This window comes from Johnsonella ignava ATCC 51276 (assembly GCF_000235445.1).
GTDB lineage: Bacteria > Bacillota > Clostridia > Lachnospirales > Lachnospiraceae > Johnsonella > Johnsonella ignava.
Window position 1 is genome coordinate 61,782 of the sequence record NZ_JH378830.1, and the last position, 57,671, is coordinate 119,452.

The window sequence follows — 57,671 nt, forward strand, 5'->3', positions numbered from 1 at the left end:
GGAAGCCGTTGACCAAACGAGAGGCTGGTTTTATTCACTTCTTGCGGTGTCAACACTTTTATTTAATAAATCTTCATATAAGAATGTTATAGTGCTTGGCCATGTACAGGATGAGAACGGACAGAAGATGAGTAAATCCAAGGGCAATGTTGTTGATCCTATGGAGGCGCTTAGAGAATACGGTGCAGATGCGATAAGGTGGTATTTCTATGTAAATTCGGCGCCCTGGCTTCCAAATAGATTCCATGGTAAGGCGGTTACCGAGGGTCAAAGAAAATTTATGGGAACCCTCTGGAATACATATGCTTTTTACATACTTTACGCTGATATAGATAAATTTGATCCTACAAAATACAAGCTTGAACAAGATAAATTAAGTGTTATGGACAAATGGCTGCTTTCAAAACTCAATTCTCTTGTGCTTGAAGTTGACTCGGCTCTGGAAAATTACAAAATAACCGAATCGGCAAGAGCTTTGCAGGAGTTTGTTGAGAATTTAAGCAACTGGTATGTGCGCCGCTGCCGTGAAAGATTCTGGGCAAAGGGTATGGAGCAGGATAAGATAAGTGCCTATATGACACTTTATACCGCACTTGAGGAAGTATGCAGGCTTTCTGCACCTATGATACCGTTTATCACTGAGTCTATATATCAAAATATGGTAAGAAGTGTTAATAAGGCGGCACCTGAGAGCATACATTTATGTGATTATCCTAAGGCTGACGAGTCCTATATAGATAAGGAGCTTGAGGCATGTATGGATGAGGTTCTGGATATAGTTGCAGCAGGTCGTGCGGCAAGAAATGCAGCTAATATAAAAAATCGCCAGCCGATCGCTAAAATGTATGTAAAAGCGGAAAATACATTAAGCAGTTTTTATGTGCAGATAGTTGAAGAAGAGCTGAATGTTAAATCAGTGGAATTTAGGGATGATGTTGAGGAATTCGTTTCATATGAGTTTAAGCCGCAGTTAAAGACTGTGGGACCTAAATATGGCAAATTACTTGGAGGTATAAAACAGGTACTTTCAGAGCTTGACAGCCGTACTGCTCTTAAAGAGCTTGAAAAAGAAGGTTCGCTTAGATTTGAAGTGGATGGAAACGAGGTTGAACTTTCAAAAGAGGATCTTTTAATTGAAGTTTTAAAGGATTCTGAGTTTGTGGTTGAAAGCAATCCCAGGGTAAGTGTAGTGATTGATGTAAAGCTTACGCCTGAGCTTATAAATGAGGGCTTTATAAGAGAACTTATAAGTAAGGTTCAGACCATGAGAAAAGAGGCTGGATTTGAAGTTACCGATCACATAGTTCTCGGGCAATCGGGAAATGACAGGATTGCTGAAATTATAAATAATAATATTGAGACAATAAAATCTGAGGTGCTTGCCGATGAGATAAATACCGGAAAAACAGAGGGTTTCACAAAAGAGTGGAATTTAAATACAGAACATGTTATACTTAGTGTTTCAAAGGTTAATTAAATCGGCAGTTATAAACTGAAATTTTAAATCCCGCCTGGTACAGGTATGTGGACGGAATTATTATGTTAAAATCATATGGTGAGTTTTGTAATAAGTTCCGTGAAACCTTTGTGCTATGCGGGATAATTTTTTTGGAGGAATATTTAATCAGGAGGAAGATTTAATAATGAATAAACGCTTAAGCAAGAGTGAGTTTAAGGCTGCGATAGAAAGCAACATAAAAACCCTTTACAGAAAAACTATAGATGAAGCAACTGTTGACCAGGTGTTTCAGGCAGTGTCATATGCAGTGAAGGATATAATCATAGATGAGTGGATAGCTACACATGATGAATATGAAAAGCAGGATGTAAAGGTACTTTATTATATGTCGATGGAATTTCTTATAGGAAGAACCCTCGGTAATAATATAATTAATATAGGTGCGATTAAGGAAGTAAGGGAAGCACTTTCAGAACTGGGCTTTGATTTAAATGCAGTGGAGGATAAGGAACCCGATCCGGCACTTGGAAACGGAGGACTTGGAAGGCTTGCAGCCTGCTTTCTTGATTCACTTGCAACACTGGGGTATCCGGCATATGGCTGCGGTATAAGGTATCGTTATGGTATGTTCAAACAGAAGATAGAAAAGGGCTATCAGGTTGAAGTACCTGATGAATGGCTTAAAAATCCATATCCGTTTGAGATGAAAAGACCGGAGTATGCTTATGAAGTGAAATTTGGCGGCAATGTAAGGGTTGAAAAGAAAGACGGTAAGGATGTATTTATTCATGAAAACTATAATTCAGTCAGGGCGGTGCCTTATGACCTTCCTATACTGGGATATAAAAATAATGTGGTAAATTCATTAAGAATATGGGATGCCGAAGCTATAACAAATTTCAGTCTTGAGCATTTCGACAGGGGTGAGTATCAGATGGCAGTTGAGCAGGAAAACCTTGCAAGAACTATAGTTGAGGTTCTTTATCCAAATGATAATCATTATGCAGGCAAGGAATTAAGACTTAAACAGCAGTATTTCTTTATATCTGCGAGCATACAGAGAGCTATAGCCAGATATAAGGAAAAACATAATGATATAAAAAAGCTGCATGAGAAAGTTGTATTCCAGATGAATGATACACATCCTACAGTTGCAGTGCCTGAGCTTATGCGCATACTTCTTGATGAAGAAGGGCTTAATTGGGATGATGCATGGGCAGTTACAACAAAAACCTGTGCCTATACAAATCATACTATAATGTCAGAAGCACTTGAAAAATGGCCTATTGATTTATTTTCAAGACTTTTGCCCAGGATTTATCAAATAGTTGAAGAAATTAATCGAAGATTTGTTGAAAGTATAAAAAAAGCTTATCCGGGTAATGAAGAAAAGGTTGCCGATATGGCAATTCTTTACAACAACCAGGTTAGAATGGCTTATATGGCGATAGTAGGAAGCTTTTCAGTAAACGGAGTTGCGAGGCTGCATACCGAGATACTGAAAAAACAGGAATTAAAAGATTTTTACCTTATGATGCCTGAAAAATTTAATAATAAAACAAATGGTATAACGCAAAGACGTTTTCTGCTTCATGCAAATGAGCTGCTTGCCGACTGGGTCAGCAAAAAGATAGGCAGCGACTGGATATGCAATCTTTCTGCCATATCAAAGCTTAAGGATTATCTTGATGATGAAAAAGCTGCAATGGAATTTATGGACATCAAACACCGCAATAAAGTGAGACTTGCCGCCTATATAAAAGAACATAACAACATAGAAGTTGATCCTGATTCAATATTTGATATACAGGTTAAGAGACTTCATGAATATAAAAGACAGCTTCTTAATATACTGCATGTTATGTATCTTTATAATAAACTTAAAGATGATGACGGATTTGATATGTATCCGAGAACGTTTATATTCGGGGCAAAGGCGGCAGCGGGTTACAGAAGAGCGAAACTTACAATTAAACTTATAAATTCAGTGGCAGATGTTATAAATAATGACAGCAGTATAAACGGGAAGATAAAAGTTGTGTTTATAGAAGATTATAAGGTTTCAAACGCTGAGATTATATTTGCAGCTGCAGATGTAAGCGAACAGATATCTACCGCCAGCAAGGAGGCTTCAGGCACAGGAAATATGAAATTTATGCTCAATGGAGCAATTACCTTAGGTACTATGGACGGTGCCAATGTTGAGATAGTTGAGGAAGTGGGAAAAGATAATGCGTTTATATTTGGTCTTTCGTCTGATGAAGTGATTAAGTATGAAAAAGATGGAGGCTATGATCCGCTTGAGATATTTAATAAAGATTCTGAGATAAGAAAGGTGCTTATGCAGCTTACAAACGGGTATTTTTCAGCTGAAAATCCGGGTATGTTTAAGGAGATATATGATTCACTTCTTTACCCTGATGAAGGTGGAAGAGCTGATATATACTTTATACTTAAGGATTTTAATTCATATGCACAGGCACATGAGAGGATAGATAAAGCTTACCAAAATAAAAAGGCATGGGCTAGAATGGCACTTTTACAGACTGCTTCATGCGGTAAGTTTTCTTCAGACAGGACTATTGAAGAATATGTTAGAGATATATGGCATCTTAAGAAAGTGGAAGTGAAAATGCCAAAAAACAGCAAATAGTATAAATAATATATAAATATAATCTATAAAGAAATGTAAATATATGAAAAAATTAATAAGTTTTGATGTTGACATGACTTTGCTTGATCATGCGGATTATAATATACCTAAGTCCGCACTCAAAGCAGTAGAGCTTTTAAAAAAGGCGGGCAATATAGTTGCAATAGCTACGGGAAGAGATATGGCGAATCACCATGGGAAGCCTCTTGCAGATATTATAGATCCTGATGCTATGATAGAACTTAACGGTACTAAGATTACTGTGGGAGAGAAGATAATATACAGGCATTATTTTGATAAATCTCTTTTAAGGAGACTTGCACAGTTCTGCCTTAAAAAAGGCTATGCGATAGGTGTTACAATAGGTGATGATGATTATTATTTTAATCAAAATATAATTGATGAATATGATAGAAAATATTGGGGGGCTTCATTTAGAAATTTTAAAAATCCTGAAAAGCTTTTTGATATGGATATAGGCACCTTGGCTTATGTAGGCGAGATATCAGGGGCTTATGATATTGAAAAAAATTTTAATGAATTAAGATGCCCGGCTTTTGCCGCTGTACATGGTGCCGATATAATAGAAAAGGGAAACAGTAAGGCAGAGGGACTTAAAAGACTGTGCAGCTACTACGGGATAGATATAGCCGATACAGTGGCTTTCGGTGATTCATATAATGATCTTGAGATAGTAAGTGAAGCGGGTACTGGAGTTGCTATGGGCAATGCTATAGAGGAGCTTAAAAATGCAGCTGATTTTGTAACTGATGATGTAGGCAAGGACGGAGTATATAATGCATGTGTAAAATTGGGGCTTATTTAATTATTTTAATTAAAAAATAAGGTATTATTTATAGTTTTTATTTTGAAAATATGCTAAAGTATCTAAGGAAATAATGATTTAATTATTGTTTCATCTAAGCAAGATATTTATTGTAGCATTTTATAAAATTTATATAAAATTATATGCCGCAATAAATTAAAATCAAGGAGGATAATTATGAAGCTTAATAAGAAAATAGCACTATATGTTTCTGTATTTGTGATTGGAGTAGCTTTAGCAACAGCCTGTTCAAGTAAAAAAAATGAGGAGTCCGGTCAGAACCAGAGTCAGAGCGGCTCAGGTGCAGAATCCGCACCATCAGGGCAAACCTCAGCCGGTGCAGCTTCATCAGCTGCAAAAAAGGCTGATAAAAAGGTTGATCTTAATTATGACATAATAAATAATATAGGTGATGATAAGGAAGCTATTATAAATGCACTTGGAAATCCGGCAAATGAAAGCAAGACGGATATTTCAATTATACTTGAATATAAAAATCCTGACAGAAAGTTACATCTTTTTCCTGAAACAGATATGAAGGCTGCAAATACCTGTTGGGCAGCTTTTGCAACGGCTGGAGATATGTGGGGTGTCAAGGAAAAAATGAAAAAGGAAGATTTCCTGAAGGAAGCTGTAAGTGGTGAAAATCAGGAAGTTATTGATGGTGAAAATCTTGATGACAGCGAAGTCAGTGTAGGTAAAAAAGGACAAAAGACTATTGAATTTGCAAGTGAAGGATATTCATTTATTATAGCATTAAATGATGACGGTACAATAGATGCAAATTCGCCTGCAGGTGTATTTTCACTTGATGCCGAGGCTACTCCCGTTGAAAACGCACCATAAAGAAATAAAATCATAAATGCATAAAAAGATATACATGATGTATAATTACTGCTGTATATCTTTTTTGCATGTTTATAAGGCTTAACTGCTAAATAAAAATCAAAATTAGGAGATGGTGTGTTTCACACCGCATTTATTTTAAGAGCGGAGATTTTAGCATACCGATTGTATTTATGAGAATAAAATCAGATAAATTAACGATATTTTTTTTAGTACTTTTACTTATTTTAAATACATGTATGTGGATGGGAGACGGTTTTGTATATGCACAAGGTGAAGTTCCTGATATAGCCTCTGAAGGAGCAGTGCTTATGGATGCTGACAGCGGTGAGATTTTATATGAAAAAAATGCTTCAAAAAGATATTATCCCGCATCTATAACAAAGATGATGACTGCTCTTGTCGTAATTGAAAATTCAGGGCTTGATGATACTGTGGTATTTTCAAAATCGGCAACAACAAATCTTGAAAGCGGAGCGGTAAATTTAAAGGTTAGTGCAGGTGATAAGATAAGCGTAAGAGACTGTCTTTACGGATTGCTTTTAAAATCGGCAAATGAGGTTGCAAATGGTCTTGCAGAGCATACAGGAGGTTCAACCGGCGGATTTGCTTCAATGATGAATTCAAAAGCGAAGGAGCTTGGCTGTACAAATACAAACTTTGTAAATCCAAGCGGTTTAAATAACAATTCACATTATACAACTGCCAGGGATATGGCAATTATTGCACAGGCGTGCTTTAATAATGCCTCCTTTAGAAAAATAAATCAGACTGAATCCTATACTTTTCCGGCAGTTAAAAATTGCGGCAGCAAAGTAATTACAGTAGGTCATAAAATGATGCGTAAATCCGATTCCAGGTACTATGAAGGTATTATAGGCGGAAAGACCGGCTATACCAAAAAAGCCGGACATACACTTGTAACGGGTGCACAAAGAGACGGAAAAAGGCTTATAGTGGTTATATTAAAAAGTTCGTCAACACATTATGAAGATACGAAAAAACTGCTTGATTACGGTTTTTCAAAAAAAACATCTTCAAAATCAGTAAAAAATCCTATTGAAAATACAAATCAACCACCTGAACTTTCAAATGCAGTTCAGAGCCGTACACCTGTTGATCCCCCTGATTCAGGAAATGCTTCGAAAGAAAGTGTTTATGAAAATATGCCTTATAAAACAGGCTGGCAAAGGGATGATAGAGGATGGTATTATATGACCGGTGAAAAAAGCTGGTATGCTTCGGGTATATACACTATTAATGGAGAAAAATATTATTTTGACGCAGGCGGATATATGCTTACAGGCTGGCAGCAGTATGCACCGGGGGACTGGTATTATATGATGGACTCCGGGGCTGTAAAGTATTCTTCATGGCTTGAATATAAAGGAGCATGGTACTATCTTGGTTCTGACGGAAAGATGCTTAAGGATACTAAAACTCCTGACGGTTACTATGTAGACAGCAGCGGAGTATGGGTAAAACATTGATTTTATATTTAAAGAAAATTATCTTGGCAGGGATTTTTTTAGTCTCTGCCTTATTATTAAGGTCCGAGTATGAAAAATCATGCCTTAAAGTCAGTTTTTATAAAATAAGAACAAAAAAAAAGATTGGGGAAAAAATAAACTCAAAAAAACGTCTTATATTTTTAAGTGATCTTCATAATAAGAAATTCGGCATAGATAATGAAAGACTTATAACTGCGATTGATTCTCTTTCGCCTGATATATTGTTGATAGGCGGTGATATGCCTGTTGTAAAAAAAGGAAAAAAAATCAGGTATACAGGGAGCTTTAAGGGACCCGATATAGACACAACATTAAAACTTTGCCTTTCTTTATCGGAAAAATATCCTGTATTTTACTCTAACGGGAATCATGAACTGCGACTTAAAGATAAAAAAATATATGGCAACAAATATCTTTTTTTAAAAAATGCTCTTAAAAGGGCAGGTGTGCACTATCTTGAAGACAAGCAGGAAGATTGCGGATGTTTTAGTATTGCGGGGCTTGATATTGATATGAAGTACTATACCAATAAATACAGTATGAACGATATTTATATAGAAAAAAAGATTGGAAAATGCAGCAAATTAAAATTTAACATACTGCTTGCACATTCACCGATGTATCATGCTGCATACGCTGACTGGGGAGCTGACCTCGCACTTTCAGGACATTTCCACGGCGGTACAATAAAGCTTTTTAAGAATATAGGACTTATGACACCGCAATATCATTTTTTCAGCAGAAATGTGGCAGGCATGAAGGATATAAAGGGGAAAAAAATGATAATATCTGCCGGACTTGGAACACACAGCATAAAAATAAGATTAAATAATAAGCCTGAAATAGTTGTAATTGATATTGTACAGATGTAAAATATATGGGATTATAAAAATTACTGTATATATTTTATAAAATAGGATTATATATTGGAGACCAGATGCCTAAGGGATTTTCATATAAGCTTGAAAAATTTGAGGGGCCGCTTGATCTGCTCCTCCATCTTATAGAAAAAGATAAGATTAATATTTATGATATACCGGTTGCACAGATAGCAGAGCAGTATATGGAGTATGTATCAGCTATGCAGGAAAAGGATCTTGATATAATGTCAGACTTTCTGGTGATGGCTGCCACGCTTCTTGATATAAAATCAAGGATGCTTTTGCCTGTACAGAAAGATGATGAAAACGGTATAGAGGAGGACCCCAGAAAGGAGCTAGTTGAAAAACTTCTTGAGTATAAAAGATTTAAGCTTATGGCACAGGAGCTTGCAGGTATGGAGTTTGAAACAAATCATATTTTGTTTAAAGAATGTCTGTTGCCGGAGGAAGTTGCAGGTTATGAAAAACCTGTAGTTTTAGATGAACTGCTTGAAGGGGTAGAGCTTCATAGGCTTAAGAGTATATTTGAGGAGATAATAAAAAGAAGTGAGTACAGGCTGGATAGGCGCAGGAGCAGCTTTGGGACGATAAAAAAGGAGTCTATAAGTCTTGAAGAACGTATAAATTCGCTTATGCAGTATGCAAGTGCAAAAAGGAAATTTTCATTTAGAGGGATTTTTGAAAAAAAGGCCGGAAAACTTGATATTGTAGTTACTTTTTTAGCTTTGCTTGAACTTATGAAAATAGGCAAGATAAGGCTTAGTCAAAATGCTCTATTTGATGATATGGAGATAGAATTTATTGAAGATAAGGATAATTAATCGAAAATTTAAAACAGCAAAGAAATATAGCGGGTGCTGTCAGGATTAATGCCTGTGTAGATAGCAGATTAATAGATCTTTAAAACAGGAAGTCCATCGGTTTTAGCAGATGGGCAACTTACAAAATAGTTTTGAAATGGAGCTTTATATGACTGTAAATACTTCTGATGCAGTGAATATGCCTGATGAAAATTCAGATAGCAGGTTTTTTGCCGGGCAAGGAGATCTAAAAGAAAATATACGTGATAAAATACGTGATGAAAGGGTGGTTGAGGCGGTGCTGTTTACTATGGGCAGGTCTGTTGACTTAAAGCAGCTTGCCGCAGCTCTTGAAAGTACAAAGGAGGAAGCTCTTGCCGCTGTAAAAAGTCTTATGGAAAGATATGCTACAGACGCAAGTGCGATGCAGATAATAGAGCTTGACGGTTCTTATCAGATGTGTACTAAACCTGAATATTATAATGAGCTTATAAGAGTTGCAAAGGTGCCTAAGCGACAGGTGCTTACTGACTCAATACTTGAAACATTATCTATAATAGCCTATAAACAGCCTGTTACAAAGGCGGAAATAGAAAATATAAGGGGAGTGGCTTCAGACTATGCCGTAAACAAGCTTATAGAATATGGTCTTGTCAATGAAGCCGGAAGGCTTGATCTGCCGGGAAAACCAATCCTTTTTGCAACAACTGAAGAATTTCTAAGACGATTTGCAGTTGATTCGGCAAAAAATCTTCCACAGCTTGATACTGACAGAGAGGCACAGATATTACATGAGGTTGAGGAAGAGGTAGGTTTCAAATTCGGTTTTGAAAATCTTGAAGATACTGAAGATAATATAACCGGTGAAAATGGTATTTTTAATGAGTCTGATGGAAATGATATCTCCTGATGCCGACAGTGATAAGTATAGGATTAATATGTGATGAAAGGTTTTGTGGATATTTACAATGGAATTAAAAATAAAAATCAAGTATTTCAGTGATAAAATTGAAAAGCTTAGATATATAGAGAAAAAGAGTGATTGGATAGATTTGCGTGCTGCGAAGGACATAGAGCTTAAAGCCGGCGATTATGCCCTTATACCGCTGGGAGTTGCAATTAAGCTGCCTCATGGATATGAAGCACATGTGGTTCCAAGAAGCTCTACATTTAAGAATTTCGGTATCATACAGACAAATTCAATGGGAGTAATTGATGAAAGCTATTGCGGAAACAATGACCAGTGGTATATGCCTGTATATGCAATAAGGGATACAAATATAAGGATAAATGACAGAATCTGCCAATTCAGGATTATGGAACATCAGCCGACCGTTGTGTTTGATGAGGTATCAAAACTTGAAGACAGCGACAGGGGCGGTTTTGGCAGTACCGGTAAAGCTTGATTTATATGTGGAGGTATGGTCTGAAATGTTTAGGATAAATAAAATAAATTTAATTGTGGTATCGTTAATTATAATTTCATCATCTATGCTTAGTGGATGTTTTTCAGAACTAAAGGCTGAAAAAAATGCAAAGCGGGAAGCGATGGCTATGTTTAATGCTAAGGATTATGCAAATGCGGCAGTTAAATTTGACGAAGCATTTAATATAAGAAAGGGAAGTAAAATTGATGCCTCAAGGGCAGATATACTTGAATATAAGGCGGAAGCACTATATCTTTCAGGAAATTATTCGGCATCGGGCGGGGTTTATGCTCTGCTTAGCGAAGCATATCCAAATAATACAGATTATATGGATATGAGAGTTATATGTATATGCAGAGCTGATGAGGATATTGTACTTGCAAAGAACATATATGATGCTTCTGAAGCCAAACTAAATGCTGCCGGTCAAAAAAATGCCGGCAAAGGAGATTTAACCTCATCAAATACTGTGGTAACTGCAACATTTGGTACTTCATCAGGTGTATATAACATACATGTTGAGGCTTTATGTGAGCTTACAACATCACTTTCCAGAACAGATGAGGGGGCAACCCAGGCACTTGCATATTACAGCACAATGGCATTAGATGATGCAAGACTTAATGCAAAATTCTGTAATCAGATAGGAAGACTTTACTATATGAAAAATGATTATGCAAATGCTGTTAATTTTTATGAAAAAGGATTGAGTATAGGTGGTGATGATAAAACAATTAAGGCGTTAAAATTTAATCTTGCAGTTGCATATGAAGCAGGTATGCATTTTGAAAAAGCTCTTGAGTTGTTCGAGGATTATGTTAAAACATATGGAGGAGAAGAGATAGCACTTCATGAAATAAGTTTTATAAAATCCAGGATTAAAGGGAAAAAAGAAAATTAGCTTTTATAAGATTCTAAGAGACTATTATATGTTATACAAGAGTTTTTATAAGGAATAAAGTGAAATCAGACAGGTTTTGTAGAGTATAAGGGCATGTTCAGCAGGATAATATTATAAAATATATGGAAAACAGATATAATAAATTAAAAGAGAATAAATTAATTGAAACTTCGGATATTCAGGAAAGGGTTATACTTGTAGGAGTATCTTTAGGAGATTTGGCAAGTACTGAGGATAGCCTTGATGAGCTTGAACAGCTTGCAGACACTGCAGGTGCCGTAACTGTCGGCAAATTAGTGCAAAATCTGGACAGGATAAATCCTGCAACCTATATAGGTAAAGGCAAACTTGATGAGCTGAAACTGGCTATATTTGAACTTGATGCCACGGGGGTTATATGTGATGATGAACTTTCTCCCGCACAGCTTAAAAATCTTGAAAATGAGCTTGAAATAAAGGTAATGGACAGAACCTTGCTTATACTTGATATATTTGCTCAAAGAGCATCAACCTCAGAAGGTAAGATTCAAGTTGAGCTTGCGCAGCTTAAATATCTTTCTGCGAGGCTTGCAGGAATGCGTGCATCGCTTTCAAGACTTGGGGGCGGCATAGGGACAAGAGGTCCCGGAGAAAAAAAGATAGACATTGACAAAAGAATTATACATAATCGTATAGGAATTCTTAAAGCACAGCTTCAGGAAATAAAAAAACATCGTGAGATTACAAGAAAAACAAGGAAAAATATAGTTACAGCGGCGATATGGGGATATACAAATGCAGGAAAATCGACACTTTTAAATGCACTTGCCGATTCTGATGTATTTGTTGAAAATAAGCTGTTTGCCACACTCGATCCTTCAACAAGAAGAGTGAAATTAAAATCAGGGCAGGAGATCCTTGTTACAGACACTGTAGGTTTTATAAGAAAACTTCCGCATAATCTTATAGAAGCTTTTAGATCAACTTTTGAAGAGGCTGCTTATGCAGATATTATAATACATCTTGTAGATGCCTCAAATCCGGCGGCAGATGAACATATGCTTGTTGTATATGAGGCACTTAAATCATTTGATATATCAGACAAGGATATAATTACCGTATATAATAAGATTGATATCGCCGGCACGGAATTTACTCTTCCACGTGATTTTCACTCTGATTACAGTATAAAGATATCGGCAAAGACCGGCTACGGCATAGATGAACTTAAGGATCTTATTGAAAAAATAGTACGTGGAAGAAGGGTCTATATAGACAGAGTTTTTGCATATAAGGATGCAGGTATTATAAATGAAATACATAGTAAAGGTGAGATGGTTTTTGAGGAATTTCTAAAAGACGGTATACATATAAAGGCATGGATTGATGCAAGGATATATGAAAGGATTATTTCAAAAACTATAAACAGGTAGTAAATCTATGCATATAATATAAAAGCATGGATTTATATATAAAGTATTAAATCAAATTTATATATTTTTTGTGTTTCAGATAAAGACGGCATGTAATTTTAACCGGAACGATATCCTTTTAATACTAATAATGACCTGTCTTGACGTAAAAAAAACAATTTGATATACTTTTACAAGCTAGATAAAAAAAAGAGGAGGTCCGGGGGTCCCGGTAAGAAGTATGAAATGTTATGATGAATTAAAGGCAAGAGGACTTGTAGCACAAACTTCAAATGAAGAAGAAATCAGAAATATGGTAAATGAAGGGAAGGCGACATTTTATATAGGCTTTGATCCTACGGCAGATAGTCTTCACGTGGGTCATTTTATGGCATTATGTCTTATGAAAAGACTCCAAATGGCAGGAAATAAACCGATAGCACTTGTAGGCGGCGGAACCGGTATGGTTGGAGATCCCTCAGGACGTTCCGATCTTAGACAGGTTATGACTGTGGAAACTATAGATTACAACTGTGAATGTTTTAAAAAGCAGATGAGTCGTTTTATAGATTTTAGTGAGGGCAAGGCAATTATGGTTAATAATGCTGATTGGCTCAGAGACCTTAATTACATGGAATTTATAAGGGAAGTCGGTCCTCACTTTTCAGTAAATAATATGCTGCGTGCCGAGTGTTATAAACAGCGTCTTGAAAAGGGGCTTTCGTTTCTTGAATTTAATTATATGATACTTCAGAGCTATGATTTTTATATGCTTTACCAGAATTATGGCTGCAATATGCAGTTTGGAGGAGATGACCAGTGGTCAAATATGCTTGGAGGTACTGAGCTTATAAGACGTAAGCTCGGAAAAGATGCACATGTTATGACTATAACACTTCTTCTTAACTCCGAAGGAAAGAAAATGGGAAAAACTGTAGGAGGAGCTGTATGGCTTGATCCTGAAAAGACTTCACCATATGATTTTTATCAATATTGGAGAAATGTGGCTGATGCGGATGTATTAAAATGTATACGTATGCTTACATTCCTTCCTATTGAGCAGATAGATGAGATGGATAGCTGGGAAGGCTCAAAATTAAATGATGCAAAGCAGATACTTGCATTTGAGCTTACAAAGTTGGTGCATGGTGAAAAAGAAGCACAAAAAGCTATGGATGCAGGGCATGCACTTTTTTCAGGTGGAGGTTCAATGGAAAATGTTCCTACATTTGAATTAAAGGATGAAGATTTTGAAGATGGCAAAATTGACATATTGAGTATACTTGTAAAATCAGGTCTTTCATCAAGCCGTTCAGATGCAAGGCGCAATGTTGAACAGGGCGGAGTAAGCACCGACTCTAAAAATATAGATGATATAAAAGTTACATATTCAAAGGATGATTTTAAGCCTGACGGGAAGATTTTTAAAAGGGGTAAGAAGAATTTCATAAGGATATGTGTTAAATAATTATAGACTTTTATTTGCAAACTTTGAAATTTTAAATATAATAGGTGGACATATATGAAAATTCCTGTATTGCTTAAGAAAAAAACATTCTATATTGCATTATTATCACTGGCAGGTGCTATAGCCTCAGCTGTATATGGTATAAAATCTGATACTTCAGTAGGTGTTATAAGCAGGTTTGAGGATGCTGTTAATACAAGAAATGAAAAAAAGATCCTTTCGACATTTGAACCTGATATAAGAAAGGAGCTTAAAAAAGAATTTGAAGTAAAACATATAGAAGATATTTTTTCCTTAGCTACAAAAAAACATAAAATCAGTATACTTTACAAAGAATCACAGAGTTTGTCAGATGATGAGAATTATGACTGTATATGTCTTATAACACTTGACAACAAAGTAGAAAGGGTCTATGAACAGCAGATATCAGTCAAAAAAGATGGCAAAAAAAAATATATTTCAAAATTTTAGGATATGATAAATATGAAATTTAAAATCAAAATTAAAGATATTATGCTGCCGAAAATACTTATATTTCTTTGTATGGCAATGATGATACTTTTAGGCGGATGCGATTCCGCCTCAAAAGTAAATACGCTGTTAAAGATAAATAATGATCTTTCAGGGGAAAGGATCATGGATATAAGTATAAATAATGAAGTTGTTGCAAATAATTATACAGGAACAATTGATGATATAAAAAAGATAGTTGATGAAAATATTCCTGAAGATTTAAGTTATACATATGATGATGCAGGATTTCATCTTAAGATTGAATTTACTTCACTTGAAGATTATAAAGAAAAGATAAAAAAAATAACCGGTGAAGAAAAAGAGATTAAAATAACTTTACCGGAAAGTGTATGGTCAAACGGTATTTATATAAGTGAAAATTTTTCATCTTCGGATCTTTTGAAATGGTTTAGCAGTGCCATGGTAAGCAAAGGTGCTGTACAAAGTGAGTATGAGCAGTACATAACCACAGCCGGTGATACTTATGTGGAATATGGAGGCGAAAAATATACAACCAATGCCAATATTTATGTAGATAAATCTGAAACTCTTGAAATTTCAAATATTGACATGCTTTTAAAGGTAAATGCATTAAATAATTATGATAGAGATATTGTATTTACACTGCCTGTTGAAGCTGCTGCCAGGAAAAAATCCGAGATAAAGGAATACTTTGAAGAACATAAAACTGAGAATGCCGGTCTTGAAGTAAAAGAAAATGATAATTATATAAGCTATAAAATAAGTGTAAGTAATGTAGATAAGGATGAACTTTTAAAATTTGACAAGGCGGTATTTGGCAGTGATAATGTAGGCTTTTATAGTTCTGAATCTTCATCAAATGATCCGTCATTATCATCATATTATTTCCCGGAACTTGATAATGTTGATGCGGATTCTGAACTTCAAAAAGAAAGAAATGAAAAGTATATATCTCCATTTATATCCACAAGTGAGCTTATGGAAAATATAAACTTCTCTTCATATCTGCCGGGTTTAAGAACTACAAATGTAGATTATTATGTTATGGCAGATATGGATTACAGGTATAAGACACCGGATAGTATGATATATTACAATTTTGAAGACATGAATGAAGATGGTAAGGATAAAAAGTATGAGGGATATGTAAAGATAACCTCACAAACCGTCTCCGGTTCGTCGCCTGTAAGGCTTGGGGCAGATATATCAAAGTATTATACGGTTTCATATATAAATATAAATACAACTAAAAAAATATTTAAAGATACTTATATCAGAGATGTTGAATTTATACTTGAGAAGGAAGATATAGACGATGAAACAATCAAAGCTTTGATAGCTGCGTTTGAATCTAAAAACAAAACTGCGGAAACTGATGATAATAAAGAAAATAAAAATACCGGGGCTATTTTTAATGTAAGCACTCATAAAATGAAGGATAAAAAAACAGCTTTAAATGTACATGTTGAAGGAACTTTAGATGAGATTGGCGAGATAGCTTATAAAGTATTTGGAGATTCCGGGAAGTTTTCTTATGTAAACAGCAGAGGATTTTTTAAAGTCAGAAAATATACTGCTGTAGTTGACAGCCTTAGTTTTAGACAAATGCTTGGAGATGAAAAGATATCTGATGATTTTAAAATAAATTATTCTTTTGGCAAAGGTATTTTTTCAAAAATAAGATATTGCAGCGAGCCGGATAATAATTTTAAAAATACATTTAATAAAATTGAAACGGTATACCATGCACCTGAGTTTAATTTTACTTATGTTGGGACGTATATTGATTTCATGTCATTATTATTTTATTTTTTTACGACAGTATTTTTAATATCGTTTATAGTCCTTATATTTGGGGCTGTTTTTAGGAGAACTCCTAAAATTGAGGTTATAAAAAACGATGTTATGGATGATATAACTTCTTACGATAAACTAGCTTGTAATACAGGTGCCGGAAAGGAGTTAGAGGCTGTAAATATAAATAAAATAGAAGTGCTTGAAGATAAGACCGGAAAGGTAATAACACCTGACAGTGCCGAAATTGATGATGACACAAAAGCGGATTATATTATATGCAGCAAATGTGCAAACCGTATACCTAAAGATTCAAGATTTTGTGAAAAATGTGGAAATAAAATAAACTAGGAATTATAATTCCTGTAAAAGATATTTATGTGATATAGAAAAAGTAATATTTAAATTAAGAATATAAAGGAGGAAAAAAAATGGCTTTTTGCAGATTTTGTGGAAAAAAATTAGAAGATGGTGAATTGTGCGGTTGTGCTGATTCAGTTGCACAGATGAAGGGAGATACAAATACAAATGAAGTACAGGGTGCAGCTCAGACAGTGTCGTCAGGTGCTACGGATACTGTTATAAATCCTGCTCTCTCACCCGGCTTGGTGGAGGCGGATAAAACAGATAGTGCTGTTTCACAGAGTAATACTTTAAATCAATCTGTGTCGCTTCAAAAAGAAAATGTACAGGAAGAGGCTGGAAAACAGAGTATACCCGGACAGGCGGCATCTGAACAAAACGTACAAAACATACCCGGACAGACAGTGCCGCTGCAAGGCGGTCAGTATGCGTCGGTGCAGGCGGCACCTGAGCAAAGTGCACAAAACATACCCGGACAGACAGTGCCGCTGCAAGGCGGTCAGTATGTGCCGGGGCAGGCGGCACCTGAGCAAAATGCACAAAATATACCGGGACAGACAGCACCGCTGCAAGGCGGTCAATCTATGTCGGGGCAGGTAGTACCGACAAGTTATACTCAGGGAGGAACTCAGCAGCAAAATAATACAGGCTATCAGACACAGTTTAATAATATACCGCCACAAAGCGGTATGAATTCAAACTCCGATCAGTTTGAACAGTTTAAACAGAGCAGTGCAAATTATATAAAAAAGGCTTTTGATATTTTTAAAAAGCCTGTAACTGAAGGAAAAAAGTTTGCAAAAAGTATAGATTATATATTTATTGCCGTGATATTTTGCGTACAGGCATTTATATCATCACTTGTAGCATTGGTTTTTTCAGCAAAATTAGATGGATTTTTTGCAAAACCGCCTATTGCCTTTTTGCTTACATTTTTTATATCACTTATATTAAGCGGAGGATATATAATATCTGTTGAAGCTATACAAATATACATAAATAAAAAAATCAATTTAGCAGAGGCAGTTGCTATGGCGGTTGTAAGGTCAATATATATAATACCGCTGCTTCTTATTTCACTTATTGTTTCACTGCTTAATATTTATCTGGCAGTATTTCTTATAGTATGCAGCATATTTGCTTCAGTTACAATTCTTGGAGGATATGCCATTTATGAATATACTGTTGAAGAAAATAAAAGATTTGTGGCAGTGCTTATCGGAACTTTAGCGTTTATTATTATATTTAGTCTTGTTATGAGAATATCATTTGATACATATTTTGATTATGTAAAAAAAGTAAATTCACTTATAAATTTCTTTTAGTATTTAATTTATCTTTATAAAGGTTGTATTACTTGTAAAAAGTTTTACAGCCTTTATTTTTTATTTTTTATATAATTATGATTTTTTATATTACTTGCAATTTCCTTACTTTTCTGTTAAAATTGCCCTGTTGTGTTGTACAATGAAAATTAAATAAGGAGGTGCTCCTGTGTCACATATAATAATTGCAGTGTTAATTACTGCGGTGGTCGCAGGGTTTCTTTCTTGGATATCGGCTACTGCTTATAGAAAAAAAACATATGAAGATAAGATTGGTTCGGCTGAAGTTAAATCAAGAGAAATCATTGAAGAAGCCTTAAAAACCGCAGAGACAAAGAAGCGCGAAGCTCTCCTTGAAGCAAAAGAGGAGTCGTTAAAGACTAAAAATGAGCTTGACAAAGAAGTTAAAGAAAGAAGAGCTGAGTTACAGCGCTATGAAAAACGCGTATTAGTTAAAGAAGAAAACATTGACAAAAAACAGGAAACATTAGAAAAAAAAGAAATTTCCCTTTTAACTAAGGAAGAAAAGCTTTCTGAAAGGGCAAAGGAGGTTGAATCGCTTTATGAGCAGGGTATGAGCGAGCTTGAGAATATATCCGGGCTTACAAGCGATCAGGCAAGGCAGCTTTTGCTTGAATCTGTTGAAGATGATATAAAACATGATACTGCCAGACTTATTAAGGAATATGATAAGCTTATAAAGGAAGATTCAGAAAAAAAAGCAAGAGATTATATCATCACGGCTATTCAAAGGTGTGCGGCAGATCAGGTGGCAGAAGCTACCGTTTCCGTGGTACAGCTTCCGAATGATGAGATGAAAGGACGTATAATCGGGCGTGAAGGAAGGAATATAAGAACCCTTGAGCAAATGACCGGTGTTGAACTTATTATTGATGATACTCCTGAAGCTGTTGTTCTTTCAAGCTTTGATCCGGTAAGGCGGGAGGTTGCAAGAATTGCACTTGAGAAACTTATAATTGACGGGCGTATTCATCCTGCAAGGATTGAAGAGATGGTTGAAAAAGCCCAGAGAGAAGTTGATTTGATTATGAGGGAAGCAGGTGAGGCTGCTGTGCTTGAATCAGGCGTACATGGACTGCATCCTGAGCTTGTCAAGATGCTTGGAAGGATGAAATATAGGACAAGTTACGGTCAGAACGCCTTAAGACATTCTATAGAGGTTTCTGCTATATGTGGGATTTTAGCTTCTGAGGTCGGTGTTGATATACGCATGGCAAAAAGAGCAGGACTTTTACATGACATAGGAAAGGCTATTGATCATGAAGTTGAAGGTTCACATGTGCAGATTGGAGCAGAGTTATGTAGGAAATATAAAGAATCAGCCATAGTTATAAATGCTGTTGAATCACATCATGGTGATGTTGAGGCTGATAATGCAATATCCTGTCTTGTCCAGGCGGCAGACACTATATCTGCGGCAAGACCCGGTGCAAGGAGGGAGACTCTTGAGACTTATGTAAACAGATTGAAACAGCTTGAAGATATAACTACATCGTTTGAAGGTGTTGAAAAGTCATTTGCCATACAGGCAGGCAGGGAAGTAAGAATAATGGTTGTACCTGAAAGAATAAATGATGATGATATGGTGATACTGGCACATGAGATTGCCAAACGCATTGAAGAAGAGATGCAGTACCCCGGACAGATTAAGGTTAATGTAATAAGGGAATCACGAGTTTCAGATTTAGCTAGGTAATATAAGATTTTGGGTATTTATTAAAATAAATTTGAAAATTAAAATTGAAAAAAGATGATGTTTTTCTGTTGTTTTAAACAGTAAGGAAAGCACAGTAAAAAAGCTTTGCAGAAATTGCAAAGCTTTTTTGAGTGTAAAATAATAATATAACTTTAAATATTTAAGATTTTATAACATTACTTAAGTATATATTACAACAAAAGCTTGCAAAGCCTTTGTTTCAGGGATTTTTAGCGGTATTGAAATAATTTTGGCATTTTTTATAACCTTGACTTAATATAATTATTAAGCTAAAGTATACTGTGTAGGTATAAATAATAATATATATAAAATAGAGAGGTGTTTATAAAATGAGAAAGGGATATAAAATTATACTCGGCTTAATTGCGTTATGTGCTTCAGTTACACTTTTAAGTACAAATGTATGGGCGGCAAAAAAGAAAAAGATAAAGTCTGTAAATATTAAAATTTCAGGTAAAGTTGAAGCTGACACAAAACCCGGAAATGAAAATATTGAAGTTACTACTACCGGAGAGACTTATTCAGTTGAAGATTTTTCATTTGAAAATACTACATTTGCATGGTCTGCAGATGATGTACCTGAGCTTAAAATTCATCTTGTATCTGATGAAGATCACTACTTTGAGGTTTATCAGGGCAGCCAGATAAAAATTAATGGAGGGACATTTAAAAAAGCTGACAGGCAGGATGGTGCGACTTCGTTGTATGTTACTGTACTTCTTCCAACACCCGCAACTCAGATGGATGTTATTCAAAAGGCAACTTTCAGTGAAGATGGAAATGCTGTATGGAATTCCGTGGAAGGTGCCGGAAACTATGAAGTTAAGTTTATGAGAAATGAAACTGCCGTAGGAGGACTTCAAAATACCGTTTTAAATACTATAAACTATAGAAAGCTTATGACAAAAGAAGGCTCATATTGGTTTAAGGTACGTCCTATAAGTAAAGTAAATCCGGATTTTGCAGGAGAATGGGTAGACTCAAACAGGGTTTATATCTCAAGGAGTGAAGCTGAGGCAATTGATGCGGAAAATGTTGCCAGAGACAGTGCAGGAAATTGGGAACAGCTTGACGGAGGTAAATGGAAATTTAAGACAGCTGACGGAGTTTATGCTAACAACGAATGGAGAAGAATAAATAAAAAATGGTATTACTTCCTTCCGGATACATATATGGCAGCAGGATGGCAACATATAAATAATAATTGGTATTACCTTGATCCGGCAACCGGAGCGATGCTTGCAAATTCAACAACTCCTGACGGATATTTTGTAGGGCTTACAGGTGAATGGATTCCATAAAATATAATGCCGGTATAAATTCAGGAGTTAATTCTGGTTAATATGTTTTAAATTTATACATTTAATACCAGGTTTTGTAAAGAAACAAGAGAGCAGGGAACAAATAATCTAATTATTTGTTCCCTGCTCTATAAAATTTCAGACATATCAATACGGAGTAAATAGCGATCTATGATATTATCGGACTGCAGTAAAAAAAAGAGGGTTTAAATTATATGTCAAAATACAATGAAACAGAGTTTATAAAGCTTGACAGTTTTTACACCAAAGATATTATATATGGCTGGATACATGGTACAGGCGGAGTACTTTTCAGGCAGAAACTAAGCAGATGGGCTAATATAATGGGAGTGCATTTTAACAGGGCATGTGTAAAGGATTTAAGCAGCAGGTGGGGAAGCTGTTCTTCAAATAAAAACCTGAATTTTTGCTGTAAAATATTTTTGTTGCCTGAAAGCCTTGCTGATTATATAATGGTACATGAGCTTGCTCATCTTAGGTATTTAAATCACTCGCAGAAATTCTGGGATATGGTAAGTACATATATTCCGGATTATAAGCAAAGGCGAAATGAGCTGAAAAAATATATATAGTGTGCTTTAGCTGATTTATTTTATATTGACCAGGAGATAGTATATGACTAAGGATGAATTTTTAAGCAGTCTGTCAAGAGCGCTTTCAACTGCCGGAGACCAGAATTTAGTTGTAAAAAATATGGATTTTTATCGTTCATATATTGATGGTGAGACTGCAAAAGGAAGGAGTGAAGATGAGGTACTTGAAGAACTTGGGGATCCGAGGCTGATAGCAAATTCCATCAAGGAAGCACAGGGGCTTGATGAAGATTTTGCCTATGAAGCAAGTACATTTTATACAGGTGAAAATTATGAATATGAATATGCAGGCGAAGATGGTGAAAAACAAAAGAAGACTTGGTATAGTAAGGAAAAAGAAAAACCAAGAGGCGGGTGGACTGATTTTCATATAGATAGGACTGGTACAGATGCTCAGGAGGTTTATGAAGAAACTTTTTTTTCAGAGCCGGAGCCTGACATTAATCATACAAGGTACCAAAATAATGATATTAAACTGGAGGCTGAAGCCATGGTTGAAAAAACCTATATTATACTTGGAGTAATTGCATTTGTAGTACTGGCAATAGTTATAGCGGTTATAGTACTTTTTACCAAGCTGGTTATACTCCTTTTGCCTATATGGCTGCCGCTGCTTATTATATTTACTGTATATAATGCAATTAAGCATTTATCAAAGTAATAAAATAATGTTTTGTGGGCATATTGTTTTGATAAATAAATTTTTATAGAATTTTAAGAATTATTCACAATATTATGCTTGACATATGTGTTAAAAACATTTATACTCCGACTTGTAATACTTGCTTAATATTTAAGCAATAATTTTAATATAATACTGAAGTATATGTTTGCAGTGCGGCAGATTATATTATTATATTTCAGATGTAAAAAAACATAATAAATTATAATTAAGGTTTAGGAGTTTTATGTTTAAAAGATTTCTTTTACTTACGTCAACTTTATGTTTTATGGCAGCCGTTACATCAGTACGGGTTAATGCGGATAATGATAAAACCGATATAAATACATTTGAGCTTGAGCCTGTAAATATGGTTACAAGGACCAGTTATATGGTAAAAACATTAAATGATGACACGGCAGTAAGACAGGAACCGGACAGTTTTTCTTCGGAGATTGCTAAGATTCAAAAGGATTCCGTTTATGAATTACTGGAAAATATTGATGATACATGGGCAAAGATTGTGGTTGACGGGCAGGAAGGTTATGTCAATATCGAGGAAGATGCGGTAGTTTACGAGAACATTCAAAGAGATACAGATGAAGAGTCTGAACTTAGAAAAAATGTGGTTGAAAATGCTCTTTCATTTGTAGGCGGAGATTATGTATGGGGTGGTGAGGATCCTTTTTCAGGAGTTGACTGCTCAGGATTTACCGCTTATATTATGGAGGATACAGCAGGCGTAAACCTTACACATTACTCAGGAGCACAGGCATCTGAAGGCAAAGTAATAGGGAGAGATGAGCTTCAGCCCGGTGATCTGGTGTTTTACAGCGGAGAAAATGGTATAAACCATGTTGCAATATATGCAGGGCATGATAAGATTGTACATGCATCTTCATCTACAACAGGTATAATACTTTCGGACATGGAAAATGGACGTACTCCTGTAAGGTTTGTTTCAGTGCTTGATGACTTGCAGACAAAAGAATAAAATGATATACTGTATTATGTATACAGCGAAAGACGTTGTACGGGGAATATATTTTGATTTATTCCGAGATCCGGCAGCGTTTTTTTGTGTATATAATTTTAAGAAATAATGAACTGGCGTTTTAAGACAGCTGTGTATGAATATGCCAAAAATCGCATAAAAATTGAATAGGAATGAAATAAATTGTCTGAGGTTTTTGTACCGGAAACATTTAATCAGCGTTTCTATAAATATATACAGCTTCTTAAAATTGAAATACCGGTTTTTAACAGGAGGTTTTTATGATTAAATTTAAAAAGATTTTGCAGATATCAGGAATTTTTGCAATTTCACTTGCGGTTGCCGCATGCTCTAAAAACGGTGCTGCAGATAATTTAAGTTCACAGGAAAGTGTTGAAAAGCAGGATCTGCGTTCTGAAAGCGTTCAAACTAAAAGTGATGCTACTGACGGTAAAAAACTTTCGGGAACTGAAAATGATAAAGCGGATATATATGTGCAAAAACTTACGCCTATTACTGTAATACATAGTAAAAAAACTGAGCAAAGCCCCGAGTCGAAATCATTAAGACTTTCGTATTATTGCGGTCTGAAAGTAGAAGATAAAGGTTATGATGAGCTGAATAAAATATTTGCCAAACTTGAAGCGGAAAATAAAAATGAGCTTTATAAGTATATTGAACATAACAGGGATAAGTATGCAGTTGATAAAGACAATGAGCAAGGTGCTGAATTATTTGATTATGAAGGTGAAATTAATTTAAGTATTAAAATAAAACGTGCTGATGATATCGCTGTAAGTTTTCTTGAAGAAACCTATGAGGATTTTGGAGGCGCACACCCGTTAAACGCAAATAAAAGCCGCAATTTCAATTCAAAAACAGGTGATGAGATAAAAACGGACGATGTAATAACAGACAGAACAAAATTTTATGAGACATTAATAAGGCTGATTGAAGATGATGAAAGGTCTGCTGATTTTTTTGATGACTATAAAAAAATTATAAAAGATGAAATTGAAAAAGACAGTCTTACATGGGTACTTCTTGACAGAGGGATACAGGTAATACTTGACCCTTATGAAGTTGCCTCTTATGCAGTAGGACAGATTGATATTGATATAGATGCCAATGAAAATCCGGAGCTTTTTAAAAAAGGGTTTTTTACAGATAAAAAATCATATACAAAATACCTAAAACCCGGATATAAAGAAACATTAAGACTTTCATCAGAAAATGAGGCTGTTTCAGTGGGCTATGATATAGAAACAAATGAAAACACTGATGGCAGCAATAAAAATTATGATAAGATAACTATAGATATAGGCGATGGGGATTTAGAGCCAAAAACCTATGATTTGAGCGGGTTTTATAATTTTGAAAAAGATTCATCAGCAGTTCTTCATACTGAAGAAGGGGGCTCATGGCTTTATGTAAATTCTGAAGCAGAGGGTTCAAAGCTTAAGGTGGATATTTTTAAACTTACACCCAAGGACTCTGAATTTGTAGGTTCATATGATGGTGCAATTTGGGATTATCTGTCATCCCCGGATAATTTTATAATATATAATACTGAGAATATTTTTGGTAATCATATTGTATATAGACACTATTTTATTAATGATAAAGGTTTGCCTGAGACTGAGGATAAAGCTTATACCTATGCTTATTATGAGGGACTTGACAATATGATGCTCAGATCTTCTATGAAGGCTTTTGAGCTTAATGAACTTGATGATACTGTCGGTTTAGAAGTTATGCTTGAGAAGGGAACGGTCTTTTCATGTGTAAAGACCGATTTGGAAAGTTACTGTGATATAAAAACCAATGACGGGAAGTTTTATAGGGTAAATATAACCGTTAAAGGCAATAATATAAAGGCAAATGATATTTTGCAGGAAAAATTAATGCTGCAGCAGAATGCTGATAGTGATAATTACGATCCGATTAAAGGAGGATTATAGAAAACATATAATGCCATCTTTTAGAATATAAACCTTAGTGTTTATTTTCTTTAGTACTGTTGATGATACAGTCGGTAAGTGTTATAATAATATTGACATATAGTCGAAAAAAGCTTATGCCTTTAGTCATGAGTTAATCGGCTAAATATAATAAAACCGTAGAAATTACGGGGTCAGCAAGGAGGAAGTTGTTTTAATGAGCAAGGTTTACGATTTAATTATACTTGGTGCAGGACCCGCCGGACTTGCGGCAGGACTGTATGGAGGCAGGTATAAGCTTGATACTCTTATAATAGAAAAAGGTATTGACGGAGGACAGATAGCTATAACCGATGAAATTGAAAATTATCCCGGACAGATAGTAGGTGAAGAAGAATCAGGTCCTAGCCTTATAGCAAGGATGACTGAACAGGCAAAAAGATTCGGATGTGAGAGAGTATCTGCAAACATTGAAAAAGCGGAGCTTGAAGGTGATATAAAAAGATTTACAGATACAAAAGGCAATGTATATGAATCAAGGGCGGCTATTATAGCTACCGGTGCACATCCAAGACCTATAGGCTGTAAAAATGAAAAAGAATTTGTAGGAAAGGGGATTTCATTCTGTGCCACCTGCGATGCAAATTTTTACGAAGGATTTGAGGTATATGTGGTAGGAGGCGGTGATTCCGCTGTTGAAGAAGCGATTTACCTTACAAAATTTGCCAGAAAGGTTACTATCATACATAGAAGAAATGAACTTAGGGCTGCAAAGTCAATTCAGGAAAAGGCATTTAAAAATGATAAAATTGCTTTTATGTGGGATTCTGTAGTTGAAGAAGTTAAGGGTGATGATATACTTGAAAGTATGATAGTTAAAAATGTAAAAACAGGTGAGCTTACTGAAGTAAAAGCCGATCCTGATGACGGCATGTTTGGACTTTTCGGATTTATAGGGCTTCTTCCGAATACCGAACTATTTGCCGAGTCGGGGCTTGAGATGGAGGGAGGCTATCTTGTAACCGACCCTGATATGAAGACAAAGTTTAAGGGAGTGTTTGCAGCTGGTGATGTGAGAGTTAAATCACTGCGACAGGTTGTAACTGCGGCGGCAGACGGTGCTATAGCTGCTTCACAGGTAGAACATTTCATAGCGAATAATTCATAAATATATAATATTTATTTTTAAAAACAAACATAAGAGGCAAGAAATTTAAATATATAAGATAATATAATTCTAAATACTGTTGATTTAATTTTAATTACGTTATATAATATACTTGGGGTATAAGCGGAAGTTTATGCACGCCCATGCCTAGTTACAAAATTAACGAACAATTACATTATAAAAATATTCGATAGTAAACAGTCAATTTTGTATATTCAATTTTAAAAGGAGGAATTAAAAGTGTTAGAAGTAACAAAAGAAAACTTTGAAGCAGAAGTACTTAAAGCGGAAGGATATGTTCTGGTAGATTTTTTTGGAGACGGTTGTGTTCCTTGTCAGGCACTTATGCCGCATATACATGGTTTTGAAGATAAATATGGAAAGAACATCAAATTCACATCACTTAATACAACAAAGGCAAGGAGGCTTGCAATTGCACAGAAAGTGCTTGGACTTCCTGTGATAGCAATCTATAAAGATGGTGTAATGGTTGATTCAAAGGTTAAGGATGATGCGACTCCTGAGGCATGTGAAGAAATGATTAAGAAGTACGCCTAGATTTTGGTGGGCTTTGGTTTTAAATTTGAAGAGTATACAGGTGTTTTATTTGCACAGGATTTAATAATATATATGCTTAAACCGGTAATACCGGTAATTAACTTTGTTACCATACTGCATAAGCAGTTTGAGTATAAATAATAATTTTTTACAGGAGGAAATCTCAATGGCTATTTTAAAAGATAAGTATGTCGTTGTTATAGGAGACAGAGACGGCGTACCTGGTCCAGCCATAGAAGAGTGTGCCAAGACAGCCGGGGCTAATATAGCTTACTCCTCAACAGAGTGCTTTGTCTGAACGTCCGCTGGTGCTATGGATCTGGAAAATCAAAAGAGAGTTTTGAATATTAGTGAGGAACATGGTGCTGAGAATGTAGTGATACTTCTCGGTGCTGCTGAAGCAGAGGCTTCAGGTCTTGCGGCAGAAACAGTTACCGCAGGTGATCCCACTTTTGCAGGTCCGTTAACAGGAGTCCAGTTGGGACTGACGGTTTATCATATTTGTGAGGACGAAGTAAAATCTGAGGTAGACCCATCTGTTTATGAGGAACAGGTTGGTATGATGGAGATGGTTATGGATGTTGATTCTATCCATGAAGAGATGGAAAATATCCGCAAAGAGTATTGTAAATATCTCGGATAAGCCTTTCCCTCGAAAATATTCAAAAAGGCTGTTTCGATAGTTTTCTGTCGTGGCAGCCTTTTTGTTTTAAAATCACTTCTGTATAAAAACAGCGGACGATTGTATTGTCGTCAGCCTTTTATAAAATGCCGTATTTTTAAATGTTTTAATTATGGCTTTATTAAATATATAAATTACTGGAGGTAATTATTTATGAACAACTTTCCTGTTATAAAGGGAAGCAGCTATGTACTTGCTTTTACTCCCGATATGATAATGCACAGCGGAACTACACAGACAACTGAAAAGGTTGTAAATCCGGATTCGGAATATTTGCGTGAACTGCCTAAACATTACAGAACATATGAAGAGGTGGTTTCATATATACCTAATCAGGTCTATATAGGTAATGCTACATATGATGACCTTGGGAATACGCCTTTTCCATTTTATGATAAGAAATGGGAAAATGCTAAATCTGATGGCGCATTTGGAAGTATAGTAGATGAAGAAGAATTTTACGGTACAATGCATATAAGTGATGTATTTGAACTTGTACTTTTTGAACCTGAATTTGCAAAAAGAGTGAAGGAAAAGCTTGAAAAACGTAAGTTTTTTACAGAAGCACAGCTTGAAAAACTTATAGCGGATAAAAGTACGGCATCCAGAGAAGAACTTGAAAGGCTTGTAAATGAAGAGCATGCGGAAGGACTGTATATTAATCTTACAGAACTTGTGGGTGTTATAAAAAGAGCACATGATGTTGATGTAAACCTTTCTGCACATGTTATGCTTGAAAACCTGGTTGCTAAAGCTTCAAATGTTATAGCACTTATTGAATTGGTAAAAAAGAATAATATAAAGCCTGAGGACATAGATTATGTTATTGACTGCTGTGAGGAAGCATGCGGTGATATGAACCAGAGAGGAGGCGGCAATTTTGCAAAGGCATCTGCAGAAACCGCAGGATATACAAATGCAACCGGTTCTGATATAAGGGGATTTTGTGCAGGTCCGGCACATGCCATGATACATGCCGCTTCGCTTGTACATTCAGGCACATTTAAAAATGTTGTTGTTTCAGGCGGAGGATGTACTGCAAAGCTTGGAATGAACGGAAAAGATCATGTTAAAAAAGGTCTGCCTGTACTTGAGGATTGTGTTGCTTCATTTGCGATACTTGTATCTGAAAATGACGGCATACATCCGGTTATACGTACTGACATAGTTGGTTCACATAAGATAGGAACAGGTTCTGCACCTCAGATGGTTATTACTGCACTTGTAGGTGAACCCCTTACAAGAGCTGGGCTTAAATTTACTGATATTGATAAATATGCACCTGAGCTTCAGAATCCGGATATTACAAAGCCGGCAGGTGCCGGAGATGTTCCTGAGGCAAACTATAAGATGATTGCCGCACTTGCAGTTATGAAAAAGGAAATTGAGCGCAGCCAGATTGCCGATTTTGTAAAAAAACATGGTATGACAGGCTGGGCGCCTACACAGGGGCATATACCTTCCGGAGTGCCGTATCTTGGACATCTCATTAAAGAATGTCTTGATAAAAAGACAAAGAGGGCAATGATTGTAGGAAAAGGTTCACTCTTTCTTGGGAGACTTACTAACCTCTTTGACGGAGTTTCATTTATAGTTGAGGCAAATGAAGGTTCAGGCAGTGTTGAGCATGATATTGAATCAAGTAATGAAACTGTATTTAAAGCAAAAGGTACTTCAACTAAAGGCATAAATGTAGCTTATGCACTTGAGGGAAGTGAGCATGGAAGTCAAGAGGCAAGGCTTGCGCTTAAGATTGCAGCTTCAAAGGGTATAGATACTGTTCTTTGTGATGGTGCAGATGCGCATTCACAGATGGAAAAACTCCTTGGAAGCGGAGAAGCACAGGCGGCAGTTACTATGCATTATCCTTTCCCGATAGGTGTTTCTACAGTTGGAAAGGTTATAACTCCGGCAAAGGGAAAACCTATGTATATAGCAAACACTACCGGAACATCAGATACTGATAGGGTAGCCGCACTTGTAAAAAATGCTATTGCAGGAATTATAGCTGCAAAAGCTGATGGTGTTGAAAGACCCACTGTAGGCATTGCAAATATTGACGGAGCAAGGGCATGTGCTAAGATTCTAAGGACACTTAAGGACAACGGTTATGATATAGAATTTGCTGATTCTGCAAGAGCTGACGGCGGTGTTGAGATGAGAGGAAACGATCTTCTTATGGGTAGCTGTGATGTAATGGTTATGGATGCTCTTACCGGAAATCTTATGATGAAACTTTTCTCATCCTACACAACAGGCGGACAGTATGAGTCAGTTGGATATGGCTATGGTCCCGGTATAGGTGAAGGGTATGATAAGCTTATAATGATAGTTTCAAGGGCTTCAGGTGCACCCGTTGTAGCAGGTGCGGTTGAATATGCGGCAAATCTTATTGCAAATGACTGGAAAGCGATTGCAAAGGCAGAATATGCTGCAGCACATAAGGCAGGGCTTGATGCACTTCTTTCTGAGATTTCTTCGGCTAAAAAGGCTGATGTCGAGGAAGAAGCTGAGGTTGTAGCACCACCAAAAGAGGTATGTACTGAAGCTATAGCAGGCATTGAAGTTATGGATCTTGAAGATGCTGTAAAGACACTTTGGAAAGCAGGTGTGTATGCTGAAAGCGGTATGGGATGTACAGGTCCTATCATTCAGATTGCACCGGCAAGACTTGAACAGTCTATGGATATACTCAGAAAAGCCGGATATATTGAGTAGAATAGGATTTGATTAAAAAATATTAAGTATAAAATAATAGGTATGTAATCAGGGCGGAGTTAAGTTTGGAAAGAATATTAAGCAAGTTTTGCGACTTAGCTTCGTCCTGTTATATTTTATAAAGTGAATAATTAAAATATATACAAGTTTTATATGTTATATATTTTAAATATTTACCTTAGCTTTTTGTAGTGTATATTTACTTTAAACAAAAATAAATAACAAGTAAAACATATTTCTTAGCTTAATAAAATATAAATAATACTTGAAAAAAACACCATTTAATATTAATATATAGTAGCGGTTTGAACATGTATACATGTCGGACTTTTTTAATGTCCTTTAACAGGGCATAAAGTTTTGGTGGGAGTTGGGTAGCTGGTGCGCCCCGCAGTCTTCAAAACTGTTGTGTGGGGTTAGGAGCCTCACGGGTGGGTTCGATTCCCACCACCATCGTTTAAAAATAAAATAATGACAGTGTAAGCAGGCGGCTTAGCTTTAAGAATTTTATCTTTACTTATAGGATGCCGCTTATACACAAATAGCCTATGATATGGAGGGTGATGGGTGCTGGTGTGCCCCGCAGTCTTCAAAACTGTTGTGTGGGGTTAGGAGCCTCACGGGTGGGTTCGATTCCTACCACCTCCGTTTAACAAAATTCAGCAGCTAAAGGAGAAAATATGGAAGAAAGACATGAGTTATTGCGTGGACTTCCCAAAGTAGATGAGGTGCTGCTTGATGAGCGCCTTTTTTTATTTGCATCTACACCAAGGGATATTATTGTAGAAAGTGTAAGAGAAGTTATAGATACCTTCAGGCAGGAAATACTTTCGGGTGAAAGAACCTGTCAGGTGAATAATGAGGAGGTTTTTGATAAGCTGTCAAAAATTCTTAAAGAAAGAGCGAGGATGAATTTAAGGCGTGTACTTAATGCTACGGGAGTAGTACTTCATACGAATCTTGGAAGATCAAGGCTCAGCAGACAGGCATATAATGCTATATGTGAGATAGCCGATTCATATAGCACGCTTGAGTATGATTTAAAACTTGGAGAAAGAGGCAGCAGGCATGATATAATTTCAGGTATTATAAAGAAAGTTACAGGTGCACAGGCGGCTATTGCCGTAAATAATAATGCAGCAGCGACCATGATAGTTCTTGCGGCACTTGCAAGGGGAAAAGAAGTTGTTATATCAAGAGGAGAACTTGTAGAAGTAGGAGGAGCTTTTAGAATCCCTGACGTCATGAGTGAGTCAGGTGCGATATTAAAAGAGGTTGGTGCTACAAACAAGACGAGGACAAGCGATTATATAGCCGCTTATGATCCTGAAAAAACGGCTATATTTTTAAAAGTTCATACATCAAATTATAGAATAGTAGGTTTTACTGAAGATGTAAGCCTTAATGAGATGGTAGAGCTTGGTAAAAAATATTCAGTACCTGTGGTATACGATATGGGTAATGGGCTTATAAGTGATTTAAGCCGATATGGGCTTCATGAACCTACGGTATCGGAAGCATTGAAGGCGGGGGCTGATATAGTTTTATTTTCAGGAGATAAACTGCTTGGAGGTCCTCAGGCAGGAGTTATAATAGGTAAGAAGAAATATATTGACATAATTAAAAAACATCCTCTTGCAAGGGCGTTTAGAGTTGATAAATTAACACTTGCAGCACTTGAAGCTACATTTGGCTCATATATTGACGGCAATAATGCTATAAAAGATATACCTACACTTAGAATGATATGTGAAAGCGTACAGAGTCTTAAATTAAGAGCCGGGAAGCTTAAAGAAATATTTGAAGAGTATTGCCCCGGTTTTAATTATGAGATAGAGGAATGTATAGATCAGGTCGGGGGCGGAAGTGCTCCTACAGATGACCTTAAGGGTTATGGTGTCAGCATAACAGGAGGAGGATTGTCTGCCCAAAAGCTTGAAAGAAGGCTTAGAAAGGCGGAAACACCACTTATAGTCAGAATCAATCATGACAGGGTGCTTGTTAATGTAAGAACATTAAGTGATGATGAATTCCTGCTTGCGGCACAGGCAGTTAAATCTGCCCAAGAAGGAGAAGAAAATGCATAATATTATAATAGGAACCGCCGGGCATGTCGATCATGGCAAAACCTGCCTTATAAAAGCATTGTCAGGCTTTGATACCGATAGACTTAAGGAAGAAAAAAAGAGAGGAATCACAATTGATCTCGGTTTTGCAAACCTTCCAAATGATGCAGGGCTTCATATAGGGATAATTGATGTTCCGGGGCATGAAAAATTTGTTAAAAATATGTTGGCAGGTATAGGCGGTATAGATTTAGTACTGCTTGTAATTTCACTTGAGGAAGGTGTTATGCCTCAGACTGTGGAACATTTCGAGATACTTAAAATGCTTCATATAAAACAGGGAATAGTCGTACTTACAAAGGAAGATGCGGTAGATACTGATTGGGCTGATGCAGTAGAAGAAGATGTAATCGGACTTGTAAAGGACAGTTTTTTAGAAAATGCACCTATGATAAGAGTATCATCATATACAGGCAAAAACATATCAAAATTAAAGGATATGATTATAAGCATGGTTGCGGATTTGGCAGGGCGTAGAGAAGAAGCGGAACTTTTCAGATTATATGTTGACAGAGTATTTACTATGGAAGGCTTCGGGACTGTGGTTACAGGAACACTTCAGGAAGGAAGTGTTAAAACAGGTGATGATGTAGTTTTGTATCCTGCCGGCAGGGAGATTAAGATAAGAGGTATACAGTCTCATGGACAAAAGGAAGAACAGGCATTTGCAGGACAGCGTACAGCACTTAATTTATTAAATGTTAAAAAAGAGGAATTAAGCAGGGGAGATATACTTGCTTATCCAGGTTCAATAATTAAAACAAAATTAATTGATGTAAAGGTTAATACATTTAAAACAAGTACAAGAGAACTTAGGAGCGGAGACAGAATACATTTAAATTATGGCTCGGCACAAGTTATGGCAAAAGTGATTCTTTTGTCAAAAGATTTTTTAAGACCCGGAGAAGGCGATTATGCTCAGCTTAGGTTTGATGATGATGTAGTGCTTAAGAGAAATGATCGCTTTATAATAAGATTCCTTTCACCTGTAGAGACCTTTGGAGGTGGAGTTGTACTTGACATAGCACCTTTAAAGCATAAAAAAAAGGATGAAGCGGTCCTTGAAAATATGAAGATAAAAGAGCTAGGAAGTGATTTTGATACATGTGAACTTAAGATAGCTGAAGAAAGTCATAGATTTCCTGACAGACATAGATTGGCAGGACTGATGGGAATGACATCAGCTGAAATTTTAAATATAATTGACACTCTTAAAACTAAAAAGAAAATTATAGTTCTTTCAGATGATACATTTATACATCTTGCTTATTGGAAAACAATCACGGATTTTTCGCAGGAACTTCTTAAAAATTTCCATAAAGAAAATCCTATAAAAGAGGGTATGGGAAAGGAAGAGTTTAAATCAAAACTCAGCGAACAGTTTAGACTTAAAGACAGCAGAAAATCTTTAGTGCTGCTTGAAGAACTTGTAAAGCGTATGGTTGTAAAAATAAATGCTTCATTTGTCGCCGACAGGGATTTTCTTGCAGAATATTCTGCTGAGATGAATGTAATGCTTGGTGAAATAAAGGACATATATATAAAGGCAGGGATTGAAGCTCCGTTAACTGTAAGTGTAATTGATGAGTTTAAAGATAAAAATGCGGCAAAAGAAGTAATTGCGGATCTGCTTAAAAATAATGAACTTATTAAATTAAATCCGGCAGTTTATATAAATGCACAGGCATATAATGATGCATTAAATACCCTGGTAGATTTTATGAAAGACAGAAAGGAATTTACACTTGCGGAATTTAGGGATCTTTTTTCTACTTCAAGAAAATTTGCACTTCAATTTCTTGAGTATACTGATAAGAAAAGAATTACAAAACTTAATGGTGATAAAAGGGTGCTTTTAAAGAATATTTAGGAAAAAATGATTAAACATTTCCTATGTGAAAATTACATATATTTTGCTGCCTATGTGATTTTATTATATATGCAAGCTACTTAAATTAAACACTGAGTCAATCAGTGTTTAATTACTTTAAAGCAAAGTATAACTCTTTTATCAAGGTGATAGCACTATTTTTAAATGTATACATGTTAATATGTGCATTAATAAACATTTGCGTTAATAAAAAAGAAATAATATATTAATGGTATTCATAGCTTTCTATATGCTATAATAGCTCTCATATCAGCTGTATTTAATATTTTTAAGATATAGTATTTACAGCTCATATATTTAAATAATGTATAACTAAAGGAAGGCTGATGGGAAAACAGGATAATGCTGAAGATACAGTTTATAAAAAAAATATAGTTATAAAAGTCAGCGGTCTTTATAAATACTATAAGGTCGGTACACAGTACGTTCATGCACTTGACGGACTTGATTTTGATATAAAAAAAGGAGAATTCTGTGCTATAGTAGGTCCGTCAGGTTCAGGTAAATCAACACTTTTAAATATGCTTGCAGGTCTTGAAAAGCCCTCAAAGGGTGAGATAGTAATAGCAGGCAAACATATAGAAAAGCTTAATGAGAACCAGCTTGTAGCATTTAGGCGTGAAAATGTGGGATTTATATTTCAGTCATACAACCTGCTACAGACCATGAGTGCGGTTGAAAATGTGGCTATGCCGCTTATGTTCAGAGGAGTACCGGTTAAAAAAAGACTGGCTGTCGCAAATAAATATCTTGAGCTTGTAGGATTAAAAAAACAGGCTAATCAAAAAGGCAATGCAATGAGTGGAGGCCAGCAGCAGAGGGTAGGTATAGCAAGAGCACTTGCTATGAATCCTAAAATAATATTTGCTGATGAACCTACCGGAAACCTTGATACAAAAACTACCGGGGAAGTGCTTGAGCTCATGAAAGATGTAGTAAGCAAGGCAGGAAAAACACTTATTATGGTAACACATGATAATCATATAGCTGATTTTGCAGACCGAAGGATAAGGATAGTTGACGGAAAAATCAGTGATTAAGTTTTAATTGGGTTTTGAGATAATTATGATATATTATAATTCATAAATACAAAGGAAGGAGAGTATGATATATGCGATATATCATACGGAATTGATATGAAGACTCTTAGAAGAGCCTTAAGTACATTTATGATAGTGTTCCTTTTTGTAATTGGAATTTTGTCAAATGTACATGCAGAGCTTGTTAATACTGAGGGAAATGCTTACTTTACCCAGTCGAAGATACCGACAGGAAAAACGGGGCAGATAATGAATGTAACATTTAAATTTACTGCTGATCAGGATTATACAAATGCCTGGGTGGGCATAGCCTATGATGATCAGATAAACAATACAGATGAAAGCGGTTCTGAACCGGTCAAATATGCATATCCTTTTGAGGTAAGCTCTGAAACCAATGTAAGGAAAAGTATCGGAAGGATGAAAAAGGGGCAGTCAAAAACAGTCAGTATTTCAGCAAGAGTAAGGCGGGATATTCCGGAGGGGTATTATGGTGTACAGGTGTATGTGGCTGATTCAAAAGAAGGAGGTTCGCATGGTCCTCAGGAATATGTAAATGTCTGGGTAAAAAAATCAACGGATAAGGAAACTGAAACAGATGAAGTAAAGGACGTAGTTTTTTCAATAGGAGAAGATCAGGCTTCACCTAGAGGGGCCTATCCTGAAACTATGAATTTTAGTCTCAATTTAAAAAACAAGGGTAAAGTAACTGCACAGGATGTAACTGCAAGTCTTATAGTTGACAGGGATGACAAAGTATTTCCGTTTGAGATAGATGAAGCCAATTATGATAAAAGCTTCGCAAAGATTGCAAAGGATGAAGCTGTAAGTTTGGATTACAGCTTCAAGATAAGAAAAGATTCATATACGGGATATTATCCTATTAAAATGCAGATCACCTATAGGGAAAGCTCTGAGGGTGAACTTAAAAAGGCTGAAACACAATTTTATGTGCATGTTGTAAGCAAGGCTGCTGAAACTTCGGAAACAACCGGAAAGCCCGAAAAGGATTTTAATGCAAATGACAGAGTAAAAGCAAGGATTGTTGTTGACAGCTACCGCACTGTGCCTGAAGAAATATTTGCAGGGGAAGAGTTTGAGCTTATAGTGGTTATGAAAAATGCATCTCAGACAGTAGCGGCAAGTAATATACTTTTTTCATTTGAATCTGAGAAAGTTTCTGAAAGCACAGTATTTACAACCGCTGAGGGTTCAAATTCAGTAGTTGTAAATTCACTTGCACCAAATGCAACTGCAGAGATAAGTGTAAAACTTAAATCAAAGCCTACAATCGACCAAAGGTCTTACGGTGTAACTATAAAAGAAAAGTTTGATTCACCTGAATTTAAAAATGCCGAGGAAAGTGTAGCATTAGATGTTGCTGTAAAACAGATGGCAAAGCTTACCACGGGTACTATAACGGTAAATCCCTCGTCCATAGGAGTTGATGGTGAAAGCAATCTGTCTTTTCAGATAAGCAATACAGGTAAAGTGCCGCTTTATAATGTATTTGTAAAATGTGAAGCTGACTCAATTAAAGCGGTTGATCAGTATGTTGGTAATATAAAACCCGGAGAGAGCGGAAATGTGGATCTTATGCTTTCAGCACAAGCGGTTACTAATGATGAAAACAGCAATATAAATATTACAATTACTTATGAAGATGAAAATGGTGTTACAAGCTCGGTAAACAGAGAGGTTGACCTTACGGTGCTTGAAGAGGATCCTAATTCATTTGCCAATGATATGGATATGGATTTTGATAAAGATATGGAGGTAAAAACTCCATGGTACAAAGATAAGAGATTTATAATGGGAGTGATTGTAATAGCTGTTATATCGGCAGCAGCTGCAATTGCAGTTAAGATTATAAAAAAGAAAAAGGAAGCTGCTGAAGATAAGGCGGATGACGATATTGAGATTTAATTTACAGGGGCAGATTTAAATTCTGTACTTGATTCAGCGAAAGGTTTAATTAGGTTTTAAATTTATGAAATTTTCTGATTTACTCGGTATGAGTATTGGAAATCTTTTTAGGCGTAAAGTAAGGACACTGCTTACTATATTCGGTGTGCTTATAGGTACTGCTTCAGTTGTTACTATGGTATCTATCGGTATTGGTATGAAAAACCTTAACTTGGATCTTCAAAAAAGTTCAGTTATTACAAAGATGATAGAAGTACATTCTCAGGCTGATTATGGAGCCAGCGACAGTTCTTCACTTGAAAAATTTATAAATGATAAAGATATTGCGAAGATGGCAGCAATAAAAAATGTTGATGTGGCTACTCCGTATTTTGAAGTGTCAGTTATATTAAAGCAGGGTGTATATGTGTCGGATGCCCAAATCATAGGCGTAACCCGGGCATTTCTCGAAAAAATGCCTCTTAGCCAGGGGACAATCCCGCAAAAGGGTTCTTCAGAACTTGAGCTTCTTGCAGGAGGAGAACTTAATCTTAATTTTTATAATCCTAAAGTAAGCCAATATGCTACTTACGGCAATGCTCCGGATATAGATTTTATGAATAAAACCATGTTTGTAATATATGATACAGGAGCTTATTATTCATCTCAGCAGCCTTCAGATGCGGCTTTACCCTCACAAGGCAGCGGTGATCCCCTTGAGTCTAAGGTAGTTCTTCCGCCTAAAAAATATATTGTAAAAACTTCGGGTATTATAGAAGCTGATGAAAGCGGTTACAGTCCGTTTTCAAGTTATGGGGCATATGCTGATATAGATATACTTAAGGCACAACTTAGAAAATATATGAAAAATAAAGTGGTTCCGGGACAGCCTGAAACAAAAAACGGGAAACCTTATAAGACTTTTGTATATTCAAGAGCTCTGGTAATGGCTGATGATCAGTCGCATGTCGAGGAAATACAGAATACTATAAAAAAGATGGGGTTTCAGACCGATTCCATACTTGAGATAATAAAACAGCAGCAGAAGCAGTCAAATCTTATACAGACTGCACTTGGTATGATAGGAGGGGTATCACTTTTTGTCGCTGCAATAGGTATAGCAAATACAATGATGATGTCAATATACGAAAGAACAAAGGAGATAGGTATTATGAAGGTGCTTGGCTGTGATATGGCAAAGATAAGAGATATGTTTTTAATTGAATCGGCGCTTATAGGATTTATAGGCGGTGTTGTTGGTGTAGGGCTGAGTTATTTTGTGGCATTTATACTCAATAGCACGAATGTGGGCTATACGCTTACCCATCAAAATGGAAATATTTCTATAATCCCTAACTGGATGGGGTTGGTGGCAGTAGTTTTTGCAATTATGGTAGGTATGGTAGCAGGACTTTTGCCATCATTAAGAGCCATGAAATTAAGCCCTCTTTCAGCACTTAGAAATGAATAGTATTTTTAAAAGCAAACGCATATAAAATAAAAGTATATTAAAAAATATTAAAAAATATAAGTTAAAAAATAAAAAAATACTTGACAAGTATATTTTATGTGCTTATAATACCTCACATAAAAAAGAGAGATTTAAAAGCAATGACGGAGACAAAGCTGCTTAATAAGTCTATTACAGCAAACTTGGACGATGAGAGCAAGTATAGATGTAAGTAGGAAATGATCACTCCTAAGCTGCCATACCGAGATTGATATTTAAAAGATTTAGGTATAGGTCGTATCCCTACGTTACAAGGGTAAGATTAAGATAGTAAAATCTATCCGATCCGATTAAGAGGCGGATATTTATATTCGCAAATAAGGTGGTACCGCGGATGCTGTGAAGCTTTCGTCCTTATATGCCTGCGTAAAGTGGGCGTATAGGGATGAAAGCTTTTTTTGTTATAAAAATATGATTAATGGCATGCATTCAGTGTCGTTTGCTTTCATATCTGGATTGTAAATCTATAAATCTCTTGTTAATTTATATTATTAAAAATGGAGGATAAAACTATGAAAACAACACTTTACGCAAGTTTAGCACAGGGAATGGATTCTTTTTTAAGGATAGCTATGACTTTAAGGAGACGGGAACTCAAATTAAAATCGCTCAGTATGTCAACTGACTGCAATGAGATGGTACTTGTAGTTATGGAAAATGAAACTTCGTCAAAAACAGTGCTTAACCATATAGCAAAATTATGTGATGTAAGTAATGTAAGAGTAGAAACTGCATAAACAGTAAATTTAAAACAAAAGAAGGCGGATAAATAAAATGGCTAAAATGTATTATGATAAGGATGTTGATTTAAATAATTTAAAAAATATGAAAATTGCGGTGGCAGGCTACGGAAGTCAAGGACATGCACATGCACAAAACCTCAGAGACAGCGGTTGCAATGTATGTATAGCTCTTTATGAGGGTAGCAGGTCTGCAGAGAGGGCAAAAAATGACGGTTTTGAAGTTAAAGGCGTAGCACAGGCAGTCAGAGATTGTGATATGCTTGTGATGTTGCTTCCTGATGAAAAACAAAAAGCGGTATACGACAGTGAAATTGAAAAAAATCTTAAAAAAGGTCAGACACTTGTATTTGCACATGGTTTTAATATACATTTCGGACAGATAACCCCACCTGAATATATTGATGTAATTATGGTAGCACCAAAAGGTCCCGGTCATCTTGTAAGAGATGTATTTAAGGAGGGAAGCGGCGTGCCTGCAGTATTTGCGGTATACAATAATTATACAAAATCTGCAGACAAGGTTGTGCTTGAATATGCAAAAGGAATAGGTGCTACAAGGGCGGGAATTCTTGAAACCACATTTAAAGAAGAGACTGAAACCGATTTATTCGGTGAACAGGCAGTTTTGTGCGGTGGAGTAAATGCACTTATGAAAGCCGGTTTTGAAACTCTTGTAGCAGCAGGCTATCAAAAGGAGGTTGCTTATTTTGAGTGTCTTCATGAGATGAAACTTGTAGTTGATCTGCTTTATTCTGGAGGCTTTGAAGGTATGAGATACAGCATAAGCGATACTGCTGAATATGGTGATTATGTATCAGGAGGCAGAATAATAGACGAGCATGTAAAGCAGTCGATGAGAGATGTACTTGCGGATATACAGAGCGGAAAGTTTGCGAAGGAATGGATTGCAGAAAATAAAAATGGCAGACTTAATTTTAATAGATACCGTGAAGAAGCTAAAAATAATGAAATTACAAAGGTTGGAAAAGAACTGAGAAGTATGATGAGTTTTTTAAATAAAAAATAACATAACCAAAGTTTGCAGTAAGTGTAAATTAATAGAATTTGGACAGAACAGCTTGAGAAGATACGGCGGATTTAAAATTAATTAATAAGAGGAAACATTATGAAAAGTGAACTTGTAAAAACAGGTCTTACAAAAGCACCGCACAGGGCACTGCTTAAAGCTACCGGACTTACTGATGAAGAGATAGCAAAACCTTTTATAGGTGTAGTAAATTCATTTAATGAAATAGTGCCGGGGCATATAGGTCTTAGAGAAATATCGGATGCGGTAAAAAAGGGAATACTTGCAGAGGGAGGAACTCCGCTTGAATTTCCGGCAATAGCGGTATGTGATGGAATATCAATGAATCATGAGGGTATGAAATATTCGCTTGTAAGTCGGGAAGTTATATGCGATAGCATTGAAATAATGACAAAAGCACATTCGCTTGATGCACTTGTACTTATACCAAGCTGTGATAAGGCAGTTCCGGGTATGCTTATGGCTGCCGCAAGGATTAATATACCTACAGTAGTCATAAGCGGCGGTCCTATGCTCGCAGGAAAATTTGACAATAAAAATGCTGATATTACTACTGTATTTGAGGCGGTAGGCAGGGTTGCAAATAAAACAATGGACTATAAGCAGCTTCATTGTCTTGAGGAGTCCGCATGCCCTACATGTGGTTCATGTTCAGGTATGTTTACTGCAAATTCTATGAATTGTATGACTGAAGCACTTGGAATGGCACTTAATGGTAATGCTTCAATACCTGCAGTATATGCTGACAGAAAAAGGTTGGCAAAACACGCAGGCATGACGGTGATGAGGCTTTTAGAAAAAGGTATAAAACCTAGGGACATAATGAATAAAAAGGCATTTAATAATGCACTTGCAGTAGATATGGCATTAGGATGCTCAACAAATACCGTTTTACATCTTACTGCCATAGCTCATGAAGCAGGAATAGATATAAATCTTGACATGATAAATGAAATAAGTTCAAAAACACCGAATCTTTGTAAATTAAGCCCTGCCGGTAATTATTATATGGAAGATTTAAACAATGCCGGCGGTGTGAAAGCGGTAATGAATGAACTTGATAAATTGGGACTGATAGACAAAACTGCAATGTGTATATACGGCTCGGAGATAGGTAATACATTGGTTGAAAAAACTGATGAGAAGGTTATAAGAGATTTTGACAAGCCATATTCAAAAGATGGCGGAATTAAGGTTTTAAAAGGAAATATGGCACCGTTAGGAGCGGTTATTAAAAAGTCTGCACTTGATAACAGTATAACAGGGTTTGACGGTCAGGCAAAGGTTTATGACGGAGAGGATGAAGCGGTAGAAGCTATTTTATCAGGCTGCGTTAAAGCGGGAGATGTGGTGATAATAAGATATGAAGGCCCAAAGGGAGGTCCCGGTATGAGGGAAATGCTTACTCCGACATCCGCACTTTCAGGTATGGGACTTGATAAGGATGTATGTCTGCTTACTGACGGAAGATTTTCAGGCGGGACACGAGGATTTTGTATAGGGCATATATCACCGGAGGCTTATGAAGGAGGTATGATAGGTCTTGTCAGAAACGGAGACAGGATAAAGGTTGATCTTTTAAATTCAACTATTGAAGTTGATATAAATAATAATGAATATCAAAAAAGAAAGGATAGTTTTGTGCCGATTAAAAAACCGGTAGCAGGGTATTTGTCAAAATATATTAAACTTGTATCATCTGCTGCCGGGGGTGCAGTTTGCAGTTAGGTTAATATATGAATGGAGCTGAATTAGTATTAAAATGTTTAAAAAGAGAAGGGGTCGATACGCTTTTTGGTTATCCCGGAGGGGCGGTAATTCCTTTATATGATGCCTTATATGATTATAGAGATGAATTTTTCCATATAAGAACATCACATGAGCAGGGACTTGTGCATGCAGCTGACGGATATGCAAGAAGTACTGGAAAAACCGGAGTATGTATAACTACTTCAGGTCCGGGTGCTACTAATGCGATTACCGGAATTGCTACCGCATATATGGATTCAACACCTATGGTTATAATATGCGGGCAGGTTATGACATCTATGCTTGGCAAAGATTCATTTCAGGAAATTGATATTACAGGTATAGCTCTTTCAGTTACAAAACATAATTATCTTTTAAGAAGTACCAGAGAGATAGCTCCGACCATAAAAGAGGCTTTTAAGATAGCACAGAGTGGAAGGAAAGGTCCTGTGCTTATAGATATTCCTAAGAATCTTTTTACTTCAGATATTGATTTTGATCCTTTTGAAGATACGGCACTTTTTGACATTGATAAAAAAAGTTTTGAATTTGAAAAGGAAGATGAGACACAGTTTAATAAAACACTGGCTGAATCACTTGATTTGATAAAATTGTCAAAACGTCCTGTGATCTATGCAGGAGGAGGAATAAAGGCATGTAACGGTGAAAAAGAATTAACTGAGTTTGCAGAAAAATTTGATATACCTGTGGTAAATACACTTATGGGTCTTGGAAATATTGATAGAAAACATCCTCTTTCACTTGGGCTTATGGGAATGCACGGTTTTAAAGAAGCAAATTTTGCAATTTCAAGAGCAGATCTTATAATTGCAGTTGGAACCAGATTTAGTGATAGAGGAACAGGCAGATGCAGTGCTTTTGCAGCAAGTGCAAAAATAATACATATTGAAGTAGACAGAAGTGAAATTTCAAAAAATATTAATATTGATAAGGCACTTATCGGAAGCAGCAAGGAAATATTAGGACTTTTAAATAAAATGGCTGATGCTGACAGCAGTTACAGTCATAAAAGCTGGATTGATGAAATACATAGTTATAAACAGGCTGATTCTGTAGCTGAAGATGAATTTCATCCTAAGAATATACTTAATCTGGCAAATAAGATCCTTGAAAAAAATAAAAAAACAATAATTGTTACCGATGTAGGTCAACATCAGATGTGGACTGCACAGCATTGGAAATTTGATGAAGGTCGAAACTTCTTAACCTCAGGAGGGCTTGGAACTATGGGCTTCGGAATGGGAGCTGCAATAGGTGCCGCTGTAGGAAGTCCGCAAAAACAGACGGTACTTATTACAGGTGATGGAAGTTTTAAGATGAATATGAATGAACTGCCTACCTTGAGCCAATATAATATTCCGGTACTTATACTTCTTTTTAATAATCATACTCTTGGCATGGTAAGGCAGTGGCAGAAAATGTTTTCAAATAAAAGATATTCAGAAACTGATATAGAATATAACATAGATTATATAAAACTTGCAAATGCCTGTGGGATCCCGGCTGCTGCAGCCGACAGTCTGGAGGGACTGGAGCAACTGCTTAAATCATATAATAATACAAAGCCTATGTTTATACAATGTGATATAAATAAGGATTATGATGTATTCCCGATTGTTCCGCCAAATGATGTACTTGAAAATCTTATATGCGGTTAAGAAAGATAGTTTTAATGCTGTATTTAAAAATCTTGTATAAATGGTATATAGAATTTAAGAAGAATTTTTAATGCCGGTGGCCGGACTCGAACCGGCACGGATCGCTCCGCATGATTTTGAGTCATGTGCGTCTGCCAATTTCGCCACACCGGCGTAAAACAACCAGCCTATTTTAGCATAAGATGCCGGGATAGGCAAGTTGTTTTTATATGCATTATCAGTTATCAAATTACTGTTTACTGTTTAGGAACTCCCGGATCAGTAGGATCAAAATTCTGTGAATTTGGAATAGGATTATCTATTGAGTCCTTTTCTACAGGACCTTTATCCCATTGATCGGAATATATAATTACAGGTATTCCGCCGGGAGTATTGTAGTATATCCATGCAGCTTCACCTGCTTTTAGGCGTATGCAGCCATCTGAAACCGCATCATCCATATAATTATATGTAGGTGCATGAAAGTGATATGAATTGGGTGCATCATAGTAAATAAGTGAATGGATTATAAAGCCCTGATAGAACCTGTTAAGGAACTGACAGTAGATGGTATCATGCATGAGCTTCCATCTATATTTTGCATAAACTCTGTAGGTGCCAATCGGAGTAGCCGGACCGCATGTAGCCATATAGGTCTTATACGGTATTATATATCCGTTTGCACCGTCTTTTGCCATAACATAAAAAGTCTTTGTAGCTTTATTAAATTTAATCTGATAATCTCCTGTAAGCCCCATAACAGGTTCAAGATCCTTTACAACGCTTCCGTCATCATTAAAGTAATATTTATAACCGCTTATATATTGCCAGCCTTGAACTACATTGCCTTCATGGAAATAATACTGTTTGCCGTTATAATAAGCCCAACCTGTATAAGGATTGCCGTCAACCCTTGTATAGTGTACAGTACCGTTTTCATCATTGTATGGTCCTTCATATTGACCTGCAAGCATAAGTGTATCGGTTTTTTCAGGGAAAGTATTCTCTTTATACCAGAGTGCCACTTTTATTGCAACTATATATTTATCAGTTCCTATGGTACCCGTAGTCTGACCGTTTTTTGCCCAGTCAAGAACAGTTCCGTCATTTAAAACAACTTTATAATATATATCATCACGAATTCCTGTATATCCCTTAACTCTAAGCTGTATAGCCTGAATTTTGTCGCCGGCATTCGGGTTTGGAGTCGATTCCTTTGAATTTTGCCATGGGAACCAACCATGTCCCGCAGTATACACTCTGAGATAGTATCTGCCTACTCCTCCATGATCTATAAACATTCTCTCAAAGCCGTCAGGGCTGTAAAGATAATTATTAAAAGCGGATGCAGTATGTGCTATATCCGCATTGGCAGCATTTCTCAAAGTATAGTGAAACATCGGAGTTTCGCCAAGTATTGAATCAGGCGGTGTATTTCCCTCACCCAAAGCATCAAGACCTGCGGATGCAACTATCTCATCAAGAGTTTTACCTTCAGGTGCATTTGACTCGGTTATAGTTTTTGGCATACCTGATGTATTTGATGAATTGCTTGAACCCTGATTTTCTGAATTACTGCCGCCTTGACTGCTTCCATCAGGATTTACACCTGTAGCTGCAGTATTCGGAGGATTTGATGTTTCTGAAGAAGAATCCGAAGATTTTGTTGGATCGTCGGAGGATTTTTGTTTATTATCTGATGAATTTGACGTTTGTTCGGTGGTCTCACCACTTACCGCAGAAGTATCGGTACTTTGCGATGAGTTGTCGGATTCCTGTGTATATCTGTCAGGATTTACCGCCTTAGCACCCTCAACTACACCTGCATAACTGTATACAGGAATTGAGGAGGCTAAAAATGTTGCTGAAAGTGCGGCAAACACAATCTTTTTATGTGTATGCATAATAATTCCCTCCTAAAATTAATAAATATTTTATAGAATATGTTTTAAAGTATAAGACAATATAAGGTAATATTTTATATATCCACATTAAAGTTGATATATACTGAAACAAGATAATACTTCAACAACAGGAAGAGGGGGGAATGCATGTTCTGTATATGTAGGGAAATACCGATTAAGTATTACCTGTGCAAAAATCGCAGACGCTTTGCGCCGGTATTATGCGATTTTGGGCGAATACATGCGACATATACCTGAAGAGAAATAAATATTTCAACTACCTTAAGAGCAATTATATATAACACTGCTCAATACTTATAAACATGTTACAGTATAGCATAGAAATGCTGCAAAGTGAACCGGAAAAAGTTTTTATTAATTTTTTAGGGCTGTTTATATTTGCTTATTGCTTTTTAGTAAAATAATGTTTAAAATAAGTATAAGGAGCTTTCATTTCTTTGGTAATTTTTTTACAATGTATCTTTATAAAAAAGGGAGCTTATGCGATTTTCGCACGGGAAACACCTAATCAGTATTTCTCTAAATTTAAATAATAAATAAAAAGGCATTAATAATATTTGGCAGGATTATAATGAATAAAAAAAATACCACTCTAACTGTTTCATATACTGAAGATAAAAAAATCATGGTCAGTATATGCTGTATAACCTATAATCAGGAACAATATATAGCACAGACTATTGAAAGTTTTCTGATGCAGAAAGTGGACTTTAAATATGAGATTCTTATAAATGATGATGCTTCTACCGATAGAACTGCAGATATTATAAGAGAATATGAAAAAAAGTATCCTGATATAATAAAACCGATTTATCAGAGTATAAACCAGTATTCAAGAGGAATTACAAACCCAAGCGGTGCCTTTAACTATCCAAGGGCATCCGGAAAATATATAGCTATGTGTGAAGGTGATGATTATTGGACTGACATATATAAACTTAAAAAACAGGTGGATTTTCTTGAAAACCATAAAAATTGCAGTTTGTGCTTACATGCTGCAAAGACTCTGGTAGTTGACGGCTCATTTACCGGTTCAATTATAAGACCGTATAATAAAAGCAGATTTATAAGCACCGGAGAGGTTATTGATAAAAGTTCCGCTTATCCTACAGCTTCACTTATGTTTAGAAGCTGTTTTGCAAGACATATGCCTGATTATTATACAAACTGTCCTGTAGGAGATATACCGCTTCAGCTTCACCTTGCTTCAATGGGAAGGGTTTATTATATGGATGAGGTAATGAGTGTTTACCGGATAGGTGGAAAAGCCTCATGGAGCGTACTTATGAAAAAGGGCGATTATAAAAAAAAGCAGGAAATATATTATAAACAGATGAAAATCATGTATATAGAATTTGACAGAGCTTCAAATCGAAGATATACAAATTATATAAAAAATGCAATAAGGCGTATAAGGTTTTTAACCTATGTAAATACTAAAAACTATAGTAGGATATTCAGCAGCAAATACAGAAGGTTTTATAAGGAGCTTGATTTAAGAACAAGATTTTTTACCAGATTTGAGTATCACTTTCCTTTTTTATACAGTGTTGCCAGATATATTATGCGCTGTATATAAAACTTTAAAATATACCTCGGATTTTCAGAAATTCATAAACAAAGTAAAAATCAGATAATACTGATAAAAAATATGGATTATCTGTGAAGGTTTGAGGAATAAAATAATAAATTTTCATTTTTCAGGAGGAGTTTATATGAGGGATTTAGATTACCTTAAGTTGATGGCAGGAGAGTACCCGAATGAAAAGGCGGCAGTAAGTGAGATTATAAACCTGCGTGCCATACAGGCACTTCCGAAAGGAACGGAGTACTTTTTTTCGGATCTTCACGGTGAACATGGAGCATTCCTGCATCTTTTGAAAAGCTGTTCAGGTGTTATAAAGGTGAAAGTCAGGGATACCTTTGGTCATATGCTTACAGCAAAGGAGGAACTTGAGCTTGCAAATATAATATATTACCCGGAAAAAAGTATTGAAAAAAAAGCTGAGGAGGACAGTCTGACTGACGAATGGATAAGCCTTACGATTTATAGGCTTATACAGGTACTTAAGCTTGTATCTACAAAATATACACGTTCAAAAGTGCGTAAAAAGATGCCGGCTGAATTTGCCTATATTATAGATGAGCTTTTACATGTAAACCAGCTTGATGATAATAAAAAACTTTATTATAGCGAAATTCTCAACTCAATACTTGATATAGGTGTAGGAGATAAGTTTATAATAGCAATTTGTGGAGTAATACAGAGACTTACAATAGACCACCTCCATATAATAGGTGATATATATGACAGAGGACCTCATGGTGATGTAATAATGGAAGAGCTTATAAAATTTGATGAGCTTGATATACAGTGGGGAAATCATGATGCCGAGTGGATGGGTGCCGCTGCCGGTAATTATGCCTGCGTATGCAGTGTATTGAGAGCGGGAATAAGCTATAATAATTTTGATATACTTGAAGATGCTTATGGTATAAACCTCCGTAAACTTTCAATGTTTGCAGCGGAAGTTTATAAGGATGATCCATGTACACGCTTTAAGCCGCATCTTCTTGATAAAAATATATATGATGCAGTAGAACCTACACTTGCGGCAAAAATGCATAAAGCAATAGCTATAATTTTATTTAAAGTAGAGGGGGCACTTGTTAAAAGGCATCCTGAATATGAGATGGAAGGAAGGCTTTTGCTTGACAAGATAGATTTTAGCACCGGCATGCTTCATATAAACGGTAAAGAATATCCAATGCTTGATACCAATTTCCCGACAGTTGATCCTAAAGATCCTTATAAACTTACTGCTGAAGAGGAGGAACTTGTAGAATCACTTGCGTTGAGTTTTAAGCATAGCCTGCTTTTAAATAAACATATACAATTTATGTATGCACGTGGCAGTATGTATCTTAAGTACAATAACAACCTCCTTTTCCATGGCTGTATACCTATGAATGCTGACGGTGAATTTGAAGGCTTTGAGATAAAGGGCAAATATTATAAAGGTAAAGAATTTATGGATTATCTTGAAAAAAGAATAATTCAGGCATATTTTCTTCCTGATGATGACCCGAGAAAAGAATCTGCTACAGATCTTATGTACTACCTATGGTGCGGTGCAAAATCACCGCTTTTCGGCAAGGATGCAATGCGTACCTTTGAAAATTACTTTATAGAAGATGCCGAGGCAAGAAAGGAACATATGAATCCTTATTATAAACTCAGCGAAACGGAAGAATGCTGCAATAAGATATTTGAAGAATTCGGGCTTCCGACTGAGGGCTGCCATATAATTAACGGACATATACCGGTTAAAATAAAGGAAGGACAATCTCCTATAAAGGCAAATGGAAAACTGTATGTTATAGATGGAGGGCTTTCAAAAGCATATCAGAAAAAAACCGGAATAGGCGGATATACGCTGATATTTAACTCAAACAATCTTTCACTTGCAGAGCATATGCCTTTCCATCCGGAAGAGGACAGCACTCCTAAAGTATTCGTAACTGAGAGAATGAGAAAAAGAATACTCGTTGGTGATACTGACAGAGGTAAGGAACTTGAGAAAAAAATAAATGACCTTAAGGAGCTTAGGACTGCCTTTCAAAAAGGACTTATAAAGGAAAAAGGCAATTAAGGCTGTTATGGTAAAGTATTAAAGTATCAATCTTTTATATCGGCTGTAAAATTTCAGCCAAAAATCATTTACGGCTCTTAAGGTAAAATACAATTTCCTATATTCAGATATGTGTTTTTAAGGCTGAAGATGGGAGGGTAAAAAAATTATTTATGGAATTTTGCAGTTATATATATAAAAAAGACAAAGAAACACATAAAAAAGAAGAAGATTGTAATAAATGTATTAAAATGGTTCTCCCCTATATAAGGGGAGAACTTGACAATGATCAAACAGAGGTATTTCTGGAACATATAAAAAATTGCACTTCATGCAGGGAAGAACTTGATATTTACTATACGGTTGAAGCAGGTATAAAACAGCTTGATGAAAAAAAAGGTGATTTTAATATAGCGGGTTCTCTTCATGAATATATAAACAGATCTTATTATAAACTTAGGATGATTAAGCTTGTAAAGATATTATATTATTCATTAAATACTCTTGTTGTAACAAGTTTAATTATAATGCTTTTTTTGCAATTTCGAATATGGTTTTATTAAGAATATTTTAAATATGGGGTACTTATGGAAAAACTTATACTTATAGACGGACACAGCATATTAAACAGGGCATTTTATGCGATACCTGTTCTTACAGATTCTGAAAGAAGACATACCAATGCAGTGTACGGGTTTTTAAATATAATGTTTAAAGTAATTGACGAGGAAAAGGCGGATTATCTGGCAGTTGCTTTTGATCTGCCTGCTCCTACATTCAGGCATAAAGTATATAAGGAATATAAGAGCACAAGGAAGGCAATGCCTGATGAACTTAAACAGCAGGTACCGCTTATAAAAGATGTCTTAAATTCTATGAATATAGCAGTTTATTCTATGGAAGGTTTTGAAGCGGATGATATAATAGGAAGTCTTGCCAAAAAATATGCTTCTAAGGATACACAGGTTGTAGTGCTTTCAGGAGACCGTGATCTTTTGCAGATATCTGATAAGAATATTAAAATAAAGATACCCAAGACACTTAAAGGAAAGACTGAAACCAGGGATTATTTTCCGGAAGATGTTTTAAATGAATATAAAGTGAGCCCGCTTGAATATATAGATGTAAAGGCACTTATGGGAGATGCCTCGGATAATATTCCGGGAGTAAAATCAATAGGTGAAAAGACGGCAACTTCAATTATAGAAATTTTTAAAAGCATTGAAAATGCTTATAAGCATGTTGATGAAATAAAGCCTCCAAGAGCTTCAAAGGCACTCGCACAAAATTATGAGACAGCAGTTTTTTCTAAAAAGCTTGTAACTATAAAGCTTGACGTTCCAGTGGAAAGTTCTCTTAAAGATATGGGAATATGTGGTATGTATAATGAAAACAGTCTTAAAATCATGCAGAGTCTTGAATTTAAATCACTTATAAAACGTTTTTCATCTGAAATCATAGAAGAAGCCGGCAGAGATTTTAAAACGGATTACAATGTAATTTTAAATACAAAAGAAGCATTTGAATTAGTTGATTTAATTGACAAGTCAAAACCGTACGGAATGGAATTTGCTTGTGATAATAACAGTATAACAGCTTTTTGCTTATCAGGAAATGATGGAAAATGCAGTATATTTATAGCAGGGGATACTGTTAAAAGGGCTGTTGATGAATTAAAGGATGATAATCTTTCAGTGGAAAATGATGAAAAGATAACGGAAAATGATTTAATAGAATTAATAAAAAAATGTTTTAATGAAATAAAATTAGTTTATTTAATTGACTTAAAGAATATAATAAAAAAAATAAATAAATCAAAATCCGAATATATAAAAGAGAAAGATAATATTATTGATGTAGCTGTTGCCGCATATCTTAACAATCCTATTAAGGACAGCTATAAGCCTGAAGATCTGGCAGGAGATTATCTTAATATGGGTTTTATATCTAAAGAGGATTTATTAGACGTAAAGAATACAAAGCATGAAAAATCGTCAAAAAAAGGAATTAAAAAACTTTCTTTTTGTGATGAGATTAAAAAAGATAATCAGACAGTTTTAAATTATTTTGCCTCTGTTTCACATATAATATGTCTTGCCGGTGATGTTATATTAAAAAGGGTTAAAGAGCTTGGTATGGAGGCATTATATTTTAATATAGAACTTCCTCTTATTTATTCCCTTGCCAGGATGGAGATTGCAGGTATAGGAGTTGACAGAAAAAGGCTTGATGAATATGGGGTTAAACTTAAAGGTCTTATTGATGATATTGAAAAAGAAATACATGATGAAAGCGGAAGTGATTTTAATATAAATTCTCCTAAACAGCTGGGAGAAGTGCTTTTTTATAAACTTAATATGCCCGGTGGAAAAAAGACAAAAACCGGATATTCAACGGCAGCCGATGTGCTTGAAAAGCTTGCACCTGATTATCCCCTTGTAAAAAAGATACTTTATTATAGACAGCTTGCAAAACTTTATTCAACTTATGCACTGGGACTTGCAGCATATATAGGCAGTGATGGCAGGATTCATGGTAATTTTAACCAGACTATAACGGCTACAGGACGTATATCCTCAACGGAACCCAATTTACAAAATATACCTGTAAGAACGGATATGGGAAGCCGGATAAGGGATATATTTGTACCGGGAGAAGGCTATGTATTTGTAGATGCTGATTATTCACAGATTGAACTGAGAGTTCTTGCTTCTATGGCAGATGACAAAAGCCTTATTGAAAGCTATAAGAATGAAGTTGATATACATACCGCTACGGCTTCAAAAGTATTTGGAACCCCTGCAAAAGAAGTAACAAAAGAGCAGAGAAGGAATGCAAAAGCTGTAAACTTCGGTGTAATATACGGAATATCCGCTTTTGGATTGTCGGAAGATCTAAGTATAAGCCGCAGAGAAGCACTTGAATATATCAATAATTATTTTAAAACTTACCCCGAAGTAAAGAAATTTCTTGATTTACAGGTTAAAAAAGCTAAGGAAGACGGGTTTGTAACTACATTATACGGCAGGATAAGACCGATACCCGAGATTAAAAGTTCAAATTTTATGCAGAGAGCTTTTGGGGACAGAGTCGCAATGAACTCCCCTATACAAGGGACTGCTGCAGACATTATGAAAAAGGCGATGATAGATGTTGACAGAATGATTAAAAAATCAGGTTATGATGCCCGTATAGTGCTTCAGGTACATGATGAACTCCTGCTTGAGGTAAATAAAGAAAATGCAGAGGCTGTAAGACGTATGGTTGAGGAAACTATGAAGTCGGCAGCACAGCTTAAAGTGGCTCTTGAGGTTGAGGCAAAGATTGGAAATACATGGCTTGAGGCTAAATAGTTCTATATATTTAATATATTTTTATTTTTTGTAGAAAAACACTGATTTAGTGTATACGGTATATATACAAAGGAGAAAAATGGTTATATTTATTTTTGGAGGTGCAGGCTCAGGAAAGAGCCTGCTTCTTGACTTTCTAAAAAAAAGATACAATGCATGTATAATAGAGGCGGATAAAACGGCACATGAGCTTTATGAACCGGGAAATACAGGCTACACGGCAGTCCGTAATCTGCTTGGCAGCCAAATTTTAAATGAAGATAAAACGCTTGACAGAAAAAAAATGGCTGAAATTCTGTATAAAGATGCTGTATTAATTAAAAAAATCAATTCAGTTATACATCCTATGGTGTGGAAAAGTATAAATAATAAAATTGACAATATTAAAAATATGAATACTCAAAATACGCAGCAGCTTATAGTTGTTGAGGCGGCTTTAATTCCTAAAGACAGAAAAGAACTTGAGGGTATGTTTGATGAATACTGGTTTTTATATGCAGATGAAAAAGTAAGAAGAAAAAGGCTTAAGGAAAGCAGAGGATATACTGATGATATGATTGACAATATTATAAGCAAACAGCCCGAAACAAAAGATTATATAAGATTATGTGATGTACTTATTGAAAACAATTCGGCATACAGTGAACTTGAAGAAAAAATTGAAGGACTTCTTTAGCGTTAAACAGTATATGTTCAATTTATTGTGCATGGATTTATTGCACATGGTTATTGTGCTTGCCTAAAAGGTATATTTGTATTATTATATGACAGTGGAAAGAGCGGCATGAATACGGCTATATTATGGAGAATACAGTCCGAGACCGCTGATAAGCTGTTAATTTTAAGCATAGTAACGTTATATATAGGAGCGTGTTGTAATTATGGCTTATATTTTTATTTAACAGTTTATCAGTTGTTTCGGGAAATCTTTATATATACAGTATTGTAAATGCCGGCAATATAAATTTTAAGGAGATTGTACGATTAATGAGTAAAGATTATAAGAGTTTCAGTATTGAACTGGCAGGAAGGACACTTACAGCAGACATAGGCAGGGTTGCGGCACAGGCAAATGCTGCCGCCTTTATGCATTACGGTGATACAACAGTGCTTTCAACTATAACAGCTTCTGAAAAGCCTAGAGACGGCATAGATTTTTTTCCGCTTTCAGTAGAATATGAGGAAAAGATGTATGCTGCCGGAAAAATGCCGGGAGGTTTTAATAAAAGAGAGGGAAAACCAAGTGAAAATGCAGTGCTTACATCAAGGGTAATAGACAGACCTATGCGTCCTCTTTTTCCAAAGGATTATAGAAATGATGTAACTATAAGTAATCTGGTACTTTCAGTTGACCCTGAGTGTTCACCCGAGCTTACCGCAATGATAGGTTCCGCTATAGCGGCTGCAATATCGGATATTCCATTTAACGGTCCGTGTGCAACTACCCAGATAGGTCTTTTAGACGGTACTTTTATAGTAAATCCAAGCGATACGCAGGCGGCATCTTCAGATCTTAAGCTCACAGTTGCTTCAACAAGAGAAAAAGTTATTATGATTGAAGCCGGTGCAAATGAAGTGCCTGAGGCGGTTATGATAGAGGCAATCTATCTTGCAGACAGTATAAATAAAAAACTTATAGATTTTATAGATATGATAGTAAAGGAATGTGGAAAACAAAAACATGAGTATACATCATGTTCTATTCCTGAAGAATTTTTTGAAGCGATTAAAAATATAGTAAGTCCGCAAGATATGGAAGAAGCGGTATTTACCGATGAAAAGCAGATAAGAGAAGCTAATATAAAGAGTCTTAAGGCAAAACTTGAGGAGAGCTTTGCTGATAATGAAGAATGGCTTGCACTTCTTGATGAGGCGATTTACCAGTATCAAAAAAAGACCGTAAGGAAGATGATACTTAAGGATAAAAAAAGACCTGACGGCAGACAGATGAATCAGATAAGGAAACTTTCAGCTGAAGTCGATATAATTCCAAGGGTTCACGGTTCTGCCATGTTTACAAGAGGACAGACACAGATCTGTAATATAGCAACTCTTGCACCGCTTTCAGATTCACAAAGGCTTGACGGCTTAAATGCGGAGGAAACTGCAAAAAGATATATGCACCATTATAATTTTCCGTCATATTCGGTAGGTGAAACAAAAGTTTCAAGAGGACCCGGAAGAAGAGAGATAGGACATGGTGCACTTGCCGAGAGGGCGCTTATACCTGTATTGCCGGATGAAACGGAATTTCCATATGCAATAAGAACCGTATCCGAGACATTTGAATCAAACGGTTCAACATCTATGGCTTCAACATGTGCTTCATGTATGTCCCTTATGGCAGCCGGAGTTCCCATAAAGAAAATGGTTGCAGGTATATCATGCGGGCTTGTAACCGGAGAAAATGACGATGAATATGTTCTTTTAACGGACATACAGGGACTTGAAGATTTTTTTGGAGATATGGATTTTAAAGTAACCGGAACAAGAGATGGAATTACAGCCATACAGATGGATATTAAAATTCACGGGCTTACAAGGGAAATTGTAGAAGGTGCGATCGAAACCTGCAGACAGGCGAGAATTTTTATAATGGATACCTGTATGGAGCCTTGTATAGATAAGCCAAGATCTGAGATAGGTGAATTTGCACCAAAAATTGAGATGATAAGTATAGATCCTGCAAAGATAGGTGATGTTGTAGGAAAACAGGGCAAGGTTATAAATAAAATAATTGAAGAAACCGGAGTAAAGATAGATATTGATGACGACGGTAAGGTAAGTGTCTTTGGTCCTGACAGACAGATGATATTTAAAGCAATTGAGATTATAAAAAGTATAGTAACTGATATAGAGGAGGGCATGATCTTTAAAGGCAAAGTAGTAAGGATAGCTGAATTTGGAGCCTTTATTGAGCTTGCTCCGAACAAAGACGGCATGCTGCATATTTCAAAAATTTCAGAAAAGAGAATAGACCGTGTTGAAGATGTGCTTGACATAGGTGATGAGGTTACAGTTAAGGTGATGGAGGTTGATAATGTAAGAGGCAGGATAAGCCTAAGCATGAGACCTTCTGATTTCGGGGATACACCTGAAACAGGCGGGCACAGACATAAAGGGCATGCTGTTGAAGGCAGAGATGAAGGTATAAACCGTGATTTGCCGCATAACAGGCGTAAAGGCGGTCATAATAAAAAAAGACAATAAAATTGTAATTGCAAAACAGCTGTTAAAAAGCCGGGGTTCTTTATGATACTGCCGGTTTTTGCTTCTGTAATGCTTTTTTACATAAAATCTACAGGCAGGTACTATAATGTATGATGAAATAAAAAATAAAGAGCTGCACAGCCTTGTGGAAGAAAAAAAGTTTAGGCTTTTGAGAGATGAACTTGGTGATATGAATGAGTTTGATGTAGCTGAATTTATGGGAGAACTTGATGCACAGGGTTCTCTGATAGTGTTCAGGATGCTTCCGAAAGAAGCGGCATCAAGTGTTTTTGCATTTCTTGAGCCGCAGAATCAGGAACATATAATAAAAAGTATTACTGATAAAGAACTTAGCTATATAATAGAGGATCTCTATGTTGACGATATGGTTGACATGCTTGAGGAATTGCCTGCAAATGTAGTTAAAAAAGTTATAAACAATGCAAATCCAAGTACAAGGACACTTATAAATCAATTTCTCAAGTATCCTGCAAATTCGGCAGGAACCGTCATGACCGCTGAATATATAGGGCTTAGAAAGACAATGACTGTTGCAGAGGCATTTGACTATATAAGAAAACACGGTATAGATAAAGAAACTATATATACATGTTATGTTATGGATGCGAAGAGAGTGCTTGAGGGTGTGCTTACTATAAAAGAAATGCTTATAAATCCGGATACTACGCTGCTTGTTGATATTATGGATACAAGAGTTGTAAAAGCGTTTACAACCACTGACAGGGAGGAGCTTGTAGATATTTTTAATAAATATTCACTTATAGCACTCCCCATAGTGGATCATGAAAACCGCCTTGTAGGGATTGTTACGGTAGATGATGTGGTTGATGTTATGGAAGAAGAGGCTACTGAGGACTTTGAAAAGATGGCTGCTATGCTGCCTTCTGAAAAGCCTTATTTAAAAACAGGTGTATTTGAACTTGCAAAAAACCGGATTGTCTGGCTTTTAGTTCTTATGATAAGCGGTATGATAACAGGTAATGTACTTGCAAAATACGAGAGGGCATTTGCGGCACTGCCGCTTCTTGTAACATTTGTACCTATGCTTACGGGTACCGGCGGAAATGCCGGTTCACAATCATCAACTATGATTATAAGGGGTATGGTTATCGGAGAAATTGAACCTTCAGATGCATTAAGAGTATTCTGGAAAGAAGGTATGGTTTCGATTCTTGTAGGTATAGTACTTGGAGCTGCCAATTTTATAAGACTTATAATTATGTATCCGGGAGAATATATGATAAGCCTTACTGTAGTTTTGAGCCTTTTTGCAACTATTATAATGGCAAAAATCATAGGCGGTATACTTCCGCTTATTGCGAAAAAGCTTAATTTTGACCCTGCTA

At 35.9% G+C, this 57,671-nt stretch carries 42 protein-coding genes, 3 tRNA genes and 1 other annotated feature (2 of these 46 cut by a window edge); of the genes, 43 read left to right on the forward strand and 2 right to left on the reverse strand.

What is annotated here, in order from left to right:
- The 36 genes from ileS to ilvB form a co-directional block, all read left to right on the forward strand.
- Positions 1-1,477, forward strand: partial view of an isoleucine--tRNA ligase gene (gene ileS, locus HMPREF9333_RS02815; RefSeq protein ID WP_005539672.1) — the final stretch only. The gene continues 1,637 nt to the left of window position 1, outside the view; only the last 1,477 of its 3,114 coding nucleotides appear in the window; the start codon falls outside the window, past its left edge; the stop codon is at positions 1,475-1,477.
- Positions 1,478-1,643: 166 nt separating this feature from the next.
- Positions 1,644-4,112: a glycogen/starch/alpha-glucan phosphorylase gene (locus HMPREF9333_RS02820; RefSeq protein ID WP_005539674.1), complete on the forward strand. Its 2,469-nt coding sequence runs from the start codon at positions 1,644-1,646 to the stop codon at positions 4,110-4,112.
- A 43-nt stretch (positions 4,113-4,155) separates the two neighbouring features.
- A complete protein-coding gene (locus HMPREF9333_RS02825) occupies positions 4,156-4,938 on the forward strand; it encodes a Cof-type HAD-IIB family hydrolase (protein ID WP_005539675.1) in 783 nt (260 codons plus the stop codon).
- A 177-nt stretch (positions 4,939-5,115) separates the two neighbouring features.
- Positions 5,116-5,784, forward strand: coding sequence for a hypothetical protein (locus tag HMPREF9333_RS02830; protein ID WP_005539676.1), 669 nt, complete (start codon positions 5,116-5,118; stop codon positions 5,782-5,784).
- A 179-nt stretch (positions 5,785-5,963) separates the two neighbouring features.
- Positions 5,964-7,274 (forward strand): serine hydrolase, encoded by a 1,311-nt coding sequence (locus tag HMPREF9333_RS02835; RefSeq protein ID WP_408611218.1) that lies wholly within the window; start codon positions 5,964-5,966, stop codon positions 7,272-7,274.
- Positions 7,259-8,167 (forward strand): metallophosphoesterase, encoded by a 909-nt coding sequence (locus HMPREF9333_RS02840; RefSeq protein WP_005539678.1) that lies wholly within the window; start codon positions 7,259-7,261, stop codon positions 8,165-8,167. The genes HMPREF9333_RS02835 and HMPREF9333_RS02840 overlap by 16 nt, the downstream gene beginning before the upstream one ends.
- Positions 8,168-8,232: 65 nt before the next feature.
- Positions 8,233-8,997: a segregation and condensation protein A gene (locus HMPREF9333_RS02845; RefSeq protein WP_005539679.1), complete on the forward strand. Its 765-nt coding sequence runs from the start codon at positions 8,233-8,235 to the stop codon at positions 8,995-8,997.
- Between the two features lie 148 nt (positions 8,998-9,145).
- Positions 9,146-9,886 carry an SMC-Scp complex subunit ScpB gene (scpB, locus tag HMPREF9333_RS02850; RefSeq protein ID WP_005539680.1) on the forward strand — a complete coding sequence of 247 codons (741 nt, stop codon included), beginning with the start codon at positions 9,146-9,148 and terminating at the stop codon, positions 9,884-9,886.
- A gap of 58 nt (positions 9,887-9,944) precedes the next feature.
- Positions 9,945-10,382 (forward strand): dUTP diphosphatase, encoded by a 438-nt coding sequence (locus HMPREF9333_RS02855; RefSeq protein WP_005539681.1) that lies wholly within the window; start codon positions 9,945-9,947, stop codon positions 10,380-10,382.
- Positions 10,336-11,304, forward strand: a complete 969-nt coding sequence (locus tag HMPREF9333_RS02860; RefSeq protein WP_156797260.1) for a hypothetical protein — start codon at positions 10,336-10,338, stop codon at positions 11,302-11,304. The genes HMPREF9333_RS02855 and HMPREF9333_RS02860 overlap by 47 nt, the downstream gene beginning before the upstream one ends.
- A 122-nt stretch (positions 11,305-11,426) precedes the next feature.
- Positions 11,427-12,716, forward strand: a complete 1,290-nt coding sequence (gene hflX, locus HMPREF9333_RS02865; RefSeq protein ID WP_005539683.1) for a GTPase HflX — start codon at positions 11,427-11,429, stop codon at positions 12,714-12,716.
- A gap of 220 nt (positions 12,717-12,936) precedes the next feature.
- Positions 12,937-14,163: a tyrosine--tRNA ligase gene (tyrS, locus tag HMPREF9333_RS02870; RefSeq protein WP_005539684.1), complete on the forward strand. Its 1,227-nt coding sequence runs from the start codon at positions 12,937-12,939 to the stop codon at positions 14,161-14,163.
- Between the two features lie 54 nt (positions 14,164-14,217).
- Entirely contained in the window at positions 14,218-14,634 is a 417-nt protein-coding gene (locus HMPREF9333_RS02875; protein ID WP_005539685.1) for a hypothetical protein, read from the forward strand.
- A gap of 12 nt (positions 14,635-14,646) precedes the next feature.
- A complete protein-coding gene (locus HMPREF9333_RS02880; protein ID WP_005539686.1) occupies positions 14,647-16,803 on the forward strand; it encodes a zinc ribbon domain-containing protein in 2,157 nt (718 codons plus the stop codon).
- A gap of 80 nt (positions 16,804-16,883) precedes the next feature.
- Positions 16,884-18,140 (forward strand): hypothetical protein, encoded by a 1,257-nt coding sequence (locus tag HMPREF9333_RS02885; RefSeq protein ID WP_005539687.1) that lies wholly within the window; start codon positions 16,884-16,886, stop codon positions 18,138-18,140.
- 169 nt (positions 18,141-18,309) lie between these two features.
- Entirely contained in the window at positions 18,310-19,857 is a 1,548-nt protein-coding gene (gene rny / locus HMPREF9333_RS02890; protein ID WP_005539688.1) for a ribonuclease Y, read from the forward strand.
- 350 nt (positions 19,858-20,207) lie between these two features.
- Entirely contained in the window at positions 20,208-21,179 is a 972-nt protein-coding gene (locus HMPREF9333_RS02895) for a hypothetical protein (protein WP_005539689.1), read from the forward strand.
- 215 nt (positions 21,180-21,394) lie between these two features.
- Positions 21,395-21,772, forward strand: coding sequence for a M48 metallopeptidase family protein (locus HMPREF9333_RS02900; protein WP_005539690.1), 378 nt, complete (start codon positions 21,395-21,397; stop codon positions 21,770-21,772).
- A 43-nt stretch (positions 21,773-21,815) separates the two neighbouring features.
- Positions 21,816-22,454, forward strand: coding sequence for a DUF1700 domain-containing protein (locus HMPREF9333_RS12135; protein WP_005539691.1), 639 nt, complete (start codon positions 21,816-21,818; stop codon positions 22,452-22,454).
- A gap of 247 nt (positions 22,455-22,701) precedes the next feature.
- Complete coding sequence (locus tag HMPREF9333_RS02910; RefSeq protein ID WP_050798093.1) at positions 22,702-23,448, forward strand: C40 family peptidase; 747 nt, start codon at positions 22,702-22,704, stop codon at positions 23,446-23,448.
- Between the two features lie 281 nt (positions 23,449-23,729).
- Entirely contained in the window at positions 23,730-25,409 is a 1,680-nt protein-coding gene (locus tag HMPREF9333_RS02915) for an RsiV family protein (RefSeq protein ID WP_005539693.1), read from the forward strand.
- Positions 25,410-25,605: 196 nt separating this feature from the next.
- Positions 25,606-26,556 carry a thioredoxin-disulfide reductase gene (trxB, locus tag HMPREF9333_RS02920; protein ID WP_005539694.1) on the forward strand — a complete coding sequence of 317 codons (951 nt, stop codon included), beginning with the start codon at positions 25,606-25,608 and terminating at the stop codon, positions 26,554-26,556.
- A gap of 240 nt (positions 26,557-26,796) precedes the next feature.
- Positions 26,797-27,114 carry a thioredoxin TrxA gene (gene trxA, locus HMPREF9333_RS02925; protein WP_005539695.1) on the forward strand — a complete coding sequence of 106 codons (318 nt, stop codon included), beginning with the start codon at positions 26,797-26,799 and terminating at the stop codon, positions 27,112-27,114.
- Between the two features lie 166 nt (positions 27,115-27,280).
- Complete coding sequence (gene grdA, locus HMPREF9333_RS02930; protein ID WP_083816565.1) at positions 27,281-27,757, forward strand: glycine/sarcosine/betaine reductase complex selenoprotein A; 477 nt, start codon at positions 27,281-27,283, stop codon at positions 27,755-27,757.
- Between the two features lie 192 nt (positions 27,758-27,949).
- A complete protein-coding gene (gene grdC, locus HMPREF9333_RS02935) occupies positions 27,950-30,514 on the forward strand; it encodes a glycine/sarcosine/betaine reductase complex component C subunit beta (RefSeq protein ID WP_005539696.1) in 2,565 nt (854 codons plus the stop codon).
- A 369-nt stretch (positions 30,515-30,883) separates the two neighbouring features.
- Positions 30,884-30,967 (forward strand) — tRNA-Sec (locus HMPREF9333_RS02940).
- Positions 30,968-31,069: 102 nt separating this feature from the next.
- A tRNA-Sec gene (locus tag HMPREF9333_RS12845) sits at positions 31,070-31,162 on the forward strand.
- A gap of 32 nt (positions 31,163-31,194) precedes the next feature.
- Entirely contained in the window at positions 31,195-32,601 is a 1,407-nt protein-coding gene (gene selA, locus HMPREF9333_RS02945) for an L-seryl-tRNA(Sec) selenium transferase (protein WP_005539697.1), read from the forward strand.
- Complete coding sequence (gene selB / locus HMPREF9333_RS02950; protein ID WP_005539698.1) at positions 32,594-34,510, forward strand: selenocysteine-specific translation elongation factor; 1,917 nt, start codon at positions 32,594-32,596, stop codon at positions 34,508-34,510. Before selA ends, selB begins: the two co-directional genes overlap by 8 nt.
- 347 nt (positions 34,511-34,857) lie before the next feature.
- On the forward strand, positions 34,858-35,571 hold the full coding sequence (locus HMPREF9333_RS02955) for an ABC transporter ATP-binding protein (protein ID WP_005539699.1): 714 nt from the start codon (positions 34,858-34,860) through the stop codon (positions 35,569-35,571).
- A 96-nt stretch (positions 35,572-35,667) separates the two neighbouring features.
- Positions 35,668-37,497, forward strand: a complete 1,830-nt coding sequence (locus tag HMPREF9333_RS02960; protein WP_005539700.1) for a COG1361 S-layer family protein — start codon at positions 35,668-35,670, stop codon at positions 37,495-37,497.
- Between the two features lie 64 nt (positions 37,498-37,561).
- The gene (locus tag HMPREF9333_RS02965) at positions 37,562-38,947 is read left to right on the forward strand and encodes an ABC transporter permease (protein ID WP_005539701.1); all 1,386 of its coding nucleotides are present in this window, start codon (positions 37,562-37,564) and stop codon (positions 38,945-38,947) included.
- A 131-nt stretch (positions 38,948-39,078) separates the two neighbouring features.
- Positions 39,079-39,345, forward strand: a binding site (T-box leader).
- A gap of 153 nt (positions 39,346-39,498) precedes the next feature.
- Positions 39,499-39,723 (forward strand): ACT domain-containing protein, encoded by a 225-nt coding sequence (locus HMPREF9333_RS02970; RefSeq protein WP_005539702.1) that lies wholly within the window; start codon positions 39,499-39,501, stop codon positions 39,721-39,723.
- 37 nt (positions 39,724-39,760) lie between these two features.
- Positions 39,761-40,756, forward strand: a complete 996-nt coding sequence (gene ilvC / locus HMPREF9333_RS02975; RefSeq protein ID WP_005539703.1) for a ketol-acid reductoisomerase — start codon at positions 39,761-39,763, stop codon at positions 40,754-40,756.
- A 99-nt stretch (positions 40,757-40,855) separates the two neighbouring features.
- Complete coding sequence (gene ilvD, locus HMPREF9333_RS02980; RefSeq protein ID WP_005539704.1) at positions 40,856-42,505, forward strand: dihydroxy-acid dehydratase; 1,650 nt, start codon at positions 40,856-40,858, stop codon at positions 42,503-42,505.
- A gap of 8 nt (positions 42,506-42,513) precedes the next feature.
- Positions 42,514-44,205: a biosynthetic-type acetolactate synthase large subunit gene (ilvB, locus tag HMPREF9333_RS02985; RefSeq protein ID WP_005539705.1), complete on the forward strand. Its 1,692-nt coding sequence runs from the start codon at positions 42,514-42,516 to the stop codon at positions 44,203-44,205.
- Positions 44,206-44,276: 71 nt separating this feature from the next.
- On the opposite strand, the gene HMPREF9333_RS02990 is transcribed toward ilvB, so the two are convergent.
- Positions 44,277-44,358, reverse strand: a tRNA-Leu gene (locus HMPREF9333_RS02990).
- A gap of 83 nt (positions 44,359-44,441) precedes the next feature.
- Positions 44,442-46,088 (reverse strand): L,D-transpeptidase family protein, encoded by a 1,647-nt coding sequence (locus tag HMPREF9333_RS02995; protein ID WP_005539706.1) that lies wholly within the window; start codon positions 46,086-46,088, stop codon positions 44,442-44,444.
- Between the two features lie 592 nt (positions 46,089-46,680).
- Here HMPREF9333_RS02995 and HMPREF9333_RS03000 point away from each other — a divergent pair.
- The 7 genes from HMPREF9333_RS03000 to mgtE form a co-directional block, all read left to right on the forward strand.
- Positions 46,681-47,688: a glycosyltransferase family 2 protein gene (locus tag HMPREF9333_RS03000; protein WP_005539707.1), complete on the forward strand. Its 1,008-nt coding sequence runs from the start codon at positions 46,681-46,683 to the stop codon at positions 47,686-47,688.
- Between the two features lie 136 nt (positions 47,689-47,824).
- Positions 47,825-49,762 (forward strand): fructose-bisphosphatase class III, encoded by a 1,938-nt coding sequence (locus HMPREF9333_RS03005; RefSeq protein ID WP_005539708.1) that lies wholly within the window; start codon positions 47,825-47,827, stop codon positions 49,760-49,762.
- A gap of 152 nt (positions 49,763-49,914) precedes the next feature.
- Entirely contained in the window at positions 49,915-50,304 is a 390-nt protein-coding gene (locus tag HMPREF9333_RS03010; RefSeq protein ID WP_005539709.1) for a zf-HC2 domain-containing protein, read from the forward strand.
- Positions 50,305-50,328: 24 nt separating this feature from the next.
- Positions 50,329-53,094: a DNA polymerase I gene (polA, locus tag HMPREF9333_RS03015; protein ID WP_005539710.1), complete on the forward strand. Its 2,766-nt coding sequence runs from the start codon at positions 50,329-50,331 to the stop codon at positions 53,092-53,094.
- A gap of 79 nt (positions 53,095-53,173) precedes the next feature.
- Positions 53,174-53,770, forward strand: coding sequence for a dephospho-CoA kinase (gene coaE / locus HMPREF9333_RS03020; RefSeq protein ID WP_005539711.1), 597 nt, complete (start codon positions 53,174-53,176; stop codon positions 53,768-53,770).
- A gap of 311 nt (positions 53,771-54,081) precedes the next feature.
- Entirely contained in the window at positions 54,082-56,304 is a 2,223-nt protein-coding gene (locus HMPREF9333_RS03025) for a polyribonucleotide nucleotidyltransferase (RefSeq protein WP_005539712.1), read from the forward strand.
- A gap of 106 nt (positions 56,305-56,410) precedes the next feature.
- On the forward strand, positions 56,411-57,671 hold the 5' portion of the coding sequence (mgtE, locus tag HMPREF9333_RS03030) for a magnesium transporter (RefSeq protein ID WP_005539713.1). The gene runs 101 nt beyond the window's last position; the window shows 1,261 of its 1,362 coding nt (coding positions 1-1,261); the start codon lies at positions 56,411-56,413; its stop codon lies beyond the right edge, outside the window.

Excerpts from the sequence above, each read along its gene's own strand:
- HMPREF9333_RS03005 (WP_005539708.1), top strand. The coding sequence starts at position 47,825 with ATGAGGGATTTAGATTACCTTAAGTTGATGGCAGGAGAGTACCCGAAT.
- HMPREF9333_RS02820 (WP_005539674.1), top strand. The coding sequence starts at position 1,644 with ATGAATAAACGCTTAAGCAAGAGTGAGTTTAAGGCTGCGATAGAAAGC.
- HMPREF9333_RS02855 (WP_005539681.1), top strand. The coding sequence starts at position 9,945 with ATGGAATTAAAAATAAAAATCAAGTATTTCAGTGATAAAATTGAAAAG.
- selA (WP_005539697.1), top strand. The coding sequence starts at position 31,195 with ATGGAAGAAAGACATGAGTTATTGCGTGGACTTCCCAAAGTAGATGAG.
- HMPREF9333_RS02970 (WP_005539702.1), top strand. The coding sequence starts at position 39,499 with ATGAAAACAACACTTTACGCAAGTTTAGCACAGGGAATGGATTCTTTT.
- ilvC (WP_005539703.1), top strand. The coding sequence starts at position 39,761 with ATGGCTAAAATGTATTATGATAAGGATGTTGATTTAAATAATTTAAAA.
- HMPREF9333_RS03010 (WP_005539709.1), top strand. The coding sequence starts at position 49,915 with ATGGAATTTTGCAGTTATATATATAAAAAAGACAAAGAAACACATAAA.
- scpB (WP_005539680.1), top strand. The coding sequence starts at position 9,146 with ATGACTGTAAATACTTCTGATGCAGTGAATATGCCTGATGAAAATTCA.
- HMPREF9333_RS12135 (WP_005539691.1), top strand. The coding sequence starts at position 21,816 with ATGACTAAGGATGAATTTTTAAGCAGTCTGTCAAGAGCGCTTTCAACT.
- polA (WP_005539710.1), top strand. The coding sequence starts at position 50,329 with ATGGAAAAACTTATACTTATAGACGGACACAGCATATTAAACAGGGCA.
- HMPREF9333_RS02840 (WP_005539678.1), top strand. The coding sequence starts at position 7,259 with ATGGGTAAAACATTGATTTTATATTTAAAGAAAATTATCTTGGCAGGG.
- HMPREF9333_RS03000 (WP_005539707.1), top strand. The coding sequence starts at position 46,681 with ATGAATAAAAAAAATACCACTCTAACTGTTTCATATACTGAAGATAAA.
- HMPREF9333_RS02880 (WP_005539686.1), top strand. The coding sequence starts at position 14,647 with ATGAAATTTAAAATCAAAATTAAAGATATTATGCTGCCGAAAATACTT.
- coaE (WP_005539711.1), top strand. The coding sequence starts at position 53,174 with ATGGTTATATTTATTTTTGGAGGTGCAGGCTCAGGAAAGAGCCTGCTT.
- tyrS (WP_005539684.1), top strand. The coding sequence starts at position 12,937 with ATGAAATGTTATGATGAATTAAAGGCAAGAGGACTTGTAGCACAAACT.
- grdC (WP_005539696.1), top strand. The coding sequence starts at position 27,950 with ATGAACAACTTTCCTGTTATAAAGGGAAGCAGCTATGTACTTGCTTTT.
- trxB (WP_005539694.1), top strand. The coding sequence starts at position 25,606 with ATGAGCAAGGTTTACGATTTAATTATACTTGGTGCAGGACCCGCCGGA.
- selB (WP_005539698.1), top strand. The coding sequence starts at position 32,594 with ATGCATAATATTATAATAGGAACCGCCGGGCATGTCGATCATGGCAAA.
- HMPREF9333_RS02895 (WP_005539689.1), top strand. The coding sequence starts at position 20,208 with ATGAGAAAGGGATATAAAATTATACTCGGCTTAATTGCGTTATGTGCT.
- HMPREF9333_RS03025 (WP_005539712.1), top strand. The coding sequence starts at position 54,082 with ATGAGTAAAGATTATAAGAGTTTCAGTATTGAACTGGCAGGAAGGACA.
- HMPREF9333_RS02960 (WP_005539700.1), top strand. The coding sequence starts at position 35,668 with ATGAAGACTCTTAGAAGAGCCTTAAGTACATTTATGATAGTGTTCCTT.
- HMPREF9333_RS02885 (WP_005539687.1), top strand. The coding sequence starts at position 16,884 with ATGGCTTTTTGCAGATTTTGTGGAAAAAAATTAGAAGATGGTGAATTG.
- HMPREF9333_RS02825 (WP_005539675.1), top strand. The coding sequence starts at position 4,156 with ATGAAAAAATTAATAAGTTTTGATGTTGACATGACTTTGCTTGATCAT.
- HMPREF9333_RS02845 (WP_005539679.1), top strand. The coding sequence starts at position 8,233 with ATGCCTAAGGGATTTTCATATAAGCTTGAAAAATTTGAGGGGCCGCTT.
- HMPREF9333_RS02830 (WP_005539676.1), top strand. The coding sequence starts at position 5,116 with ATGAAGCTTAATAAGAAAATAGCACTATATGTTTCTGTATTTGTGATT.
- HMPREF9333_RS02995 (WP_005539706.1), bottom strand. The coding sequence starts at position 46,088 with ATGCATACACATAAAAAGATTGTGTTTGCCGCACTTTCAGCAACATTT.
- hflX (WP_005539683.1), top strand. The coding sequence starts at position 11,427 with ATGGAAAACAGATATAATAAATTAAAAGAGAATAAATTAATTGAAACT.
- HMPREF9333_RS02955 (WP_005539699.1), top strand. The coding sequence starts at position 34,858 with ATGGGAAAACAGGATAATGCTGAAGATACAGTTTATAAAAAAAATATA.
- HMPREF9333_RS02900 (WP_005539690.1), top strand. The coding sequence starts at position 21,395 with ATGTCAAAATACAATGAAACAGAGTTTATAAAGCTTGACAGTTTTTAC.
- HMPREF9333_RS02965 (WP_005539701.1), top strand. The coding sequence starts at position 37,562 with ATGAAATTTTCTGATTTACTCGGTATGAGTATTGGAAATCTTTTTAGG.
- ilvD (WP_005539704.1), top strand. The coding sequence starts at position 40,856 with ATGAAAAGTGAACTTGTAAAAACAGGTCTTACAAAAGCACCGCACAGG.
- ilvB (WP_005539705.1), top strand. The coding sequence starts at position 42,514 with ATGAATGGAGCTGAATTAGTATTAAAATGTTTAAAAAGAGAAGGGGTC.
- HMPREF9333_RS02875 (WP_005539685.1), top strand. The coding sequence starts at position 14,218 with ATGAAAATTCCTGTATTGCTTAAGAAAAAAACATTCTATATTGCATTA.
- HMPREF9333_RS02915 (WP_005539693.1), top strand. The coding sequence starts at position 23,730 with ATGATTAAATTTAAAAAGATTTTGCAGATATCAGGAATTTTTGCAATT.
- HMPREF9333_RS02910 (WP_050798093.1), top strand. The coding sequence starts at position 22,702 with ATGTTTAAAAGATTTCTTTTACTTACGTCAACTTTATGTTTTATGGCA.